The following is a 45,830-nucleotide window of genomic DNA, read 5'->3' as shown; positions in this document are numbered from 1 at the left end:
GCGCCAGGGATTGACCAGCGCATACTCCTGCTCCCGGCGCTCGACCTTGACGCGCTGGTTGATCGTCAGGTAACATCAATCGTAGCAGCAATGCGCAAAGGGGGTCACGATGTGCCCGGGCCGGCCCGCAAGGTAGCAGGTGGCCATTGACATGGTCAAAGCGTTAAGGTAAATTGTCTGCGGAGGTGTGAATGAAGCGTTCATACAAGCGATGGTCCAAAGAAGAGGTGATGCGAGTGATCGGCGAACTGAGCCGCGGAGGCACGCAGCTCAATTCCGGCTACATCGCCCGCAACTACCCGGCGCTCGCGTATGCCGGGCGGAAGTTCTATGGCAGCTGGGAAAGCGCCATCAAGGCGGCGGGGCTCAACTATGAGGCGATTCGGCGCAAGTGCTTCTGGAGCAAGAAGAAGATCGTGGCGCAGATCCGCCAGCTCAAGGGCGCCGGCGAAAAGCTCAACGTCAGTGCCGCGGAGAAGACCCACGGCGGCTTGGTCGGGGCCGCGTCTGTCTACTTCGGTTCATGGCGACAGGCCATCGTAGCCGCTGGCTACGACTACGCGAAGATCAAGCGCCAGAAGGAATGGTCAAAGGCAGAGATAGTCAACGAGGTGAAGCGCATGAAGGCAACGGGCCTGGAACTGGGTACGACCATTCCCGTGCGCAAGCGCTACCGGACACTGCACGCGGCAGCGGTTCGGTACTTCGGTAGCTGGGCTGCCGCAATGAAGGCCGCGAAGCTGGAGAGGCTGCTGAAGCATTGAGAATACTGGTCGTCGGCGGCGGGGGCCGCGAGCACGCGCTCGCCTGGCACCTCGCGGGCTCCGGCCATCAGGTCTTCTGCGCCCCGGGAAACGCCGGGATTGAGCAGGTCGCCCGGTGCGAGCCGGTCTCGACCGCGGACCTGCCGGGCCTGGTCCAGTTTGCCCTCAGGCAGAAGGTAGACCTGACAATCGTTGGGCCGGAGGCACCCCTGGTGGCGGGTGCGGCGGATGAGTTCGGCCGGCAGGGGCTGGCGGTCTTCGGTCCCAGACAGAGCGGAGCGCGGATCGAGGGTGACAAGGCTTTTGCCAAGGAACTGATGCTTGCCGCCGGAATCCCGACTGCGCCGTCCCGGACTTTCGCCGACTTCGATGCCGCCCGCAACTATCTCATTCAGCATCGTCTGCCGGTCGTCGTGAAGGCGTCAGGGCTGGCCGCGGGCAAGGGCGTGGTTGTTGCCGAATCTCGGCAGGAGGCCGAACAGGCCGTCGCCGATATGTTGCGCGAGGGTCGCTACGGCGAAGCAGGCAAGGTGATAGTCATAGAGGAGTTCCTGCAGGGCGAGGAAGTCTCGATGATCGGGTTGTGTGACGGCAGGAGCGTGCATCTGCTGGCGCCGGCGCAGGATCACAAGCGGTTGCTCGATGGAGACCGGGGGCCGAACACGGGAGGCATGGGCGCCTACGCGCCGGCACCGGTGATGACCGCGGAACTGCAGCGGAAAGTTCGGCAGAAGGTGTTTGTGCCGCTGCTGGCCGAGTTTCACAAGCGTGACATCGACTACCGGGGCGTCATCTATGCCGGCATGATTCTGACAGCGGACGGCCCGCAGGTGCTGGAGTTTAACTGCCGCTTCGGCGACCCGGAAACCCAGGTCATCCTGCCGCTGCTCGGCGGAGACCTTGCCGAGCTGGCGTTGGCCTGCACTGAGGGCAGGATTGAACAACAGAACCCGGTTCATATTACCGATCGAGCGGCGATGTGCGTGGTGGCGGCGGCCGATGGATATCCCGGTTCGTACGGCAGGGGCACGCCTGTTTCCGGCGACTTGGTAGGCCGCGATGGTGTCGTGGTGTTCCATGCCGGGACAAAGTCCGAGGAGAACCGGGTGGTGACCAATGGCGGACGGGTCCTGGGTGTTACTGGAATCGGTCGCTCACTCCTAGAAGCCAGGGACAAGGCGTACCGGGCCCTGGAAGGCATCAATTTCAAGGGGATGGTCTACCGCCGGGATATCGGTGCCCGGGGACTCGCCTCGCGCGGCGGCTAGCCTGTGCCGAAGTTCGTTAAACTCCAGCAGAAGAACCCGGCTGACCTGGCCGGGCAGATTGCCGGCGCGCTCCGCAGCGGCGTGGCGGTTGTCCCGATGCTCGGCGGGTATTGCGTACTCGCCCGCGAGCGCGAGGCGCTCGCCGGTCTTGGCGAGCCATACCGGATGGTGACGGCGGAGATGCTGGCGGCATCCACGGCCGGGCTTGAGGCGTCCCTGCAGGAGAGGGTGCTGAAGGCCATGGCCGAGCCGCTGGTCGCGAGGTTGGTTGCCGACCAGCCGGGTCAGGCACTGGCTTCCGAACCGCTGGCGAGGGAGATCCTGCGGCGGGCAGAAGGAGATGTCTGGATCGGTGTGCCGGCAGAGAGCGCCGAGCCGGGCGAGTTGGCCGACGAACTCGGGAATCGCTCCTCGATTGTCGTCACGGGTGACGCGGGTGGGCCGGGGCCGACGGGACTGGATTTCAGTCTACGCCCGGTCGTGATTGACAGGCGGGGAAAGTTGGGAATACTTGACGTTGAGCAGCTGCTCGGGGAATTGGTCGTGATGGGCCCGGGCCTGTTCTTTTCCGTGCTCGTACTATGCACCGGCAATTCCTGCCGCAGCCCGATGGCCATGTGTATGTTGGCGAACATGCTGGAGGGGACTCCGGCGTTCGTCGGTTCGGCGGGCACCGACGCGCCCGTGGGAAGCCCGGCAGCCGCGAATGCGGTCGAGGTGATGCGGGAAGCTGGACTCGACCTTACCCGGCACCGCGCGCAGCAGGTTTCGCAGAGTATGCTGGCGGCTGCCGATCTGGTGCTGGTGATGGAGGAGTACCACCGCCAGCGGGTCGCCGACCTGGCGGCGGATGCGGCCCGGCGAACCCGGCTGCTGCTGTCGTATGTAGGTCGGAACGAGAAGGTTGATGACCCGGTTGGTTTCTCCATCGAGTGTTATCGCCTGACACGAGAGGTGATGAAGCCGGCGCTGGAGCGGGTGGCCGCGGAAGTGAGACACCGAGCCGGCATTGGTGAAGTTAGGAGCTAAGAGTCAGGAGTCAGGGGTTAGGAGTCAGCCCCACGATTCGATGTGCTGCCAACTCCTGACTGCTGATAGCTGACTCCAAAGGAGCGCATAGTGGAATACTTCTTTACCGACACGCAGAAGGAAATCCGTGACCTGGCACGCAGATTCGCCCAGGAGAAGATGAAGCCGGTCCGGGCGGAACTGGACAGGACCGGCGAGTTCCCCCACGAACTGATGAAGGGGATGGCCGAACTTGGCCTGATGGGCGTCTACTTCCCCGAGGAGTACGGCGGCCTGGGCGGCGGCATCATGGAGATGTGTATTGTCGTCGAGGAGCTCTGCCGGGTTGACGGTGCAGCCGGGTTGTGCTACGCGGCCTGCGGCCTGGGCGCTTTCCCGATACTGGTCGGCGGCACCGAGGAACAGAAGAAGAAGTACCTGCCCCGGCTGGCGGCGGGCGAACTGGCCGCGTTCGCCATCACCGAGGCGAGCGCCGGGTCGGATTCGAGCAACGTCAAGACCCGCGCGCGGCGCGACGGCGACAACTATGTACTGAACGGCACCAAGCAGTTCATCACCAACGGCAGCGTGGCCAAGGTCTATTCGGTCATCGCCAGCACCAACCCGTTGAAGGGCGCGCGCGGGCTCTCCGCGTTCATCATCGAAGACGGCACGCCCGGTTTCACCTTTGGCAAGATCGAAGACAAGATGGGTATCCGGTGCTCCAAGACCGCGGAGCTCGTATTCCAGGACTGCCGCGTCCCGGCCGAGAACCTGATCGGCGGCAAGGAAGGCTACGGGTTTATCCACACGATGAAGACGTTCGATCGCACCCGGCCCGGGGTGGGAGCCCAGGCTCTCGGCATCGCGGCCGGGGCTTTGGACGAGGCACTCGACTACGCCCGGACCCGCATCCAGTTCGACGTACCGATCGCCCACTTCCAGGCCGTGCAGGTGATGCTCGCCGACATGGCGATTCACGTCGAGGCGTCGCGCGCGCTCATCTACGAGGCGGCGAGGGCGGCCGACGCCGGCATGAAGAACACCTCGGCCATCGCTTCGATGGCAAAGGTGCTGGCCTCGGATACCGCGATGAAGGTGGCGACCGACGCCGTCCAGATCTTCGGTGGGTACGGCTACATGAGGGAGTACCCGGTGGAGAAGATGATGCGGGACGCCAAGATAACGCAGATATACGAAGGCACCAACCAGATCCAGCGGCTGGTCATCGCTTCAGAGCTGATCAAAGGAACGGCGTGGTGAGGACAGAATGACGAAGTCCGAATACCGAAGTCCGAATGAAGCCCGAATGCAGGCAAATGATGAATCGGGCAATTCGGGCTTCAGTCGTCATTCGAGTTTCGGTCTTCGGATGTGAGCACGGGCATGAGCGCTGTGCGCAGCGTTGATTTCCTCATCATCGGTGCCGGGCCGGCCGGGTACGTTGCGGCGATTCGATTGGCTCAGCTCGGACGCAAGGTAGTTCTGGTTGAACGCGAACGGGTCGGCGGTGTCTGCCTGAACTGGGGCTGCATACCGGTGAAGTCGCTGCTGCATGCGGCGTCGGCGGTTCGCGGCGCAGCCGAAGCCCGGCGCATGGGCATCGTCTTCGGGCAGCCGGAGGTGGACTTCCAGGCGTTGTACGGATGGAAGGGGCGGGTGGTCGACCGACTGGTACGGGGCGTCGAGTTCCTGCTCCGGTCGAACGGTATCGAAACCGTGAAGGGAAAGGCGCGGTTCATCAACGGGCAGCGGGTGATGGTAGTTCAACCGGATGGCAGCGAGACTGAAATCGGAGCAGAGAGCATCATCATCGCGACCGGTTCAACTTCGTCGGTGCTGCCCGGATTCGAACCTGACGGCAAGTACGTGGTAGACTCGTACGGCGCGCTGAACCTGACTCGGCTCCCCGGCCGGGTGGTCATAGTCGGGGCCGGGGCCATCGGACTGGAATTCGCAACCGCATTCCGGCGCCTGGGTGCCAGCGTGTCGGTGCTGGAGTTGATGCCGCAACTGCTGCCGGGATTCGATGCGGAAGTGAGTTCGGCGCTGCGGAAAGCGATGCAGAGCGAAGGCATCGATTTCCACCTCGGGGTCAAGGTGACGGGATTGGACCGCGAGCCGGGTCTGGCCGTTCGCTTCCTTGCCGGTGAGGCCGAATCGACGGTCGAGACAGACCTGGTCATGGTGGCGGTCGGGCGCAGGCCGCTAACTGCCGGGCTCGAGTTGGAGCAGGCCGGGGTCAAGCTTGATGAACGGGGTTTCGTCACGGTTGACCAGAAGTACAGGACCAGTGCTGCCCGCATCCACGCCATCGGGGACGTGAAGCCGGGCCCGATGCTAGCGCACCGTGCCATGGCCGACGGAATCTCGCTTGCCGAGTCCCTCGGCGGCGGCCGGCCGTGGCGATTCAGGGCGGTGCCGTCCTGCGTCTACACCGATCCCGAAGTCGCCAGCGTCGGTATCAGCGAAGCCGAGGCGGCCGGCCAGAACGTCAAGGTGAAGGTGAGCCGCGTACCCATCTCGGCGCTGGGGCGATCTTTGACTCTGGGCCGGAGCGACGGGCTGTGCAAGATGGTCGTGGATGCGGCAACCGACAAGGTGCTGGGGGTGCAGATCGCCGCCCCGCAAGCCGATGTCTTGATTGCGGAAGCAACGGCGGCCATCGAACTCGGCTTGACGTCCGCCGAACTTGGCCGGGTCGTTCACGCCCACCCGACGATGAGCGAGCTGCTATTCGAGGCAGCGGAAGCCATCCACTCCAAAGCAGTCCACATTGTCAATCGGTAGGGGCAGCCTCGCGCTGCTCAGCTTGGGCCGGGTCGAGTACGGCCGCGCCCTGGAATTGCAGCACGAACTGCGGCGGCTGCGCGTCGAGGATCGTATAGCCGACACGCTCGTGCTGGTCGAGCACGATCCGGTTATCACTCTGGGCAAGTCGGCGAAGGCCTCAAACCTTCTGGTCAGCGAGGATGAGCTGGCGCGCCGGGGCGTGGCACTGCACCGCATTGAGCGGGGAGGAGACGTGACGTTTCACGGTCCGGGTCAGCTCGTAGGCTACCCCGTGTTCAAGCTGGAGACGGGAATCGCCGGCGTCCGGAGGTTCGTCGAGCAGGTCGAGGCTGCACTCATAGCGGCGCTGGCCGAGCTCGGAGTCGCAGCCGGTATCCGACCGGGCCACATCGGGGTCTGGTGCGAGGAGCGGAAGATCGCATCAATCGGGATTGCGGTCAAGCGGCGCGTCACCTACCATGGATTCGCACTCAACCTGGCGGTCGACCCGGCTTTCTTCCGGCTGATCAATCCCTGCGGCATGCCGGACGTGGCCATGACGTCGGTGAGCACAGAGGGCGGGGTTGCCGCTGACGCCCGGGTACGGTCGGCGGTTGTTGCCGGGTTTGAGAAGGTGTTCGGGGTCGAGGTTCAGGCGAAGCTGCCGCGGATCCTGATCTCCTTGACGCAGGGCCTTAGGACCTCGGCCATCGCCTCGACTTCGGATCGGGTGTAGGCCTTCGTCCCGCCGAAACCTCTCACGCGCGCTCGCGCGTGATGGTACTCCTGTAGCGCAACCGCCTGTGCGCCTTTGATCGCCTCGCCAATGGCCGCGACGTCCTCCGGGTTGATGAGTCCGGGCACGAGGGTGCAACGGAACTCATGCTCGACCCCCGACTCCAGGAGCAGTTGGATGGTCCGGCGCAAGGGGGCAATGTCCACCTGACGCCCCGCCGCCCGGCTGTAGCGCGAGTCGAGCGGCGCTTTGACGTCCATGGCGACCGAATGGACCAGTTTCAGTTCCAGCAGGGCCTTCAGCGCGTAGGGGAATGACCCGTTGGTATCGACCTTCACCTTCTGTCCGATCTCCTTGAGCCACCGGCACAGGCCGAAAACCTCCGGGTGCATCAGTGGTTCGCCTCCGGTCAGGACCACGCCGTCATACCAGTCGCGCTTCCGGCGCAGTGTCCGGGCGATCTCTTCGCTTTGTACCGGGGTGAGTCCGGGGTCATCGTCGGCGATCTGATGGTTGTGGCAGAACGGACAGGCGAAGTCACAGCCACCGATCCACAGCACCGCCGCAATCCGGCCGTGCCAGTCGAGCAACGAAGTCTCGGTGAAGCCGACTATGCGCATGGGGTCATCACTGCCAGATGTTAGAGCAAACCGGCAGGCAGTCAATCAACTGCGGGTCCGGGAGTTGACGTTGTTGTCTGGCTCTGATATTGTTACGCGAGTGACTGGTTACGTCGCGCGTTTCCCCGACCGGGTCCACCCCGGCCATGTCCGGGCGAGCGCGTACCCCTCAGAGAGTCTGTCGGGTCGGCGGCAGCGCCGGCCCGGTTGTTCACAAAGGAGTTGGCAGGCATGAGTGCATCCAGCGATATCGAAATCGGGCAAGTGGTCGAGGTGAACGGCGAACGCGCGCTCGTGGAGCTGACTGTCGATACGACTGTCGAGCTGGCCAAGGATTACTTCCCGGGCCAGCCCGGCTCGCACATCAAGATTGCGGTCCGGGACCGGAGCGTCATCGGCATCGTCTCATCCATCAAGATGGAAAACCCTCCCCTCCCGGCGGTGGGGCAGGACGCGCCTCGGACGTTGGGACGGAGGGTGGCGGACTGCATCCTGATTGGTTCGATGGGCGTAAACGGCGGGTTCATACGCGGAGTCGCCATCTATCCGACCGTGGGCCAGCGGGTGAAGATGGTGACGCCCGACGAGATGAAGACCATATTCTCCGAGTTCAATGAGTACGATTTCTCATTCGGCCATCCCTCGCATGCCGAGGACCAGCGTGCCTACATCAATGTCGATCACTTCTTCGGACAGCACATCGCGGTGGTCGGCAGCACGGGTTGCGGCAAGTCCTGCACCGTCGTTTCGATTCTCCAGGAGGCGATCCGCAAGTATCCGGACACGCACATTGTCGTCCTGGACCTGCACGGGGAGTACTCCACCGCTTTCCCGGAAGACGTAACGCGCATCGAAGCGGACCAGGTGGAGCTGCCCTACTGGCTGCTCAGCTTTGAGGAGTTCCAGGACCTGACCGTTGACCAGAGCGAGTTCTCAGCCAAGAACCAGATGACGGTGCTGCGTGACGCGCTGGTGCGAGCACGCGAAGGCACGGTTGGTAGCGACCGGTTGCGCAAGGGCGAGCGCGTTACCGCGGACTCGCCTGTCTTCTTCGACCTTGATGACTTGCTGGACACGATCCGGAACTGGAACATCCAGATGGTCCCCAATGCCGACGGCGCAATGGTGCCGGGGCCGTTGTACGGCGAGTTCGACAAGTTCCTCATCCGGCTCGACAGCAAGGTCAGCGACCCGCGCTTCAAGTTCATGTTCGGGCCGACTCAGTACACCTCCAACGACAGCTTCACTCAACTGCTGCGGGACTTTCTGTCAATCGGGACCGGTACCAGGATGGCGTGCATCGACCTGAGCGGTGTTCCCTCCGACGCGGTCGGCGTGGTGGCGGCGGTAGTTTCGCGCCTGGTCTTCGAGTTCAACCTGTGGAATCCCGAGCGCGAGCGCTTCCCGATACTGCTGGTGCTGGAAGAGGCGCATAACTACGTGCCCAGCCGCAACGACTTCCGACTGCAGGCGGCCAAGGCGGCAATCGAACGGATAACCAAGGAGGGCCGGAAGTACGGCGTCGGCACCATCATCGTCAGCCAGCGCCCCAAAGAGCTGTCCGAGACCGTGCTCTCTCAGTGCAACAGCTTCATTGCCATGCGGCTCACCAACCCGGACGACCAGGCATACGTCCGCAAGCTCGTCCCGGACGCGCTCTCCGGGCTGATGGACATGTTGCCGTCGCTCCGGACCGGCGAGGCGTTGATTCTCGGCGACTGCGTCGCTCTGCCGACGCGGGTGATGATTGACTGTCCGCAACCGAAGCCGATGAGTTCTGACGTGGAGTTTGCCAAGTGGTGGAAGGAAGGCGTCCAGGACATGGACGTTGACCGCATCGTCCGGCGCTGGCGCGGGAGAAGAAAAGACCTGTAGTCCGGTAGCTGCTCGAGCGTGAAGGCCGGCCGCAGACGCAGCCCTTCATTGCAGCTATCGGAGTCCGTTACGTAACCCTGCCGCCAGCAGATTCGAGTCCGCCATCTGGGGTGCTGTTCTACAAGTGCATGCGCCGCTCGTTCGCGAGCACAGGCCGGACCTGTAGCCGTGGCTCTGCCTGGCATTTGATCCAGCATCTGGGTCTTGGTCCCGCCGACCGTCGCGGCGACCATCACGGCCACTACCTCGCACATGGTCGCGCACATCACCTCGGCCACCAACCCGAAGACCGTCACGGCCACCACCGCGCAAACCGACTGCCTGACCGTGGCCGCTACCATTAGTGTGACCGCGTCGGCCTCGGTTGGGCCAATCGTTTCACCGACCACTGCGCAGTCAGCCTCAGCCACGACTCCAGCCACGGCCTGCGCTACCTTCCAGTGGACCATCGCGGCGACGGCGGCAGAAACAGTCACCTAGACCGTCCGCGGGACGGTCCCACAGACGATGACCTAGACGCTTGTCTCCATCGAATGCAAAGGGCCTTGTCTTGTATCTATCCAATTCTTTGATACTTAGACGCGTCAGCATCGGAGATAACTCACGTGCGTCTAAACGGTTGAGAACGGACAGACGAGGCGCTTGCAGGCACCTGCCTGCCCGCTCCTTAGTGGGACTGATCCTGGACGGGGACTGTCCCTAGGGTAAAAGTCAAGGCATAGGCCGCATGAAAGGAGCGCGGAAATGTCCGATGTTACGAGACGTATAGAGCGCTGGCAGAAAAAGTACAGCCCAGCGCAGGCCAAGGCGACCCTCGACCTTCTGCAGGAAGGCATGAGACAGCGCTACGAAGCTGCAACCGTGGAGATGGCAGCCATGGAGATGAAGGTCAAAGAAGTGCTGAACCAGCAGGGCGTCCACACCACCAACTACGTCCCCTATCTGAGCTATGCCCGCCAGCTTTGGAAGCTCTCGCGGCAGCAGCATATCACCGGCGAGAGCTTCGCCATGGCAAGCGAGGTCCTGCTCCAGAAATGGGCTGGCCGTGGCCAGAACCCCGACGTACTTGCAGCCATCCGAACCCAGGTCTTCAACTCCCCACCGCCAACTCCATAGCATCTACTGCACCGCTCGGCTGGTGAGCTAGCTGGACGGCGTCCTGAGAAGAAGCAGGCTGCCCGCATTGACGCGGGCAGCCTCTCTTGGACGGGTAGCTCGGCCTACTCGGTGAGAATCGCCTTCCTGCTGAAGCGAGCGCGGAACATGACCCAAACGTCCGACGTTTCGGATCGTGTCCCAAGCGTCTGCCACGCGGACTGGTATAGCTTCCGCACCGGGGTCTACTCCGCTAGCACAACTTTCCTGCTGAACCGCTGGTTCTCAGCCGCTAGCGTGCAGAAGTACACGCCGCAGGCACAACTACGCCCCTTGGCGTCCTGCCGGTTCCAGGTCAGGTTGTAGTAGCCCGGCTTCTGCTCACCGCTAGCCAGTGTATTCACGAGCTTGCCCGCAACGTCGTAGAGCTTGAGCACGACGCGGGTCTGGTGCGGCAGGGCATAGGCGATGTTGAGCCTCGTCCGCGCCGGGTTCGGGAAGGGTTGAGCCAGACTCAGGGTCTTGGGCAGTTTGACATTGCCGGCTGACTGCTGCCCGCCGGGCGCACTGTCATCGCTCTGGATGCGCAGCTTGTGGACCTTGTTCGGCTGCGGCGCGAGTGAGAAGAGGTGATGTCGGTTCTCACTCAGCACCAGACCTCGGAGCTTGCTTGAGTCCGATGTCTTGATAGCGACGATGTTGCCGCCCAGGGGCGTGATGCCTTTGAGCCTGCCGTCGTTTCCGTCCGTCAGGTAGATGGCACCTGCATCGGTTACGTAGACCGCGGTCGGCTTGGTGAAGCAGCCGGTGATGGTTGCCTTGTAGTGTCCGGACGTGTCCCAGGCGACGAGCCTGTCGTTCTTGGTGTCGGCCACGTACACAAGGTCGCCTTTGACCGCGATGCCTTCGGGCGAGTGGAAGTGAAGCGAGTCTGAGCCCAGACCGCCTCTCGTGAAGACGAGCGTCCCGTTCGAGCGGAACTTGCCGATCCGGTGCCAGCCCTTGTCCACCAGCCAGAAGTTGCCGTTCGTATCACGCTTGAGGTCCATCGGCTGGGACAGATTGGAGACCAGCCTTCTCCGGTTCTGACCGTTCTTGTGCAGCTTGTGGACGCGCTTGCCCTGAGCATCAAGCACGAGCAGGCTGTCATTGCCGACCGCGAGGATGGCCGTGACTTTGGCTTGCGAGCCTGAGTCAGTCACCTGGAAGCACCCAAGCGAGTCGAGGTCGTCCGACAGGTGCAGCACGTATCCGGTCGCGGAGCCGACGTACACAGACCCTTCGCCCATGCCCGACCCGCCGCCCGGCGGCCCGCCGCCTTCACCGCCGCCTCCGCCGCTGTTGGAGACTATGACCCAGGTGGTGCAGCTTGAGACGTGCCCGGCTGAGTCGGCACCGGTCAGCAGTACGTAGTATTCACCGTCAGGTATCGAGTCGGTGTTCCAGTAGCCGAGATGCACTGCCGGGCCCAGGATCTGCTGGGAGTCAGGGTAGGCCGGGGAATGGCTGACAGAATCAGGGTCCGCCGGTAGCCAGTTGGTCGAATCCACGTGCATGAAGAACAGCCGGCGTGACTCGAACCACGTGTCGCCGGCAACTTCGATCGGGTCATAGGCCCAGCCGGTGACTTCGACCGTGCCGCTGACAAGCTGCCCGGAGTCAGGCAGGCTGATGTGCACGACCGGTGCAGTCGGGTCGAGGATGATGGTATCCGCATACGGCGCGGCGTTCTCGTTACCGGCAGAGTCAAGGAAGAGCGCCCGCACGACCTTCATCCCTGCGCCCGAGCCGATGTTCCACTCGGCCAGTGTGTCGTACGCACCCCACCAGACGTAGCCCGAATCAGACTCGAACGCGTTAAGGGCTACGTTGTCGGTGTAGACGTTGCCCGCACCACTATCGACGCCCTGAGCCCGCACTCTCACCATCCCGCCGCGCCAGACCCAGCCCGACTCCGGTGTCGGCGTCTCCAACAGGAACCGGGTCGAGAGGTTGTACCGGCCAGTGAGCGACAGCAGGCTACCTGAGTAAGATGCGGAATCGACCAACTCCCAGAGCGTGTCGTGCTGGCTCGTGTCCTCTCGTGTGCTCCAGAACCAGAACGAGACTTCACCGGCAGCCTCGCCGTCGTGTACGTGAGCCAGAATGCTCGCCTCCAGCACACACGAGTCACCGGAATAGGCCGAGATGGACTCAGCCGGCACGAACTGCCTGACCCCAGCCTGCGGCATTCCGGCCGCTAGTTTGGCCATCGCCAGGCTCGTATCGTAGGCGCCATTCGCAAAGCTCCAAGAGCCTGCGGTCGCCAGGAACCCGCCATTCTCGATCAGGCCTACCCGTGGCCGATTCATGAACCGCATCCAGCCCACACCCGATGCCGAATCGTAGGCGGCAAGTGTGAGCGTGCAGGTCGAACTCGGCGCGAATCGCACCCCGCCCTGAATCACGACGCTCCCGGTTGGCCCGGTCGTGTCGAAGACGATGATGGAATCGATGGAATCCGGGTAGAACGGGCTGTCATTCTCACCGCTATCGCGGAACTGAGCATACACCCTGAAAGTGCCGCATCCCCTTGGGAACGGTAGCGCCGTGTCCGCGCAGAACGGGAACCACGCGGTCGTATCCGTAGCGTGAACCATGGTGTCCCGCTGACCATACCAGTCGAGGAGAATCCGGGCACTGTCGGCGGGTGTCTGTCCCGTCGTGTCCTTCTCCCATGATGCGCTTGTCAATCCTATCGGCAGCACTGGCGCTCCTGTCTTGGCGCCCGGCGGCACGACGACATCGACCTCCCCACTTGGACCACGCAGTATGTCGAGCCTCAGATACGCTTGATTGTCATCGGTGCCCTGTCTCTCTACATAGCGCATACCGGGATTGACGTTAGCGGCCAGGAGCCCTTCCCCATGCAGACCGCTCGGCATGCCCTGGTGCAGGATGAGCCACATCGTGTCACCAGGGTACAGCTTCTTTGTCCTGGATGTCGATTCGACGACTGCCCCATTCCACGTGAACCAAACTGAGGTCGGACTATTATCAGGTGTCGCCCGCTGGGTATCACGGTTCCTGACCAACGCGTAGAACATCAGCAGGGAGTTGGTCTGCGGTCGGTCCGGAACGACCCAGAAGCTGTCCACGACCAACTCCGGTCGGCTCTCCACCGACGTCTCGTTGATGAGCACGGGCCGTGGCGTCAGGCTCTCGTGCAGCCACCCACTTGCTGCCGCGTAATCCTGGTCGGACGGTGGGTCGTCGTCGTAGGCTAGGCTGTCCGCGACCATCGTATCTGACCTTGCCGGCAGCCTGGCAGACACGGACGGGGCCGGGTCTGATACTGGAATGCTCCAACACACCCACGTCCGTTTCTTCTGTGCCGTCGTATCCTCGAACTCGTAGACTCGAACCGAATCGTCCGTCGAGTCACCCATCATCACCCGCCCGTTCAGCCGCGTCCCGACGAGTATCGAGCGTGCCTGCTTGAAAGCGTAGTATCCGTACTGCGGCACTAGTTCCTCATCGTCCGCGGAGTCGTCCTGCAGCCACAGCCAGTTCCAGGGTTCTTCGATTTCGATGGGCGCGAAGTGCCAGTACGGCAGCCACCAGCACATCCTGTCGTAGCCTCCTCCGGCACCGGGCAGGGCCGGAATGCTGAGGCTGGTTGTGAACGACTGGCAGAGGTTGTTGGCATCGTCCTCCCGTGTCAGTCCCTGCTGCCGTACGTTCCATCCAAGCTCAGTGTTCCACAGCTCACTGCGATAGTCGCCCCACGTCTTTTGCATGACCGCGCGCAGTGTCTCAGCATCGGACTCCAGTCTCTCCGGCGAGAAGACGAAGCCATCCTGATAGGGATGCACGGCCACCCCATCCCAGAAGACGCCGTCCTCGGAAGTCTGGTAGCAGAGGTCAAGCCAGTGCACGCCGGCGACCAAGAACGAGTCATTCGAGTCGGTGGCCCGGTGCATCGCCCCGATCAGAATCGTGTCGTCGATGTGGTTCTCGTGACTTCGGATTGTCGAAGCGGCTACCCGGGCCATTCTCATATAGAGCGAGCACAGCCCCCGCGGCCCGTCAAACCCGCTCAGGTACTGCAGACGGTTCGGCCTGCGCCACCAGCCGGTAACGCCGTCGGCCCAACAGCTCTCGGATACACAGGTATCGTTCGGCTCGTTGGATACAATCCAGGTGTGCACGTTGGCCGCGTGGTCCATGAGCGAGTCTACCCAGCGGGCGTAGTAGTTGGTCTCCCCGGATCCGGGCCATAGGTTCAGCGGCGAGCCATATTCGACCGGGCCATACCCCCAGTCGTAACCGGTGTCCGGGGGCGTCCTCGGCAACCAGGTCGAGTCCTCGCGGGAGCTTGCCCACAAGGCGGACTTCACCAGGATACCGACGGGCCGCGCGCCGGTGCTGCAGATTAGCGAAATGTGCGCATCCGTGTCCCTGAAATCCCACGAATCCTGCGTGGGCTGATGCTCTACCCAATTGCACTCAAACGGCGCCGTGCGCCAGCCGGTCTGGGTCATGTAGTGCTGCCAGGCAGCTCTGCGGTTCGTTCCGTTGTTCCAGCCCGGCAGCTTCGCGAACCCGCCCCAGAATGCCGAATCCACCGGCCGCATCCGGCCATAGCATCGCATCGCCAGGCCGTGGGTCGGCGTCACCGCGCCCGGATATGACGCTATCAGACCTCCGTAGTTGTAGCCCGACGCATTGGTGAAATAGTACTGGATGCTGTCGCCGCCGCCTCGGGTGAAGCAGAACGCCAGCTTCTTCCCCTTCACGATAGACTCAGGGTAGGTGACGTTGATACTATCGAACCGGACCCAGTACTGAGGTCTCAGGTACTTTCCGTTGAACTTGTACGCTATCTGGTTACCGCCAGGATACGTTCGGATGCTGAGGTCGTATTGGCCTCCGCTGCCGTACTCGCCTGCGAATAGCTCCACGTATGCTCCCGAGGCGGCGTCCAGCTCGTCGAAGTTGGTGGTTATGAGCTGGGCTACACAGTTGTTGGGCGGAATCGTGTCCGTCCAACCTGACAGTGCCGCCGTGATTGGCTCCACATGGTACGCGGTCACCAGCGCCGCCGCGCACCCGCAGAGCGCCACCAGTATGGCGGCGGCCTTGCACACCTTTCCCTTCATGCTGTCCTCCTATTGTCTGACGAACTTCACCCTTGCTGAAGTCGCACCGGTTCCGCTTTGGACAAAGTAGACCCCAGGGGGTATTACCGCTATGTCCAGTACCACCTCGCCGCGCCCCCGGTTCTTGACCACGCACGGCATGAGTCTGCCAGCGATATCACGAACGGTCACCGTAGCTGGCCACTTGCCGTATATGGAAATACTGGCACTCGTCGTCACGGGATTCGGCCTGACGGATGGCTCTGCATGCACATCACCTCCTTTCGTCGGTTCACTCAGAGCAACCTGCGTTGATTCGTATATGCTCACGCCTGCTTCCCAGCAGGCGGCGTAGATGTGAGGCGACATGTAGGCCAGCCGATTCACCGTGCGCGGCGCTGTGCAGAAGCCACGGACTCGCATGTTGTGCACATCCGAAGCATCAATCACCCGTACTCCGTCGCGATTCGCTGCGTAGAGCAGAGTCCCGACCGCCTCGACCCAGTACGTGTTCGTCCCAACACTGAGCGAGTCCAGCAATCGAGGTTGGTCGGGCCGAGCAATGCTGTAGACGAGAATACCTCCCGACGACAAGAACAGGAACGTATCGCGAACCGTGCCGTTCCATGCCCCGCGCTGTATCGTTCCGACGATACTCGGATTCGACGGCTGCTTCACGTCGATGATGGCAAACGGGTAGTTGGCCGCGTATGCGAGCGTATCCACGACGCACAGACCGTACGCGTCCCCCTGTGTTGCGCAGTTTCCCACCAGCACCGGCTCCCTTGGTCGCGCGACGTTGACAATCTGGAGCTTGTTGATCTCCGCGATGTACACGAAGCTGTCGCGAATGACCATGTCTTCGGGCGGGTTGGTGACGTCCACGCCAGCCACCCGCTGGGGCCTCGCCGGGTCCGAGACGTCAACCGACTGGAACTGCGGACGCTGATACCAGTGCATGTAGGCGAATGAGTCGCGCGCGGCCACCGACATGCACGCGGGATTCAGACCAACGATGTCCACTCCGCCCAAACGAGATGGCCGAGTCGGGTCCGAGACGTCCAGAATTGTCATGCCATTCAGGGGCGAGGCCAAGTACGCCTTCGTACCGTCCACGTAGATGTCCAGCACGGAACCAGCGCCAAACGCAGTTGTGTCAAACGTTGGGTTTGCGGGATTCGTGACGTCAACCGCGACAACACCATCAGTGTAGTTAGCTACGAGGGCGTAGTTCACGGCGGGCACGACCGCCACGCCATACTCATACTCAGCCGGAATGTCGATGTGCCCGACTAGAGAAGGCGAAGCCGGGTTGGACACGTTCACCACGTCCAGTAGCGAAGTGAAGAGCAACGTGTCTTCGGTAGAAGGCATGGTGAGGTCCATCGCATCCCCGAGCGTGAGCCAGCCGACCTCTTGCGGTGAGGCCGGGTTCTTGACGTTGTAGATTCGCAGGCCTTCTCCGAAGATCATGTCGTAGCACAGCGTGTCTCGCACGTAGACCGCCAACGGCTCACCGCCAATTCTCCCGACTCGGTGAGGGCTGGCTGGGTTGCTGACGTCCACGATGTTGACCCCCGAGACGTGAACTAGATAGCAGTAGTTGCCTGCCTGAGTCATGAACAGGTCGCAACTGTCGCGACAAGCCCCGACCCGGACTGGCTGCCGGGGGTCCGCGATGTTGTAGATACGCAGGGTGTCATCTTCGCAGGCAGCGTAGACGAAGGAGTCCTTGACCGCGATATCGTTGACCACGGGCAGGTCGACGCGGCTGAGCAGGTTGGGTTGAGCGGGATTGCTTATGCCGTGGACTTCGAGGCCGGTTCCACCGACGTGAATGCCCGCTACTACGATAGTGTCGGTGATGATGGCCCGACGCGGAATCCCGGCGAAGTTCAAGTCGCCGAGCAAGTCGAAGGTGACGCTGTCCTGGGAGCGGAACCGAGCCAATGTCGCGCCCGATCCACGGGTCAAGCAGATGATGGTATCACCTGGTGTGACCTGCAGCGAAACCTTGAGCGACGGTCCATAGCTCCAGCGCCCCACGCACCGGAGTCCGCTGTCTTCGGTGGGCCTCCAACTCTGCCGCAGCAGGTAGCTCTCAAGGCCGTTCTTCTCCAGCCACCGATGGCCTCTAAGCGACCCCTTCACCATCATCGAATCCCGCAGCGCCATGTCGTCCAGCCGCTCGCCAAAGACGACTGTCGCCGCGAGCAACAACACTGCACTCCACCGCCGCGTGCTCATGACGCGATAATGCTAGACCTCTGAGTCACGATGTCAAGCCGCCGCCGACGCCGACCGCGTGAAGCAGAACGCCAGCTTCTTCCCCTTCACGATGGACTCGGGGTAGTCTACAGCCAGCTTGAACTTCACCCACTCGTGATCGACGTTGCCGCCGGCGTTCCCCGCCTCAATCGGAGCTCCGCCGGGATAGGTCCGGACCGTGACGTGATAGTCACCACCCCCGCCTTTGGTCCCTGCGAACAGCTCGCAGTATGCACCTGCCGCACTGTCCAGCTCATCGAAGTTGATCGTTATTACCTGGGCCACGGTTCTATGCTCAAAGGTGGTCCAGCCGCTCATCGCCGCGGTCAGGGGCTCCTGGTGGAACACTGACACGAGACCGAAGGCCGATGACAGCACTGCTGTCATCAGCACAAGAACGCTGCTCCTCATTTCCTCCTCCTATTGCTTTACGACCTTTACCCTGCTGATTCTCCTGTCGGTCTTGACCTCAACGAAGTAAACGCCAGCAGCCAGCTTCGAGAGGTCTAGCAACAGACCTTCGTTGGCCCCATCACTGGTGAAGACAGCCGGGACGACTCGGCCCGACACGTCGCGCAGTCGGACACTGCGGGTCGTCGCCCTGTCCACAGAAATCAGACACCGGTCACGAGCAGGACTGGGACGCGCCCTCAGGCTGGTCGCGAGACTCGTTGTCGAGACCTGCTCTTGCAGCGCGAGCGATTCGGCCCTGTAGATGCCAACTCCAGCTTCCCACATCGCGGTGTAGAAGTATGGAGCGGAGTAGACAACTCGGCGCGGGCCATAAGGCGTCGCGATCGCCGCTCGCCAGTGCGGCTGCGCGGGATTCTCCAGACTGAACGCCTCCAGCCCGTTGAACGTAGATACCACGGCGACCGACTCGGCAAGCGCCACGTCCCAAGCATGCGTCTGCAGTGGCGCGAAACCCAGAAGACGTAGGGAATGTGGGTCCGAGGCGCTGTAGACTCTCAGCGTGTCGTAGCCGAAGGGAACGTACAAGAACGTATCACGCACAGCGATGCCGTATGCGAAGACGTCAGTCGTGCTGACCACAAACGGACTGTCGGGTCGGGCAACGTTGGTGATACGTATCGCACCAGCAGCGGTGTACGCGAACGAGTCTTGAACGACGATAGCGACGCCATCGCCGCTGCATGTCCCTACCAGCACCGGCTCCCTCGGTCGCGCGACGTTGACAATCTGGAAGCGGTTCATCTCGGCGCAATAGACGAAGCTGTCGCGCAGGACCATGTCCTCCGGTGGGGCGAACGGGTCAAGTTGACCGGCGGCCCTGGGGTGAGACGGATCGCTGACATCCACCACTCTGAACCAGAACCAGTCCGCGAATGCGAAGGAACCCCGCGCTACCACCGAAGACATGTGCGGGAATTGCCCAGCCGAGTCATACGCCCCAAGCGTAGTCGGCTTGGCCGGGTTCCGAACATCGAGAATCTTGAGTCCAGACATCTGGTCCGCCACGTAGGCCCTGTCAATGTCGATGTAGACGTCAACGGCTTCGTCGGCATCCAGGATGAACGTGTCGCGGATGGGCTGTGATGTGTTGCGAGCATCATAGACCTGCAGTCCCGTCCAGTGCGAGCCGACGAAGGCAGACTGGGCTAGCCCGTTGGTCCAGACACCGTAGCCCCAGCCGGGCCTTCCGGCAGACCCCAACAAGCGAGGTCGGGTCGAATCAGCCACGGACACGATGGTCATCTGGTTGAAGTCGCTCTCGCCTGCCCCGTACGCCAGTGTATCAATCAGATATATGTCATTGCCGCCCGCGTCATCGAGCGAGCCGATCTGGTATGGCAGCGATGGAACGGCAACATCGAGGATATGGAACGTTATCTCGCCCGGTACGTTCGGGTTGAAGGTCGTGACGTAGCAGAGATGTCCTCTGGCTTGTACTTGTTCAATCGCGCTGCCCCAGGAGCCGATTCGGTGCGGGCTGGCAGGGTTGGTGACGTCTATGACGTACAGGCCCCAGCGGTCGCCGACGTATGCAGCGTTGCCTGCCACGGAAACAAGGTCTCCCGAGTCGCGGCAGGCACCGCGGAAGACCGGGTTTGCAGGACTTGAGACGTTGTAGATGCGGAACGAGTCGTCGCCGCTGATCGTATAGACCAGCGAGTCCTGCAGGGCGAAATCGTTCAGGGGTATTGGCGTCCAAGACAGGCGCACCGGATTCTGCTCGTCGGCGATGTTGTAGATTTCCAGACCGCGTCTGGAGCCGACGTACAATAGCGTGTCGGCGACCTCCACGCGGCACATCAGCCCTTCGGCATTGATGTCCGAGAGTAGCTCGATTGAGAGGGAATCCTGCCTGGAGAACCTGAGCAAGCTCACGCCCGAGCCGCGTGCCAACGCCACCAAGGTCTCGCTTGGAGTCGTCCTGCCGTCCACGTCATAGGACGGCCCGTATGACCAACGTCCGATTAGCTCTAGTCCCGAACTCTCAAGCGCCGGCATACTGACGCTCGTGTAGTACGGATCATCAATTCCCCGCTCCCGTAGCCATCTCGCCCGCATCCTCGGATGCACCCGACTGAGCGATTCTTGCACCGCCGCCTGTTCCTGGAACGCGCGCGGAAAGCCAGCGGCCACGCCCGTCGTGACCAACAACCCCAAACACAAGAGGACCGAAATCGCTCTTGTCATGGCTTCATTGTAGAACTCGTCTCAAACAAGTCAAGCCACCGCCCGAGACCGCGCGGTGGTGGCCGGGGCGTACCGAGTGTGGCTAGCGGGCTTCGGGAAGGTGGCGGAGGCTCGAAGGGATTTGCGATTGACGAGTGGCTAACGGCGAATTCAGGATGCCAGCCAGCGTCGAGCTTGATACCCCGAAGTACGGGCGGTATGACCAGAGCGGATTGACGCCGAAGCCGCATCCGGCAAAGACGCTGACCGGCAGAAGGTGAACGAGTATGAAGTCTGTCCTGAGTTCGGCACCGACTCCGAGCCTGGCACGGTTCAGGGGCGAGTCTGCAGTTTGCGGGCTGCAGCTGGCCGGGGAGGGCCAGGCGGATGTGAGCCCGGCGTCGGCGAACAAAGCGGCGTTGATGTTCTGCAGGAACAGAGGGCCCGTTCCCATGCCTCTTTCGATCCACCAAAGCGGCGTGCGGAACTGCATCCCGGCTGCCGCGATCGAGCGCGCCGGCTCAGACGCACTCGCGTAGCCGCGTACGCCGAGCAGCCCCGGCTCAGCTTCGAGCGCGAAGGCATCGGCGGCGGCTGCTTCGAAAGCGGTGCCCAGGACCAGTTTCGTCCGTAAACTCCACGTCTGCGGCGGAGCTCCCAGATACTGGAACCAGTAACCAACAACTCGCGTCAGGTCTCGGCCCGAGAGCATCCACTTCGCTTGCACGTCTGAGTGCAGACCGATGACTCGTCCTTCAACCGGGGCGACGCAGAAGCGGTACTGGTGAGCATTGGAGTGCGTCCAGTGCAGGTCTGCTCGTGTAGATAGCCTGCCCGGGACAGGATCCGAATCGCCAGACGATCCGGTCATGTCCCTTTGTGCCGTGACGCCGAGGGCGAGCCAACTCGAGTGTCTCATGGTGATGAAGGGAAGATCGAGGTTGATCGAGCCTGCCTGGCGCTGCAGGTCGAGGTCAGCCATGAGGCTGATAACCGGACGATAGCGGCGCAAGGTGTAGGAGGCGGTGAGGAACGGCGAAGAACGCTCAAACCGGTACCCGGCAGTCAGCTGGTATTGATGGAACTGGAGCGCATCCCAACCGAGAGTGAACGCTCCCAGCTCCGGCAGTGTCGCGTCAGCCGACAGCGACGCCCAAGGCAACCAGAATGCGGGCAGAAGGCTGGGGAACGGGCTGTAGTAGTAGAGCGGGCTTGCAGGGGGAGGAGTGAGGAGTGAGGTGGGAGCAGTTGGAGGCGATTCTGTGAACTCCGGGGCGGGAAGCCAGTCGGCGGCGCGGATGTCGGCGACTGAGACATCGTAGCCCGAGGCCGAGTAGCTCGCCATGGCAACCCGACGATTGTCGGGGGAGACGGTCGGCTCGAACACGCCATACTGAACGTTGGTGACTTGATAGGTCTTGCCGGTCGCGAGCTGGTAGGCGTACAGGTTGAAGACACCGGTACGGTCCGAGACGAAGAAGAGGGACTTGCCGGTCCTTGACCAGGTGGGTGTGAGGTCGCTGGCGCGGTCGTGTGTCACCGGTATCGTCCAGCCGGTGCTGCGGTCGACCAGTTCGATGTCGACGTACCCACCGGGACGGCTGACCCCGACGGCAATCCACCTGCCGCTGGGCGAGAACCGCGGACCGTGGTAGCCAGTGTGGTCTTCGGTTTCGGTGAGGCGGGTGATTCTACCGGTCCTGAGGTCGAGCAGCTTCAAGTCGTTCTGGCCTCCGCCATTGGCGACGAAGACGAGCAGGGACGTATCCGGGGCGTAGTCCGGGTCGCGCGCCCGCTGGCCGCGCGTGAGCTGGCGCAACTGGCGCGACGAGAGGTCGAGAGAGAAGAGTTCGGTGTGCTCGTAGCTATTGCCGACGATGTCCAGCTGGGAGAATGCCAACGACCGGCCGTCCGGGGAAAGCGAGAGGCTTCCGGTCACAAGGCCGCGGTGGAGTACGGTTGTCCGACCGGTAGCAGTGTCCAGCATCTTGATGCCCGGGTACTCGCGGCCGCTCTGCGAGAGGTAGTAGAGCCGGGAGGCTGAGCGCGACCAGAGCGGCGAGCTGGTCCAGTACCCTTCGCGGGTGAGCCGGCGCAGCGGGGTCAGCGGCTGCCTGCGAACATCCTTCGCGGCTCGTGTCGCCCTCGTGACAAGGCTCTCGGCGGTTTCCTTCCAAGCGCGATAGATGCTGCGGCCGAGAGTTCGGCGGGCGTGGAAGTTCTCGAGGAAGGGGAGACTGGTGGAGCGTCTGCGGTTGTACCGGTCCCAGACCCCGGGGTCGAGTCGAGCTGCTTCGCCGGCGTGCAGCCACGTACCGTAGAGGTAGGGAGCAGACCCTCCGGGGTAGCGCTGAAGCTCATACGTGCCGGATCGATCCACCGGCAGCAGCCGGTTCGAATCGGCGGCTGCGCGCGCGATCATGTCGTACTCGGCGCTGCGCAGGCGGCCGAAGTCCGAGAACTTCGTCTCATTGTAGACCGCGTAGCCTTCATTCAGCCAGGCCGGGGCCAGAGCGTTCGGCATGCTGATGCGCCCGAATACGTGGCGGAGCGCCCTGGGTACGCCGGCTGCCTGGTCGGTCTGCAGGATATGCGCGTATTCGTGGAGAATCAGCAAACGCAACCAGTCGCCTTCGTTTGACTTGCTGCCGGCCGGCGGCGTCGGGATGATGGTGATGGTGTTCTTCGGGAAAGGAGCGGCCCAGCCATTGAAGTAGTCGTAGAAGTCGGCAATGACAACTTGGGTACGGGTCTCTGGGGTCCATCCCACGACCGGCGTTAGCGTGGCATGGACCTCCTCGGCGATGCCCGCGACTTCTCTCGCCAGCCAGGTGCTGGAGCTGTCGGGACGGCCGCGGCAGGAGAAGTGGACGTCGAAGTGCTGGGATTCGACGGTGTACCAACTGAGACGCGGGTCGATGCTGATGCCTCCGGGCACCTGGGCGAAGAGGAAGAGCGGGAAGAGGCAGGGGACAAAGAGACATAGGGATAGAGGGATAGAGTGCCGAAGAGCCAAAGTAGAAAGCACGAAGTGGAAATGGCAGAGTCCGGACTTGTGCATTGCCCCTTGGAACTTTCTCCTTCGCCCTCGATCCCTTTGTCCCTTTATCTCTCTATCCCTTTCCTACAGCAGCGACAGGCGCTTGATGAGCATCGTGGCGTAGGAGCCGGGCGGGAGGAAGAAGGAGAGCACGAGTTTCTTGCGGCCGGGGTAGAGGTCGTCGGCTTCGGGCGCAGTCGCCCTCATGTTCTCCGGTAGGACCACGGCTTTGCGCGGGTAGGCTTTGAAGAACACGCCGCGGATGCGCAGCTTCAGCTCCAGTTGGTCGAGGCTCAGGCCTTCGCGGGCCAGGACCTGGTTGGTGACCCGCGCCGCCCGCTCGCTGGCAAACTCCGCGTCCGGCCCCGGCGCCGGGACGACCAGCTTGGACAGGAACTTCGCGTCTGTCGGGTTCAGTTCGTCGTAGAAGGCAAGAGAGCCGAGGAAGTACTCCAGCTGCCGGAGTGGCGCTTTGAGGTCTGCCAGCAGTGCGGCCAGGATTTCGTTCCAGAGCCATGCCTGATAGGCGTTGACGAAGAGCTCGAGCAGCTGGCGCGGGATGAGATAGACCGCGCCTTTGAAGTCCTTGGGGCTGATGCTAAGATGCCGAATCGCCGGCTGGCCCTCAGGCGGCGCAAGTTCCAGCAATCGTCGCCAGTTACCCCAGTTGTCTTCGATGGCGGACTTGCGGCGTCGTGTCTGCGTGTCGTCGGCCGACGATGGCGTGCCCAGCCAGAGTCGGAGAGCGCCGTTGAAGTGGCCGGCGATGAGGCGGCGGGCGATGAAGCCCTGGCCGTGTCGGGCCGACCCAAGGCGCTGCTCGTCGTAGTAGTTCGGGAAGCCGAACCGGTTGACCTTGGGCAGCGCGGAGAGGATTGCCGATGCCTCATCGTCGGTCAGGGCGCGCAGCGTGACCTTGAATGAGTTGCCGAGCAGCACGTCGCGGCTGACCGGTTCATCGGCCATCCCGGCCAGGCGGAGCGTGTAGTTCTTCTCGACCACTTGCTTTGGGCCGCGGCCCGGCAGGGAGAGGTACTGCACCGAGAGGGCGTAGCGGTCCTTGAGCCCGGCCCGGCTGAGCTTCCTCAGACCGTGACGTTGTTCCAGATGGGTGATGACGTCGAGGGTGTTCCAGAAGCGTTTCTCAAGCCGGTAGACCGAGTGGGCCCCGGCTCGTTTCAGACGGAGCCTCAGGCGTTCCTCGACGCGGAAATCCTCTGGCCGGGCCTTCAGCTTCATGTTGGAAACGAGAGCCGGTATTCACCACCAAGACACAAAGGCACAAAGACAATCCGACCGGCAGCAGGCACCCGGGCCGCTCCAATCCGTCCGGACCTTCGTGTCTTGGTGTCTTTGTGGTAGGGTTCCGTTTCTGTCCCCTTGGCGTCTTGGCGGTTCAATTCCGGTGCCCCCGTGTTAGGCTGAGCGGAGGTTCTTGGCCACCAGCAACGCGCCGATCACGATGAAAAGCACGCCCGCGCCCAGCTGGACCAAGCGCACCGGCAGGACCCGGCTGAGCGCACTGCCGATGACGCAGGCCAAGAGCGAGCTCGTGACCAGGGCAAGTGAGCTGCCGACGAAAACCGACAAGAACGTGTTCTTGCCCGTGGCGAAACAGAGCGTGGCAAGCTGTGTCTTGTCGCCAAGCTCGGCCAGGAAGACCGAGCCGAATGTGGTCAGCAGGAGTCTCCAGTCCATTCTGTCTCCTTAGTGGGCGGCGACGAGGGCTTCGACGTCCGAGACCTTGCCGGCCGGCAGGACCATCAGCTCGCGGTCGATTCTGCGGGCGAGGCCGGCGAGAACATTGCCCGGTCCGACTTCGAAGAAGCGTTTGCAGCCAAGCTGTTTGGCGCTTTCGACGGTCGCGACCCAGCGGACGGGCGATATGAGCTGCCGGGTCAGACAGTCGCGGACATCGGCGGCAGTCGTGACCGGCTTGCCGGTGACGTTGGCGACGACCGGGAAGGATGGAGTGTGAATCTCGAAGCTTCCCAGGAAGTCGGCGAACTCGGCCGCCGATTCTTTGAGCAGGGGCGAATGGAATGCGCCGGATACAGGCAGGAGCACGGCTTTGAGCGCGCCGCGCGTCTTGGCCAGCTCGGCCGCGGCCTTGACAGCCGGGACCTCGCCGGAGATGACCGTCTGCTTCGGCTCGTTGTAATTGGCCGGTACAACCACGCCACCAACCTCCTTGCAGAGCAGCTCGACTGCTCCTGCGTCCATGCCGATGATTGCGGCCATTGTACCGGGGTTCTTCTCTCCCTCGGCATACATCAAGGCGCCGCGGCGCTTCACGAGCTTCATCACTGAGTCGAAGTCGAGCGCGCCCGCAGCGTACAGGGCTGAGTACTCGCCGAGGCTGTGACCGGCAGCCATTGCCGGGCTGAGCTTCGGCAGTACTGCCAGCGCCGCGAGCGAATGGGTCAGGATAGCCGGCTGGGTGTAGCGGGTCTGGCGCAGCTTATCTTCCGGACCTTCGAACGACAGCGCCTTGATGGGGAGCTCGAGGACCTGCTCGGCATGTTCGTACACGTCGTGGGCCGGCGCGAACTTCGCGTACAGATCCGCGCCCATGCCGACGGACTGCGAGCCCTGTCCGGGGAAAAGGAGACCGATTGGGTCACTCATCGTGTTGCCTTTCTGTGGGGCCTGCTTCGGGTCGTTGGTGCGGAACCTGCCCGCGCGCAACGACACGCTTCTGACGGTCACTGTCCATCATACGGTTCGAGTCGGCAGTGTCAAAGCCGGCAGGGCAGCGATGAAACAGGGAAGGCTGAAACAGGATACGAAGGGGAACCGGTGTCCTTCATCTCTCCGCCTTCATCCTCTCGGCTCTAGGTCCAGCGGATTGTTTGACCCGCCGGGAGTTGACCGGTATGATTCCCGCCACCCGCTGATGAAGCGAATTGCCGCTCTGTTGCTCTTCTCTGTCGCCGTTGCGTGCGCGGCCACGGTCGGCTATGTCTCGATCGAGACGGACTCGCTGCCGGATCAGGTCTATCTCGACGCCACGACCGTGCCGATGACCGTAGCTCCCGTCGTGGTCGAGGCCCTGCCGGGCAAGCACTTCGTCAGCTTGTTCCCGCCGAAGACCGTGTACAGAGCTTCAGTTGACGAGGCGCCCGAGCAGTTCTGGGACAGGCTAAGAAAACTGGGCGCGATTCCTGACCAGCCCGGTCTTATCTCGAGCTACGAGGCCGGTTCGGTGCGCGTGGGTACCGAATGGGTCTACGTATCGCCGGACGACACGGTCAAGGTCAGGCTCTCGCATGCCGAAGTGCTCAAGACCTACCGCCGGGACTCCGGTTGCGCGATGAACACGTTCATCGGCTGGACCATCGGCATCGGCGCGACCATGGTCCTTGCCATCATCTTCTCCCGCATCAACACCTGAAACACCTGAAACACGATTGACAATTGTCGATTGACGATTGTCGATTGTTGGCGCGACGCCGGGTACGAACGGCCTGAGGCCCTGCTTCTCGAGTCCTCTTCGTGTCTTGGTGTCTTGGTGGTGAAACACCCACGAAGCTTCCTCCCAAAAGAAGCGGGCGGGCAAGCGCCCGCCCGTAGCTAGGTAGGACAGCTCTACCAGCGGTTGCCGCCGCCGTCGCCGCCGCGGTTGCCACGCTCGCGCGGGCCGCGACTCTCGGTGCGGGCGCGGGCTTCGTTCACGGTCAGCGGACGCCCGTCCATCTGGTACTGGTTCAGAGCCGCGACGGCCGCCGCCGCCGCCTCATCCGTAGCCATTTCCACGAATGCGAATCCGCGGGAACGCTCGGTGAACTTGTCCTTAACGATCTCAGCCGAGGCTACCTCGCCGTGCTGGCTGAACAGCTCGCGCAGCTGGTCCTCGGTCGCGCTGAAGGGAAGGTTCCCCACAAACACGCGCTTTCCCATGTATCTACCTCCGAACAGGTTTACGCTTGGGGCACGTTACGGAACTACGGGTGCGGGCATGTAGGACATACTGACCTGACTCATAGACTCCCGGCCGACCACAAGCACTCTCGAGACCTCGCGCTGTTTGCCGGATACCAGGCCTCGCGGTACCCGGCGTGTCATGTTAACTTCCGGGTCTACTGTGTCAAGTGAAATCACGGGCGGGTGAAATCACGGGCGGGTATCGGCAGGGCGCAACGCGTTGCGGCGTGCGCGTGGGCTTCCTCGCTGCCCTCCAAGAAGTTTGCGGGTTGGCTGGCAGCGCGATGCCCCTGAGTTTCCCGAGATGGGGTGCTCGTTCCTGATTTGTCTACGCACGGAACGGCCTTCTCTCCTATCCTCTCGGTAGTTCCCCCTGGAGCGGGGAGTACTGCTCCCGCTCCTTCACCCCGGCTGATACGCGCTTTCATGTCAGGAGTAACTGACCACGGTCCCACGCCGCAGGAAGACGAAGAAGAGGAGTAGGGCGTGAGTGTCTATTCGATGGGCGGCGGGCGATGAATCCGAGGTCGGGCATCTACTTCATGCGCGAGGAGCCACAAGCCGCAAGCTCCAGGCTACAAGCAGTCAGGAAGGTTGTACTGCAGCGGCAGTCGGCATCCTCCTCACCCCAACCCTCTCCTCAGTGAGGAGAGGGGGAGCCATCTGTGTCCATCTGCGTTCGTCTGTGGTTGATTGACCGGCCATCTTGCTTCGGGCATAGTTTGACTTTGCGCCTGAGTCGGTGAGAATCTAGGCGTGAGACTGCCGAAGAATCTTGGCTGTCATCCGTGCCGGGAGGGGACGGTTTGAAGGGCATTGAAATACGGCCGTTCGTCATCGAGGATACCGACCAGGTGCTGGAGGTGTGGAGCCTGGCCGGTATGACCACGCCGGAACGGAACCCCCGCTCCGACATCCAGAAGAAGCTCAGGCACAGCCCGGAGTCGTTCTTTGTCGGCGTCTTGGATGACAAGGTCGTGGCCACGGTCATGGTTGGCTACGACGGCCACCGAGGCTGGATCTACTCGCTGGCGGTCAGACCCGATCTGCAGCGCAGGGGCATAGGTACGCAGATGATGGAGCATGCTGAGAGCTGGCTGCGGCAGCAAGGTTGTCCTCGGGCTAAACTCCAGGTTGATGAGGCCCGAGGCGACGTGGCCGGATTCTACCGGAAACTCGGCTACGAGGTCCAACCCCTGGTCAGCATGGCCAAGTGGTTCCGCGTCTCGGGTTCTTGACTTCGGCCTCTGCGGGGAATACAATTGGCCGGAGTTCCCAAAGCGCCCGTAGCTCAATTGGATAGAGTGCCGGACTACGAATCCGTAGGTTGCGCGTTCAAGTCGCGCCGGGCGCGTTCTGAAGCAGGGGTTCAAGGGTCCAAGGGTTCACGGGCTCGGGTCAGGGCCAAGAGCCAGAGCCCCAGAACCCCGGAACCCCAGAACCTTTCGTTGGACCATGAGCGGTGGATGAGGGTGGCGCTGGCTGAGGCTGAGGCTGCGGCCGCGGAGGGCGAGGTGCCGGTGGGGTGCGTGGTGGTGCACGAAGGCCGGATAGTCGGCCGGGGGCACAACCGCACCGAGGCGCTCAAGGACCCGACCGCACATGCCGAGATAGTCGCAATCGGAGCCGCCGCGACCGCGCTTGAGAACTGGCGGCTGACCGGGGCGACGGTCTATTCCACTATCGAGCCATGCCTGATGTGCGCCGGAGCTCTGACTTTGGCAAGGCCCGACCTCGTGGTGTTCGGCGCGAGGGATCCGAAGTTCGGCTGCCTGGGCTCGCGCTATGACATAGCCCGCGACAATCGCTTCAATCACGAACTGAGCGTGGTCGAGGGGGTGCTGGCGGTGGAGTCCGCGAGTCTGCTTAAGGAGTTCTTCCGGTTGCGGCGCAAGAAGCCGCAATGATATCTTTTTGGAGAGATGGCCGAGTGGACGATGGCGCGTGACTCGAAATCACGTATACCCGCAAGGGTATCGGGGGTTCAAATCCCTCTCTCTCCGTACTATTCGACAAGTGAGCAGCCAGGAGTTAGGAGCTAGAGTGAGCGGCAGGATACGATTCGCGCTGCTCTTTGCCGTCGCCGTGCTATCGCTGCCGACGGCCGAGGGACGGCAGCTTCGTCTGGTGAAGTCGCAGCGGCGGAGCATCCCGGGTGAGGCGGCGCAGGCCGCGCGGTTCCTGCAATCGTACACCACGCTGCAGGAAGACGAGCCGGCATTCGAGCGCTTCCGGTTCAAGCCGACCGACGCCGACCTCGACCGTATCAGGAAGCTGCAGGCCGGCGGCACCGACACGGTACGCGTGCTCTGCCTGCGGGTGGAGTTTCTATCCGACACAACTCCCTTGACAACCGGCAATGGCAAGATGGACACGCTCGGGTTCCTTTCGCCGGACTCAGGCCTCTTTTATGACCCGCCGCACTTCAAACGTTACTTCGAAAGGCAGATGGAAGGGCTCCGCAACTACTACTTGGCCCAGTCGCTGGGTAAGTTGTACGTCGAGTTCACGGTGATGCCTTCCGGGGAAAAGACCTGCTATCAGCTTCCGCGCGAGATGCAGTTCTATGGCGACACCATCTCCTTCGCTGCGGTTGAGGTCGGGCTGGTACGTCTGATGCGCGATGCGTTCAAGGTTGCAGACGAGGATCCGGAACTGCACTTCGGCGACTATGACGAGTTCATCGTGTTCCACGCCGGTTCCGGTCTTCAGTCGGACTTCGGTCTGAGAAACGACTCGCCGTTCGACCTTCTGGCCGGCGAGATTCCCTCCGGCGCGATCCAGGCCTACCTGGGCGAGCCGCACATCTCGGTGGATTCCGGCCGTACCCATATCGAGCAAGGGACGGTGCTGCCGGAGATGATGCGTCAGGACACCATGTACGAAGGCCAGACCAACATCCTTGGCATGACGGGTCTGGCTGGAACGCTCTTCCACGAGTTCGCGCATCTGCTGGGAGCCTACGACCTGTACGATGTGACCGGCGCGACTATGGGCGTGGGCGGATGGAGCTTGATGGGCTACGGCAGCTGGCTTGGAGACTACGGGGCGGGAGCTCCGCCCGGCGTCGTCCCGGGATTCCTGGATGCGTACCATCGTACGCTGTTTCTCGACACCATCAGCCAGGTGAGGACGGTCAGGGTGCCGATGGAGTCGATCCCGATATTCGCAGCGGAGATGGACACGGAACTCTTCAGCCAGCGGGGTGATTCGCTGCGCCCCACCATCGTCAAGATACCGATAAGCCCGGAAGAGTACTTCCTGATTGAGAACCGCCAGGTAGACGTCAAACAACCCGACACGATTGACGTGGACGTCGAGGATGGCGTGGTCATCGCGGTGGGCGGCAGTGAGTACGACTTCTTCCAGCCCGGGTCCGGTCTGCTCATCTGGCACATAGACCGGAGGGTGCTGGCCGACTACGGGCCGTTCAATGCCGTCAACATCGACCCGGCGCGCAAGGGCGTGGACCTGGAAGAGGGCGATGGCGTGCAGGACTTCGACGTGCCCTACTGGCAGTCGCGGGCGCCGAACTACGAGGTCTACGGGCATAAGTACGATCCGTTCTCCAAGGGCGGGTACAACGACAGCTTCACCGCCTACACTAACCCCAACACAGACGCGTACAAAGGTCGCAGCTACATCGGCGTCAGGCTGCTGGGGGCCGTCGACTCGACCGCGCCATTGAAGGACACGGTCATCTCGGTGAAGGTCGGATGGGACCTGTACCAGCCGGGGTTCCCGAAGGTGGTCGGCAACACCCCATTCCTGTCGGCCTTCGCTGCCGACATGGACGGCAACGACACACTCGATATCGCGGTCATCGACGCGGGCGGCGGGCTGAAGATGTGGCGGTCGAACGGATCCGCGCTCCGGCCGCCGTTGAGCATAGGAGCCACGACCAGGGCTGACATCGCCATCGGCGACGTAGCCGGTGACTCGAGACTCGAGGTTGTGGCCGCCGGGAATGACACTCTTGTCACGGTCGTCCCGGTTTCAGGCGCGCCGACCCGGATCAAGGTGGGGGACAGGGTTTTTGCTGCGCCGGTGCTGGCAGATCTGGACGGAGACGGCAAGAAGGAGATCATCGTTGGTTCGACCGACATGAAGCTGTATGCCTGGAAGGGCGACGGCAGCCTGATGCCGGGATTCCCGGTGGCGGTGGGCTCGGAAATCCGCGCGGCCGTGGCGGTAACCGATACCGTCCGTCCCCGGATCGTCCTGCTGAGCGGCGATGGGAGGCTGTTTCTCTACGAACCGGATGGATCGCTCGTGAGCGGCTTCCCGGTAGTGCTGAGTATCTCGCCGTTCTACGCCAAGGCCCAGCCTCTGGTTGCCGACTTTGACCGGGATGGAAGCAGAGAGATTGCTGCGGTGGCCGGCGGCGAGCACGACTACCGTCTCTACGTGGTGGGCCTCGACGGTACGGTCAAGTTCCGGTCCCGCGAGTTCATCCGGAGTCCATTCACGGGCACGCTGTCAGCCGCGGATATGGACGGCGACCTGTACCCGGATGTGCTTGCCGCCTCGATGAACGACCTCTTTGCGTTGAACCGCAGCGGGAACCTGGTCTCGAACTACCCGTTCACGCAGGAGTCCACCTATACGACGACGGAACTGGCCGGTAACTGGATCATCACGGTTGACGTCTACTTCCAGTACGCATCTTCGCCGGTCGTGGCTGACGTGGATGGTGATGGAGGGTCGGATTTGATCATCGGGTCGCCTGAGTACGGTTTGCTCGGCCTGGACGGCACAACCGGAAAGCCGCTGCCGTTCTTTCCGCTGATGGCAACGGCGGGAATCAGTGCCGTGCCGCTTGCCGTTGACCTGGACGGTGACGGCAAGCTGGAACTGGCTGCCGGCGACGATTCCGGCACGTTCTATGTCTGGAAAATGCCGGGCCCGGCCAGCGGCATCAAGTGGCCGTGCGCGTATCACGATGCCTGCCACACCGGTCTCATCCTGGAATCAGAGCTCCCTCCCTGGCAACCGCGTACGCATACCGGGCTGGTCGACAAGCTGTACGTATACCCGAACCCGGCGGGCAGTTCCGTCAACGTCCGCTACCACCTGCATGATGCCGACGAGGTGAAGCTTCGGCTTCTGGACATGGCCGGGGAACCGGTCGGCGCGGAGTTCGACGGCCAGGCGGTGAAGGATGCCGACAACGAGACAACGGTTGACCTGAAGAAGATTACACCCGGTACGTACGTGGTCAGGCTTGAAGCGAAGCGACCCGGGCGACGCGAGGTGAAGTTCACGAAGCTGGCGGTCATAAGGTAGGCCACGGCATTGCGGATTGCAGATCGCAGGTTGCAGACCGGCCTGCTTGCAGCCACGTTGGCTGCGGCCGTGGCACTGGCTGGGCCGGTGGCCTCAGATCCGGGCCGCTATGGCCAGCTCGCCGTGATGCGAACTCCCGAAAACCCGAGGCCGTTGCCGCGCGGGCTGGCACAGCCGCCTCGGCGTACACAGCGGGGCGAGGCGGGCGGGGCGTGGAGCGGGGGACCGGGCGCCGACGGCGTAATCAAGAACGACTTTGTCCTCAACGACGATACGGCGAGCGGCTGCCAACAGCTGGCGCCGAAGCTCGCGGTGGATGGTTCGGGCAACTTCGTGGTGAGCTGGTATGAGTTCCGCGATGGGGACGCAGACGCCTGGTACCAGAGGCTGGACTCGGCCGGGAACCTGATCGGAGCGAACGGACGCCTGAACACCGACATCACCATGGGATGGCAGGGAGACCCGTCGAGCGCGATGCGGCCGGACGGCCAGTCCCTTTTCTGCTGGGAAGACCGGAGAGACATCGGCAACTCCGATCTCTTCGCGCAGCGGTTCAGCGCCGCCGGCGCGCGCCTGGGAGACAACTCGCGGGTCAGCGATTCCGCAGCCGGTGGCGACCAGAGCATTTCCGGGGCGTGGACGTCGCCCGGCGGCGTTACCCTGCTGGCGTGGGATGACCGGAGGTTCGGCCTGACCGGTGACATATTCGCGCAGTTCTTCAATCCCGACGGCACGCCGCTGGACACGAACTTCCGGGTGAATGACGACCAGATCGGGTACGCGAACCAGTACGAACCCGAGGTCTCCGGTGACAGCTCGGGCAGGTTCACGGTAGCCTGGATGGATGGCAGGGGCCAGGGAAGCATGGACTGGAATGTCTTCTATCAGCGATTCAACTCCCAGGGCCAGCGGATCGGCGCGAATGTCAAGGTCACTACCGACGTCAGCACCCAGTGGACCCCGGACGTGGCCTGCGGAGCAGGAGGTGAGTTCGTCGTTACCTGGGACGACGCGCGAAACGGCAACTGGGATGTATACGGTCAGCGCTACGGTGACGACGGCAATCCTCGCGGCCAAAACTTCCGGGTCAATGATGACAACGGGAGCACCGGCCAGCACGGTTCCGGAGCAGCCGTGAACAAGTACGGCGAGTTCATCGTGGTGTGGACCGACGGCCGGAATGGTGAGGATGACGTCTACGGGCGGCGATACGACGCGGGCGGAGTCCCGCAGGGACTCGGCTTAAGGTTGAGCGATGTGAGTACCGGCAGCCAGATGAACCCCAGCATCGAGGCGCGTCCCGACGGTGGATACTGGGTGGTTTGGGCCGACGCCCGTTCCGGCAACCACGACATCTACTGCCAGCGTCTCAGCCGGAACGGCAGCAAGGTCGGCGCCAACTTCCGCATCAACGACGACCGCGGCAGCGCGCTGCAGCGCTGCCCGTCCATCGGCATGGACGCAGCCGGCGCCATCTGCATTGCCTGGGAGGACGAGCGGAACGGCGCCAGCGACATCTATCGGTGTGTCACCGACGCAGCCGGGAATCTGCTCGGGGCAAACCTGCGGGTCAATGGTGACGGTCCGGGTGGAGCGCCGCAGTACTACCCGAGTGTGGCCGGGGGTGCCGGCCTGTTTCTTGCCGCCTGGACCGACATGCGGGCCGGGTCGGATTCCACCGATATCTACGCGCAGTACCTGGATGCCGGCGGAAGCGCGGTTGGCCCCAACTTCCTGGTCAACTCCGACGGGGCGAGCGCGTCCCAATGGTATCCGTACGTGGCGATGGACTCAGGCAACAACGCGGTCGTTCTCTGGATGGATTCGCGTGGCGGTCCGAACCAGATGTACTGCCGCAGGTACGATTACAGCCGCAACCCGCTGGGCCCGGAGTTTGCGGTGCAGGACACAGCCGGCTACGGGTACTACGGCAGCGCAGCCATGAACAGGAGCGGGCGCTTCGTTGCCGCCTGGATGGACTATCGTTCCGGGGCCTCGGATATCTACTGCCAGGCTTTCCGGGCTGACGGCTCACGCATCGGCAGCAACATCCGGGTGAACACAGACCCGGACGGCACGTATCACGGCTATCCGTCGTGCGCGATTGATGAGCGGGGCCGGTTTGCCGTGGCCTGGGAGGATACGAGGAGAGATGCGTATGACGTGTACGTGCAGTGGTTTGATTCGGCCGGAACGAGAATCGGCGACAACGAGCGGGTCAACGACAATCAGGCAGCCGGGGACGCCTACTCGCCCAGTTGTGCGTACGCTCCGGATGGCAGGCTGGCCGTGGAGTTCAACGATGAGCGGGACTTCCCCGGCAACCCGCAGATCTACTGCCAGAGATTCGATTCGGCCCGCGCGCGCATCAGCTTCAACAAGATGGTGAATGAGCCCAAGCTGTTTCCGAACAACCACCACTGGACGGTCGGGCAGAGTGTCGTTGCCGGCAACGGGGTACTGGCATTCACCTGGGCCGACAACCGCCGTCACAAGGGTTTTGACATCTATGCCAAGCTGACTGACTGGGACCTGATCGGCGTCGATGAAGAGGCGCGAAACCACGGACTGCAGACGAGGGCCACGGGCCGGCAGAGTATCCTGGGGCGGTACGGGCGGCTGGAGGTCAGTCGGCAGGACCCGGGCGGGTGCGCCTCGCTCTACGATGCTGCCGGCAGGCAGGTGAGACAGGCGGCAAATGCAGACCGATCTGCCATCGACCTGCACGGTATCAGTCCTGGCACGTACTTCCTGGTCACCAGGAGCGGTGTCGCTTCCGAGTGTCGCAAAGTTATTGTAGAATGAGAGAGTGACTATGATGCTGAGCACGTTTCTCGCACTGGCAGTAGCAGTCCAGCCTGCAGTCGGTTCGCCCGCGCCGAAATCTTCCCCTCGCGGCCGCGCCATCCTTGCGTCCCTGGCGCTGCCCGGGACGGGACAGATGATGTTGGGCAGCGCGAAGCGTGGCGAAGCCCTGCTCTGGTTGGACGGCACGCTCTGGGCGCTCTGGTCCGGGTTCTCCTGGTACGGCTCGGCCCGGGAGCGAGACGCTCGTCTCTTTGCCGGGCGCGAGGCCGGCGCTGACCTGACCGTCAGGAAGTTGAGCTACTACCGGGCATTGGAAAGGTACGACAATGCCGACGAGTACAACGAGGAAGTAAGGTCTGATGCCCGGGACATCTTCCCTGATGATCCGGAACGCCAGCACGCGTACTACCTGAACGAGGGATACTTCGGTTCGGAGGCCTGGAACTGGAGTTCGGACTCGGCTCGCGTCCGCTACTGGGGGACGAGGCGGGCGGGCCGGGATGCGGCGCTGAACGCGCAGTTTGCGGTCGGAGCTCTGGTGCTCAATCGGCTCGTCAGCTTCATAGACTGCGCATTCTTTGCCGGCCGTGAAGGAACGGCAGGCCGGGTCGAGTTCCGTCCCGGTGACGCCGAGCCCGGCATCAAAGTCTGCTACCGATTCTAGGCGAAGGGGAGAAGTCCCAAGTGGAAATGGCCAGGTCCGGACTTTGTCATTCTCCCCTTTCTACTTTCCACTTGACCGTCTGACCACTCAGTCCTTTGGATCACGGACTTCCCGAATCATCGCGTAGGGTCGACTTCCTCGTCATTGGTTCCGGCATGGCCGGGCTCTGGTTCTCGCACCGCGTGAGCCGGACCGGCTCGGTCTTGCTCGTCACCAAGAAGGCGGACACCGAGTCGAATACCAACTATGCCCAGGGCGGAATCGCCGCCGCGGTCGAGACCGATGATAGTGCCCGGCTCCACTGCGAGGACACGATCCGGGCCGGCGGCGGCATCGCGCATCCTGATCTGGTCCGGCTCGTTACCGAAGGCGGGCCGGGGCTGGTCCGCGAGCTGTTCAGCCTCGGCGTGCCCTTCAACACCTATGCCGACGCCTCGGGCCATGAGCACTTCGACCTCGGGCAGGAGGGCGGGCACCGGCGCCGGCGCATCGTCCACGCCCATGACTTCACCGGCGCCGAGATCGAGCACGGGCTGCTCAGGGCAGTCCGGTCAAACCCGAACGTCACGATGCTCGAAGAGCACTTCGCGGTCGATCTGGTCCTGGACGATAGCGGGCGCTGCTGCGGCGCCCGCGTTCTCGATACGTCGAGCGGAACGGTTGAGATAGCCGGCGCGCGGGTCTGCCTGCTGGCTACCGGTGGCGCAGGTCAGGCCTGGCTGCACACCACCAACCCGCGGATTGCCACCGGTGACGGTGTCGCCATGGGCTACCGGGCCGGCGCGAGAATAGCCAACATGGAGTTCGTCCAGTTCCACCCGACCGCGCTCTACGGACATCTGCTGGAGGGCCGCGCCTTTCTCATCTCCGAAGCGGTGCGGGGAGAGGGCGCAGTTCTCCGGACTCGCGACGGCCACGCATTCATGCCCGCCTATCACCCGGATGCGGATCTGGCGCCGCGCGACGTAGTGGCGCGGGCCATAGCTACGGAACTGAAGCAACGCGGAGGAGACTATGTCCTGCTCGATGCCACGCACCTTGATCCCAGGCGGCTGTGCGAGCGGTTTCCCAACATCAGCCGGACCTGCCTGAGACTCGGCATCGACATCACGCGCCAGCCGATACCGGTAGTGCCGGCAGCACACTACATCTGTGGTGGAATCGAGACGAACGACTGGGCCGAGACTTCGGTCCCGGGGCTCTATGCTGCGGGCGAGTGTGCCTGTTCGGGACTGCACGGCGCGAACCGGCTGGCTTCGAACTCGCTCCTGGAAGCGCTCGTGATGGCGGACCGGGCAGCGGAAAGAGCCGTGGAGAGCTCAGATTCCAGAGTCCAGAGTCCAGAGTTCAGAGTTCGCGGTCCGGAACTCAACTCCGGTCTCCGGTCTCCGGTCCCGGACTCCGGGTCTGAACTTGTCGCGGGACTCAGACAGCGCCTGCAGGACCTGATGTGGCAGTACGCCGGGATTGTCAGGTCTGATGCCGGCCTGGCCGAAGCCCGACGCGAACTCATGAAGCTGGCAGGCGAGGGCGACAGGACCGGGCAGACGGTCGCCGCCATGGAGCTCCGCAACCTGCTGGCCGCGTCACTACTCGTCGTCGAATGCGCCATCAGGAGGCTAGAGTCGAGAGGCCTGCACTACAATGAAGACCACCCGAACCCGGACGACCGGTACAAACGCGACACGGTCGTCAGCCGGTCGGAAATCGAGTCCCCGGCTTCCTGACTCGGCAGACCGGCTGCTCGAGCGGTTCGCCGACTACCTGCTGGTCGAGCGGAGCGTCACCCGCGGGTCGGCCGACTGCTACCTTGCCGACCTGAAGCAGTTCTTCCTCGCCATGCCGGAAACTGCCCTGCGCCCGGCTGAAACCAGCCGGAAGACGCTTCACGACTACGCGCGACAACTCGGTGCCGCCGGGCTCGCCACCACGACGGTTGCGCGCAAGCTCGTGTCGGTCCGGCTCTTCTACCGTTTCCTTGCGTCCGAACAGCATCTGGCGGCAAACCCGGCCGACGACATCGACCTGCCCAAGCAACGCCGCAAGCTGCCGAGCGTCCTGACCCAGGACGAGATAGCGAAGCTGATAGAAGCGGCGGGCAGCGCGCCGGACCGCTTCTGGGCTCTGCGCAGCCGGGCGATGCTGGAGGTGATGTACGGGAGCGGGCTCCGGGTGTCGGAACTCCTGGGCCTTGTGACCTCGAACATCGCGCTCGCGGACGGGTTCCTGCGGGTGATGGGCAAGCGCAGCAAGGAACGGGTCGTGCCGGTCGGACAGCCCGCGCTCAGCGCGGTGCGCGACTACCTGAGCGCGGCCCGGCCCCACTACGCCGGGAAGAAGACGAGCCCCAGCCTGTTCCTGAACCATCGCGGCGGCAGGATGTCAAGGATGGGGTTCCTCAAGATTCTCCGCTCCTGTGTGGCGCTGGCCGGAATCAAACGTCGCGTCACCCCGCACACGCTCCGCCACTCTTTCGCCACCCACCTGCTCGAAGGTGGTGCGGACCTGCGGGCAGTGCAGGAGATGCTCGGCCACTCGAGCATCGCCACCACCCAGATCTACACCCACGTTGATCGTGAGTATCTGAGAGAAACCCACCGGACTTTCCACCCGCGCGGATAACCCCAAGCGGGATCGGGGGTCGGGGTTCGGGGGAGAACGGACGGCCGGAACGCTATGGTTAGCCCGCTTGCCTTGTGCTCAGTGCTCGGATGAGAGCTTTCAGCAATCTGCCGACCAGTCCAGACTGATCAAGTGCGACAGCCCGAACTCTTCATTGCGTGGCAGTTCTTTGGTTAGTTTGTAGGTGAGCCGCACCGGGGTCATTGCCTCCTGCCAAACCTTCAAGTCGCGGTAAACCCGGATGTCTTTGCTCGGGCCGGATTCCGGCGCCCCGGTCCCTGATCCCTGATCCCCGGTCCCCGCCTAGATGACCGAGACGCCGAAGGTGCCGCGGACGACCTTGCCGATAACGCGGCTGCCCGGAATCGAGCCGAGGAGACGGTCTACCTGCGTCGGCGCCACCATGAGCACCATGCCCATCCCCATGTTGAACGTCTGATACATCTCTTCGTCCGGCACGTCCCCCAGCCGCTGAATCAGACGGAAGATCGGCAGCGGACGCCAGCTCGACTTGTGGATGATGACAGAGACCTCGTCGGGCAGGAGACGGCCAATGTTGCCGGCGAAGCCGCCACCGGTGATGTGGGCAAGCGCGTGAATTCGGCTGAGCAGGGGATAGACCGGCTTCAGGTAGGAGCGATGCGGACGGAGCAGTTCTTCACCGATCGGGCGGGAGAGACCTTTGACTCGCGAGTTGACTTTGAGCCCGGCTTTGTCGAAGAGCACGCGGCGCGCGAGGGAATAGCCGTTGGTGTGGAGTCCGTTTGAAGGTATGCCGATGACCGCGTCGCCGGGCGAGATGCTCTGGGTGTTCGTGATCCGGCGCCGCTCGACCGTGCCGACGATGAAGCCGGCCAGGTCGAAGTCACGGGGTTTGTAGATGTCGGGCATCATCGCGGTTTCCCCGCCGACGAGCGAGCAGTTGTTGTCACGGCAGGCCCTGCCCAGGCCCTTGACGATTTCGAGCAGGGATTGCGGGGCGAGATTCGAATGGGCGATGTAGTCGAGAAAGAAGAGCGGCCGCGCCCCGAGCGTCAGGATGTCGTTGACCGAGTGGTTGACGATGTCAATGCCGACTGTGTCGTAGCGGCCGCAGAGCCGGGCCACGACCAGTTTGGTGCCCACGCCGTCGCAACTGCCGACCAGCACCGGGTCGCGCATCTTCGGTACCCGACAGAGCGACCCGAACAAGCCGACTTCGGAGAGGACCTGCGGTCCATAGGTTGAACGGGCGATGCCTGCGATCCGACGCTTGACCGCGTCCATGGCATTGATATCGACGCCGGCGTCACGGTAGAGCATGGCTAGTGCCTTTCAGTCTCTCTGTTTGGCGGAGTGGAGCTTCTGCGCATCAGGCCTCTAGTGTACTACGCTGACGCGCGTTGTCACCGAATTCCCATTGCTTGAAAGACGGCAGAAGTAGACCCCGGCAGGCGCCCGGCTGCAGTCCCAGGTGAAAGGGCCGCGGTAACCGGTCGATGTCAGCAGGCGACCGTCGGGTGAGAAGATGTCCATGCGTCCGGCACCAGAGGCAGGAGAAGAGCTGAGGTGGACGCGGTTGCGGGCGGGATTGGGTGAAGCCGTCAAACGGGACGAATCGAGGGGTGATGACGCCCTGGTCACAGGTAAGCGGTCGGATCCAATCACGATATCGAAGTTGAGTGACTGGGTGTACTGCTGTCCGGAAGCGCTGAAGCTTAGTTCCAGCCGCAGCGGCACGCGCCGGCCGAGTGGGATCGTACTCCATGCCCGCAGGTGAAACCGGGTCGCGTGGTTACTAACCGCACTTCCCCGGGCGGCGTTGGGGAACGGGCGTGCGGGGTCGAGTACTTCCACGCCGTACTCGCCTGATATGAGCCGCGCGGTGACTGCGTACGCGGAATCCACCGGGTGGATTGCCCGGTTCCGGAGGGTGAACCAGACGCCGGCCGACTCACCCGGCCCGAGCTGGTAGTTGCCGTTGCCGCCGGCGGAGTCATCCGATGTCATTGCCTCGCAATCGAAGTACGCTCCGGCCACACGAGCCAGGTAGTAGAGGTTCGGGATGTTCAGATTGCACTCACGGTTGATGTAGCTCGAATCGAGCCAGCCGTACCAGAAGTCGGTAGTGCCGAGCTCGCAAGTGAAGGCATAGGTCACGAACTTGCCGGCCGTGTCCGAGTACTCCCAGTCAACCGACATGCCATTGCAGGGGTAGATGGTTGAATAGACCTGCCCGGTCAGCGAGGCAGGGTACCGGTTGTTCGTCCGGAATGTGTCCACCACTTCCTGAAGCATGGCCTGGTCGGGTGGCTGGACGCCGGCGTAGCCCCATGGATAGAGGTTGTACTGGCCGTAGGTATGGATGTCCATGCAGGTGCGGGGTTGGTAGGTCGCAAGGAAGTCGCGGATCATCTGCGTCTCCGGCTCGCTGAAGGGTGCCGGGCCGCGATAGGTGTCATCCCACGGCCTTGCCGAAGACCCGAAGTTGCTGTAGCCCCACTTGTATCCGTAGTTGCGGTTCAGGTCAACCCCGATGTCGGGAGGGGTCGGGCTGCGCCGGTTCTTGCGCCAGTTGGACTCCGCGCCGCCGGAATCCGAATTGTAGACGTAGCCATCGGGGTTCATCACCGGAACGATGAAGATTTCACGGTTGTCAACCAGCCAGGTTGAGCTTGAGTCGATGCCGTACTCGGAGAGTATCCGGGCGGCGAAGGCGACGCAGCAGGAGGTGCCGAGCGGCTCCCGGGCATGGGTTGCCGCGTTGAAGAAGCAGGCGGGTTCGTCCTCGGTCGGGCCGGGGTTGTCCGATATCTTGAGGCACCAGAGCGCACGTCCCTGCGGAGTCAGCCCGAGGCTGAACAGCGTGCAGATGGCCGGGTAGCGGGCGGCCAGCGCCTGCAACGTATCCTGAGTTTCAGAATAGGTCAGAAAGAAGCCGAAGTCGCGACCCGACTCAGCGTCCCCGGATCGTACGCCGGTCATCTCGAAGAACTTCTGCCTGATGTCCGGGTAGGTGACGTCAACGAGCAGGCCGGCATCCCGGATCTGTGCGAGCTGGCGGTTGTCGGCATTGATAACCAGATACCCGCCGAGTTCGTCTTTGACCCAGGTACAGATGTCAAGTTGGCCGGCGAGTTCGCCAAGCCGACTGAGAGTGCGGACGTCATCAAAGTAGACGCGGGCTTCCGTGATCGCCTCGGTACGATCAAGCGCCGGCAGCGGCGCTGCCGGCAGCAAAGCGCCAAGGATGATGAGTGAGATAAGATGCAGCGCTTCTCCTAGGGGCGACTGACACCGAAACGCGGCTGCGACCGGCAATGGCTGCTACCGCTGGTACATTCTAGCCCGGGCAGTCGCAGCGTCAATTGCCGGCCGGCAGGCGCGGGTCGAAACGGCACCGACGTCGCAGGCGTCTGGGTGTGCAGGGCGGGCGTCGAACCGGCAGGGGAGATCTCGCGTCCTGAATCGCCGGCCGCCTACCTCTTCTTCATCTGCTGTTCGTCGTACATCCGGTTGAGCTCCAGCGAACGGGCCGGGTTGATGGCGTCGAACAGCCCGGCTATCTTCGTCGCAGTGGGGTACTCGACCGCATAGGCGATGTTCACGGTGAGCTTCTCCTGCGGTTTCATCTCGAACGTGAAGGTGTAGGTGCCGTTATCCTTGTTCTCTACCCACCCTTTGGGCTCGAGCCTGGTCAGGCTCACCCTGATGTCGGTGTTGGCCGACGTCGGAATCTGCTCGACCAGCGTCATCGTTACCGGCTTGGTGTGGTAGTTCTCGATCGTGGTCTTGAACTCGAACTCGGTCCGGGTGCGTCTCGTGAAAAGGCCGGTGCGTGAGGTGAGGAGCCGGGTCCGCTGGTGTTGCACCTTCATCCGGTCGTCCACGCCGAAGCTGGGGCTGGCCGACTCGCCCGGCGCGATGTTGGCGAGGGTGGTGGTGCCGGTGAACTCGTCGCCGACATAGGTGTTCGCCTTGCCGGCCAGAAAGACGAAGTCGGAGCCGTTCTGCACGTTCGCACGCAGATAGGGAGAAGTACGCACCCGCGGGTAGGCGTAGTAGCTGAAGTCTGCTCCCATCTTCGTGTCGGTGAGGAAGAACTTCTTCGGGTCCTCTCCGCTCTTGAGGGTGATACGGCCCGGCATCGCATACTGGAGCGAGATGCCGGCCTCGAGCGCGACTGCCCCGTCCACGAGGTAGGCTACGTCGTCGATCCTTCCACCCCGACCCTGGGTCGCGCCGGCCTGCATTCCGACGAGATCGCTCAACTGCCTCACGTCCAGGTTGCCCCTCTGCCTTTCGATCAGCTTGTAGCTCTGGGCCTCGGCCACGTCCACGTACCACGGCCGCGGCTCGGGCGCGACGCCGCCGGCGGAAGGCCGCGCCGTCGAGAGCATCATCGCCACGCCGTTCCAGTCCTCGTTGGTGCTCTGCTCCATCCGGACGTAGTAGGCGAGGGTCACCGTTTCGTCGGCGGGCCGTGCCCGCAACTCGTAGTATGGCTCCCACGAGACCGCGCCCGGCACCCGGTAGCTGACGGTGATGCTGTACTCCTTCGTCTCGTCGGCCACGACGTCAACCGTCACTGTCTTCCGGTTCTCCACCCGTGCTCTCACGTCGGCGAGCTCCTGCGCCACGGCCAGGCGCACGCGGGAAAGCTCCGACTCCTGTTCTTCCAGGTCGAGCTGGCGGCTACCTACCGCCATCATCTGGGTGCCGAGAAAGCCGATGGCCGCGGACCAGTTGTTCGGGTCCACCTTGCCGCCGGAGACCTCCTTCGACATCTGGTCCGGCCCGGCCGCCTTCACCGATCTCAGGAACTCCATCTTGGCCTGAAGCATCGCCTTCTCGTTGGCCATCACCTTGGCCCGGCGGTCAACCCGCGCCAGCGAATCCGCCAGCAGCTTCACCCGCGGTGTCGGCTCGGAGAGGTAACCCGGCTTCACCTGCACCTCGCCGAGCTTCAGTCCGGGAGCGCGGATGCGGACCGAGTTGTCGTCGAGGATACCCGGCAGGTCGGGAAACGACAGTTGGGTCGAGCCGCCGACCTCGACGGACGCCCGGCGGATTACCATCGCCTGGTCGGGATAGACGACGACCGAGTCGATGTTGGAATTGAGACTAATCGCGGTCAGAACCACGAGAATCATGGTGTGCATCGGGCCTCCTTACCGGGATTCGGCGCTGCAGACAAGGTCAGTAGATGACTCGGATACTCCGGTCATGGTCTCGATTCTAGGTTCGCGGGCACGATTGTCAAACCGACAGCGGTGACAGATAGCCGACGGCCCACTCTGCACGGGCGGCGGGCAACGGCCTACGGGGATTGCCGATGGCTGGGAAACGCCCCGCCTTGCCTCCATCACAAGACTGACCGTCAGAAGGGGGCAGGAAAGACAGGGGTGTGGGACGGGGTGTCCGGCTGACAAGACCGCCAACTGCCGGTCCCTGACCGCAAACCCGGCTGACGTCGCGGCCGGCTACTTCCTGGCTGTCAACTCGTGGACAAGGTAGGTGTGGTCGGCGGAGTGGAATAGCGTGATGCGGTCGCTGCTGCCCCACCACACCGGCGAGCCGTCCTTCCGGCGCTGGCTCGGTTCGCCGAGCAGCCGGGTCAGCGCGTGCTTGCACTGCCCCGCGAAGCGTGACGCAGCCTGCATGTTGCCGGTGACGTCCGCCCGCAACCGGCTTAGTGAGCCGCCGTGGAAGCAAGCCGCTACGGAAGTGCTGAACTTCATCGGTCCGTCGCCCAGGTCCGGCGCAACGAACACCTTGCCGCTGAACAGCAACAACTCCTGATTCCGGGCGGAATAGACAGCGCCGGAGAAGAGTCCGGCGCCCAGCCTGAGACTCTCCACAAGACTCGCCCGGCTGAAGCTACCGACGGCCAGCGCCTTGCGCCACTCCTCGCTCTCGAAGGCATCCCCGAGGCGGACCGGGGCGCCGCTGACCTGAAGGCCGAGCTTGAATGGGCCTGATGGTTCCCGTGGCATTGTTGCCTTTGACTACGGACAGAAGTCTAATCCTGCGTCTATCCTTGTCAAGCCGCGGACGCCAGGGCGGGGGTGTCAAATCCGGGGGGCCTGTCATCTGGAGGCGGAAGGGTGCAGTTCATTATGATGAACCGAGTGGTTCGGCTATCTGGCTTCGGGGAGAGGAAGGAAGAGGTCAGAGGGTAAGGCATCGGTCGGAAGCGGTCAGCCGGCTTGAGCTTGGGCTTGCGCTTGAGCGTGGTTTCACCCCAACGGGGTGACAGGTGCACGTGCGACGACCAAAGGGAGTCGCGTACACCGCCTTGAGGGGCGGAAGCCCCTAAGGTGCGGGGCTTGGGGTGAAACTGGCTTGGGGCTAGCGGGCTACGCCCGCGCCGATCTGAGATGCCTCCTGGGAGCTTCCCGAAACTGCGTGCCTGACCCTAGTTTCCGCTGATTCCTCGCGCCTCCGCCTTCCTCGCTGTCATGTGCGGGAGTTGTGAACAGCACCGTCAATCAACTCAACGGCCGCTTTCGGATCGGCCACCTCGATGATCAGTTTGGCCAGCCATTCGTGAGCAAGCTCAATGGCTACAGTCCGCTCCGGCCGACGCACATCCCAGAAGACCAGGTTGCCATTCTGAATGAAAGTCCCAGCCAGAAAGAAGTTCGGAATACCGGTACCGACTAACTTGAGGTTCTTGAACCACCCCATCGCCGGCGCCGGGTCAAACGTGGCACTCTTGATATTGGTGAGTGGGATATCAAGCCGGCTGCGCAATGACCAGAGCTTGTCCCATCCCTGCACCTCGAAGACAGCCTTGTCTCCCTCTATGCGAATCTCAACCATGATGACTCCTTGTCGTTGTTCTCACGCTCCATCTGCTCCGCTCCCAGGCGCAACCGATTGCCTGGAGGAACTTCGCAGACTCATACTAGTCTTATGCTTCCGGCGGATGGGCTGGGCTTCAGGGCCAGCCCGGAGAAAGAGTAGCCCGACCACGACTCGAGGTCAAATCGGTGGGGGAGAAGGATCGAGTGGTCCAGTGCTCCAGTGCTGCAGTGGTCGAGTGGCCGCAGCGGTCAGCCGTGAACCGTCAGCCGGCTTGAGCTTGTGCTGCGACGCAGTCACCAACGGCCTCTTTCGCTACCTCCGCCGCAGGTAGCGCGAGCTCGGAGCCGTGCTAGTGATGCACCCGGCACTCCCTCGGGCAAGAGGATGGGCGTCAAGACTTCTCCACATAGGGGGGGGGCGAGCTAAGGGGCCGATTTGTATGATGTTACGTGTGGTGTCGTTTTGTGTGGTTGTGGCTGTTGACAGGAATGGGTGTTACGCTATGATGGCGTGCTAGCGCCGGGGGAACGG

General features: G+C 63.0%; 33 protein-coding genes and 2 tRNA genes. 19 read left to right on the top strand and 16 right to left on the bottom strand.

Features of this window, described 5'->3' with window-relative positions:
* Positions 1-191 precede the first annotated feature (191 nt).
* From FJY68_03555 to lipB, 6 genes are all read left to right on the top strand, one after another.
* Complete coding sequence (locus FJY68_03555; GenBank protein MBM3330911.1) at positions 192-764, top strand: hypothetical protein; 573 nt, start codon at positions 192-194, stop codon at positions 762-764.
* On the top strand, positions 761-2,032 hold the full coding sequence (purD, locus tag FJY68_03550; GenBank protein ID MBM3330910.1) for a phosphoribosylamine--glycine ligase: 1,272 nt from the start codon (positions 761-763) through the stop codon (positions 2,030-2,032). Before FJY68_03555 ends, purD begins: the two co-directional genes overlap by 4 nt.
* 3 nt (positions 2,033-2,035) lie before the next feature.
* Positions 2,036-3,061 (top strand): hypothetical protein, encoded by a 1,026-nt coding sequence (locus FJY68_03545; protein ID MBM3330909.1) that lies wholly within the window; start codon positions 2,036-2,038, stop codon positions 3,059-3,061.
* A 90-nt stretch (positions 3,062-3,151) separates the two neighbouring features.
* Positions 3,152-4,303 carry an acyl-CoA dehydrogenase gene (locus tag FJY68_03540; protein ID MBM3330908.1) on the top strand — a complete coding sequence of 384 codons (1,152 nt, stop codon included), beginning with the start codon at positions 3,152-3,154 and terminating at the stop codon, positions 4,301-4,303.
* 132 nt (positions 4,304-4,435) lie between these two features.
* Entirely contained in the window at positions 4,436-5,830 is a 1,395-nt protein-coding gene (gene lpdA, locus FJY68_03535) for a dihydrolipoyl dehydrogenase (protein MBM3330907.1), read from the top strand.
* Positions 5,817-6,548 (top strand): lipoyl(octanoyl) transferase LipB, encoded by a 732-nt coding sequence (lipB, locus tag FJY68_03530; protein ID MBM3330906.1) that lies wholly within the window; start codon positions 5,817-5,819, stop codon positions 6,546-6,548. Before lpdA ends, lipB begins: the two co-directional genes overlap by 14 nt.
* Here the strand turns inward: lipB and FJY68_03525 are convergent.
* Complete coding sequence (locus tag FJY68_03525) at positions 6,464-7,168, bottom strand: anaerobic ribonucleoside-triphosphate reductase activating protein (GenBank protein MBM3330905.1); 705 nt, start codon at positions 7,166-7,168, stop codon at positions 6,464-6,466. The two genes, lipB and FJY68_03525, sit on opposite strands and share 85 nt — an antisense overlap.
* A gap of 231 nt (positions 7,169-7,399) precedes the next feature.
* Between FJY68_03525 and FJY68_03520 the strand changes: the two genes are divergently transcribed.
* From FJY68_03520 to FJY68_03510, 3 genes are all read left to right on the top strand, one after another.
* Positions 7,400-9,043, top strand: a complete 1,644-nt coding sequence (locus FJY68_03520; protein MBM3330904.1) for an ATP-binding protein — start codon at positions 7,400-7,402, stop codon at positions 9,041-9,043.
* A 204-nt stretch (positions 9,044-9,247) separates the two neighbouring features.
* Entirely contained in the window at positions 9,248-9,523 is a 276-nt protein-coding gene (locus FJY68_03515) for a hypothetical protein (protein MBM3330903.1), read from the top strand.
* Between the two features lie 264 nt (positions 9,524-9,787).
* On the top strand, positions 9,788-10,159 hold the full coding sequence (locus FJY68_03510) for a hypothetical protein (protein MBM3330902.1): 372 nt from the start codon (positions 9,788-9,790) through the stop codon (positions 10,157-10,159).
* A 224-nt stretch (positions 10,160-10,383) separates the two neighbouring features.
* On the opposite strand, the gene FJY68_03505 is transcribed toward FJY68_03510, so the two are convergent.
* The 8 genes from FJY68_03505 to fabD all read right to left on the bottom strand — a co-directional run bounded on the left by FJY68_03505 (position 10,384) and on the right by fabD (position 25,834).
* Entirely contained in the window at positions 10,384-15,279 is a 4,896-nt protein-coding gene (locus FJY68_03505) for a T9SS type A sorting domain-containing protein (GenBank protein MBM3330901.1), read from the bottom strand.
* Positions 15,280-15,288: 9 nt separating this feature from the next.
* A complete protein-coding gene (locus tag FJY68_03500) occupies positions 15,289-17,505 on the bottom strand; it encodes a T9SS type A sorting domain-containing protein (protein MBM3330900.1) in 2,217 nt (738 codons plus the stop codon).
* A 33-nt stretch (positions 17,506-17,538) separates the two neighbouring features.
* On the bottom strand, positions 17,539-17,937 hold the full coding sequence (locus FJY68_03495; protein MBM3330899.1) for a hypothetical protein: 399 nt from the start codon (positions 17,935-17,937) through the stop codon (positions 17,539-17,541).
* A gap of 9 nt (positions 17,938-17,946) precedes the next feature.
* Positions 17,947-20,187 (bottom strand): T9SS type A sorting domain-containing protein, encoded by a 2,241-nt coding sequence (locus FJY68_03490; GenBank protein MBM3330898.1) that lies wholly within the window; start codon positions 20,185-20,187, stop codon positions 17,947-17,949.
* Between the two features lie 82 nt (positions 20,188-20,269).
* Positions 20,270-23,227, bottom strand: a complete 2,958-nt coding sequence (locus FJY68_03485; protein MBM3330897.1) for a hypothetical protein — start codon at positions 23,225-23,227, stop codon at positions 20,270-20,272.
* Between the two features lie 63 nt (positions 23,228-23,290).
* The gene (gene truD / locus FJY68_03480) at positions 23,291-24,445 is read right to left on the bottom strand and encodes a tRNA pseudouridine(13) synthase TruD (GenBank protein ID MBM3330896.1); all 1,155 of its coding nucleotides are present in this window, start codon (positions 24,443-24,445) and stop codon (positions 23,291-23,293) included.
* A 177-nt stretch (positions 24,446-24,622) separates the two neighbouring features.
* Positions 24,623-24,904, bottom strand: coding sequence for a TMEM165/GDT1 family protein (locus tag FJY68_03475; protein ID MBM3330895.1), 282 nt, complete (start codon positions 24,902-24,904; stop codon positions 24,623-24,625).
* A gap of 9 nt (positions 24,905-24,913) precedes the next feature.
* Positions 24,914-25,834: an ACP S-malonyltransferase gene (gene fabD, locus FJY68_03470; protein ID MBM3330894.1), complete on the bottom strand. Its 921-nt coding sequence runs from the start codon at positions 25,832-25,834 to the stop codon at positions 24,914-24,916.
* A gap of 268 nt (positions 25,835-26,102) precedes the next feature.
* Between fabD and FJY68_03465 the strand changes: the two genes are divergently transcribed.
* A complete protein-coding gene (locus FJY68_03465; GenBank protein MBM3330893.1) occupies positions 26,103-26,600 on the top strand; it encodes a hypothetical protein in 498 nt (165 codons plus the stop codon).
* 194 nt (positions 26,601-26,794) lie between these two features.
* Here FJY68_03465 and FJY68_03460 read toward each other — a convergent pair whose 3' ends face one another.
* The gene (locus tag FJY68_03460) at positions 26,795-27,106 is read right to left on the bottom strand and encodes an RNA-binding protein (protein ID MBM3330892.1); all 312 of its coding nucleotides are present in this window, start codon (positions 27,104-27,106) and stop codon (positions 26,795-26,797) included.
* Positions 27,107-27,936: 830 nt separating this feature from the next.
* Here FJY68_03460 and FJY68_03455 point away from each other — a divergent pair.
* The 9 genes from FJY68_03455 (at position 27,937) to xerD (ending at position 38,510) form a co-directional block, all read left to right on the top strand.
* Positions 27,937-28,368, top strand: coding sequence for a GNAT family acetyltransferase (locus tag FJY68_03455; protein MBM3330891.1), 432 nt, complete (start codon positions 27,937-27,939; stop codon positions 28,366-28,368).
* A 42-nt stretch (positions 28,369-28,410) separates the two neighbouring features.
* Positions 28,411-28,484: transfer RNA gene (locus tag FJY68_03450), tRNA-Arg, on the top strand.
* A gap of 112 nt (positions 28,485-28,596) precedes the next feature.
* A complete protein-coding gene (locus FJY68_03445; GenBank protein ID MBM3330890.1) occupies positions 28,597-29,037 on the top strand; it encodes a nucleoside deaminase in 441 nt (146 codons plus the stop codon).
* A 9-nt stretch (positions 29,038-29,046) separates the two neighbouring features.
* A tRNA-Ser gene (locus tag FJY68_03440) sits at positions 29,047-29,133 on the top strand.
* A 40-nt stretch (positions 29,134-29,173) separates the two neighbouring features.
* Positions 29,174-32,416: a T9SS type A sorting domain-containing protein gene (locus FJY68_03435; protein ID MBM3330889.1), complete on the top strand. Its 3,243-nt coding sequence runs from the start codon at positions 29,174-29,176 to the stop codon at positions 32,414-32,416.
* Positions 32,417-32,425: 9 nt separating this feature from the next.
* Positions 32,426-35,221: a hypothetical protein gene (locus FJY68_03430; protein ID MBM3330888.1), complete on the top strand. Its 2,796-nt coding sequence runs from the start codon at positions 32,426-32,428 to the stop codon at positions 35,219-35,221.
* 10 nt (positions 35,222-35,231) lie between these two features.
* On the top strand, positions 35,232-35,888 hold the full coding sequence (locus FJY68_03425) for a hypothetical protein (GenBank protein ID MBM3330887.1): 657 nt from the start codon (positions 35,232-35,234) through the stop codon (positions 35,886-35,888).
* Between the two features lie 155 nt (positions 35,889-36,043).
* Positions 36,044-37,615 (top strand): L-aspartate oxidase, encoded by a 1,572-nt coding sequence (nadB, locus tag FJY68_03420; GenBank protein MBM3330886.1) that lies wholly within the window; start codon positions 36,044-36,046, stop codon positions 37,613-37,615.
* Positions 37,533-38,510, top strand: a complete 978-nt coding sequence (gene xerD / locus FJY68_03415; GenBank protein MBM3330885.1) for a site-specific tyrosine recombinase XerD — start codon at positions 37,533-37,535, stop codon at positions 38,508-38,510. The genes nadB and xerD overlap by 83 nt, the downstream gene beginning before the upstream one ends.
* A gap of 99 nt (positions 38,511-38,609) precedes the next feature.
* Here the strand turns inward: xerD and FJY68_03410 are convergent, their stop codons facing one another.
* From FJY68_03410 to FJY68_03385, 6 genes are all read right to left on the bottom strand, one after another.
* The gene (locus tag FJY68_03410; protein ID MBM3330884.1) at positions 38,610-38,714 is read right to left on the bottom strand and encodes a hypothetical protein; all 105 of its coding nucleotides are present in this window, start codon (positions 38,712-38,714) and stop codon (positions 38,610-38,612) included.
* A 99-nt stretch (positions 38,715-38,813) separates the two neighbouring features.
* Positions 38,814-39,812, bottom strand: a complete 999-nt coding sequence (locus FJY68_03405; GenBank protein ID MBM3330883.1) for a phosphoribosylformylglycinamidine cyclo-ligase — start codon at positions 39,810-39,812, stop codon at positions 38,814-38,816.
* A gap of 57 nt (positions 39,813-39,869) precedes the next feature.
* Positions 39,870-41,810, bottom strand: coding sequence for a T9SS type A sorting domain-containing protein (locus tag FJY68_03400; GenBank protein ID MBM3330882.1), 1,941 nt, complete (start codon positions 41,808-41,810; stop codon positions 39,870-39,872).
* Between the two features lie 158 nt (positions 41,811-41,968).
* Entirely contained in the window at positions 41,969-43,651 is a 1,683-nt protein-coding gene (locus FJY68_03395; GenBank protein ID MBM3330881.1) for a mucoidy inhibitor MuiA family protein, read from the bottom strand.
* Positions 43,652-43,972: 321 nt separating this feature from the next.
* Positions 43,973-44,485 (bottom strand): hypothetical protein, encoded by a 513-nt coding sequence (locus FJY68_03390; protein MBM3330880.1) that lies wholly within the window; start codon positions 44,483-44,485, stop codon positions 43,973-43,975.
* A 463-nt stretch (positions 44,486-44,948) separates the two neighbouring features.
* Entirely contained in the window at positions 44,949-45,314 is a 366-nt protein-coding gene (locus tag FJY68_03385) for a hypothetical protein (GenBank protein MBM3330879.1), read from the bottom strand.
* Positions 45,315-45,830: the final 516 nt, after the last annotated feature.

Source organism: candidate division WOR-3 bacterium, assembly GCA_016867815.1.
Lineage (GTDB): Bacteria > Hydrothermota > Tepidihabitantia > Tepidihabitantales > Tepidihabitantaceae > UBA2258.
Note: the sequence above shows the minus strand (reverse complement) of the source record. Positions and strands in the feature narration are given on the sequence as shown.

Coding starts and splice junctions, on each gene's coding strand:
- FJY68_03390 (MBM3330880.1), bottom strand. CDS start 44,485: ATGCCACGGGAACCATCAGGCCCATTCAAGCTCGGCCTTCAGGTCAGC.
- xerD (MBM3330885.1), top strand. CDS start 37,533: ATGAAGACCACCCGAACCCGGACGACCGGTACAAACGCGACACGGTCG.
- truD (MBM3330896.1), bottom strand. CDS start 24,445: ATGAAGCTGAAGGCCCGGCCAGAGGATTTCCGCGTCGAGGAACGCCTG.
- FJY68_03520 (MBM3330904.1), top strand. CDS start 7,400: ATGAGTGCATCCAGCGATATCGAAATCGGGCAAGTGGTCGAGGTGAAC.
- FJY68_03445 (MBM3330890.1), top strand. CDS start 28,597: ATGAGGGTGGCGCTGGCTGAGGCTGAGGCTGCGGCCGCGGAGGGCGAG.
- FJY68_03510 (MBM3330902.1), top strand. CDS start 9,788: ATGTCCGATGTTACGAGACGTATAGAGCGCTGGCAGAAAAAGTACAGC.
- FJY68_03465 (MBM3330893.1), top strand. CDS start 26,103: ATGAAGCGAATTGCCGCTCTGTTGCTCTTCTCTGTCGCCGTTGCGTGC.
- FJY68_03385 (MBM3330879.1), bottom strand. CDS start 45,314: ATGGTTGAGATTCGCATAGAGGGAGACAAGGCTGTCTTCGAGGTGCAG.
- nadB (MBM3330886.1), top strand. CDS start 36,044: ATGGCCGGGCTCTGGTTCTCGCACCGCGTGAGCCGGACCGGCTCGGTC.
- FJY68_03425 (MBM3330887.1), top strand. CDS start 35,232: ATGATGCTGAGCACGTTTCTCGCACTGGCAGTAGCAGTCCAGCCTGCA.
- FJY68_03495 (MBM3330899.1), bottom strand. CDS start 17,937: ATGAGGAGCAGCGTTCTTGTGCTGATGACAGCAGTGCTGTCATCGGCC.
- FJY68_03490 (MBM3330898.1), bottom strand. CDS start 20,187: ATGACAAGAGCGATTTCGGTCCTCTTGTGTTTGGGGTTGTTGGTCACG.
- FJY68_03525 (MBM3330905.1), bottom strand. CDS start 7,168: ATGCGCATAGTCGGCTTCACCGAGACTTCGTTGCTCGACTGGCACGGC.
- FJY68_03485 (MBM3330897.1), bottom strand. CDS start 23,227: ATGCACAAGTCCGGACTCTGCCATTTCCACTTCGTGCTTTCTACTTTG.
- FJY68_03475 (MBM3330895.1), bottom strand. CDS start 24,904: ATGGACTGGAGACTCCTGCTGACCACATTCGGCTCGGTCTTCCTGGCC.
- FJY68_03555 (MBM3330911.1), top strand. CDS start 192: ATGAAGCGTTCATACAAGCGATGGTCCAAAGAAGAGGTGATGCGAGTG.
- fabD (MBM3330894.1), bottom strand. CDS start 25,834: ATGAGTGACCCAATCGGTCTCCTTTTCCCCGGACAGGGCTCGCAGTCC.
- FJY68_03395 (MBM3330881.1), bottom strand. CDS start 43,651: ATGCACACCATGATTCTCGTGGTTCTGACCGCGATTAGTCTCAATTCC.
- FJY68_03405 (MBM3330883.1), bottom strand. CDS start 39,812: ATGCTCTACCGTGACGCCGGCGTCGATATCAATGCCATGGACGCGGTC.
- FJY68_03460 (MBM3330892.1), bottom strand. CDS start 27,106: ATGGGAAAGCGCGTGTTTGTGGGGAACCTTCCCTTCAGCGCGACCGAG.
- FJY68_03505 (MBM3330901.1), bottom strand. CDS start 15,279: ATGAAGGGAAAGGTGTGCAAGGCCGCCGCCATACTGGTGGCGCTCTGC.
- FJY68_03410 (MBM3330884.1), bottom strand. CDS start 38,714: ATGACCCCGGTGCGGCTCACCTACAAACTAACCAAAGAACTGCCACGC.
- FJY68_03500 (MBM3330900.1), bottom strand. CDS start 17,505: ATGAGCACGCGGCGGTGGAGTGCAGTGTTGTTGCTCGCGGCGACAGTC.